Raw genomic sequence first — 43,931 nt, forward strand, 5'->3', positions numbered from 1 at the left:
CAAACCTAGACCTTTATCATTTCGGCTGGAATATCTGGAATCATTTCAGACCTATAAAACAGGAAGAGGTTTCAAAATTATTAAAAAATGTTTTCGTTTCGCTTGATGATATTGATTTGGAAAGTATCAAATCCCATTTGAAAGATGAACCTAAAAAAGGCATTATAAAAATTCAAGAAAACCTGGCAGACTACCAAAAGACATAAAAAATCACAAAACGAAGTGTATTTTAAGTGATTCCTCTGTGATTGCATGTTTACGGCCATCACAGAGGAATCACTTTTTTTCTTTGCACCATAACAATCAAAAACAACAGTTATGGAGAGTAATGAAATCTCATTCGAAAACCTGCCAAAAGCAGTGGCACATCTGGTCAGCGAAATTGCTATAATAAAACTTTTGGTAGAAGTAAAGCAACCACAGCAAGTTCCTCAAAAAAGAATTCCGATAGATATAACGGAAGCCTGCCAAATTATTGGAAAGGCCAAACCTACCGTTTACACTATGGTACGGAAAAGATTAATTCCGTGCTATAAAAATGGTAAGAAACTCTATTTTTTTGAAGATGAATTATTAGAATGGATTTCTAAAGGAAGGAAGAAAACTTTACAGGAAATTGAATCTGAAGCAACCGCAGATTTCAAAAAGAATTTTAGAAAAACTTCAGCAGAATGTAATCTAAAATTCAAATCATGAGCACAGAAATCCCTTATTTAAGAGTCGGAACTTCCTTTTACAAAACCATTGAAAAGCCACTGATTTCAGGTGATAAAATTTCAATTCTTGTCCGCTGGAATCGAGAAACGATCATAAGCGACCACGGAAAAACATACGTTTCAAGCGTTCCGAAATTTGATGGATTTTGCTGTATTCCCAGCCATTTGGATTATCAACAAGTTATTGAAGGATTCTACAATGTGTACAATGAAATGCCTTTTCAACCAAATGATGAAAAAGCAGACCTTCAATCCATTAAAGAAAAAATTCCTTTTTCTCTGGATTTTATGCAGCATATTTTTGGTGAACAGATAGAATTGGGATTAGACTATTTAAAAATATTACTTTTATATCCCACGCAAATTCTACCTATACTTTGTCTGGTCAGCAAAGAAAGAGTTACTGGAAAAACAACATTTATAAAATGGCTCAAATGTATTTTTGGGTTGAATATGACCTACATCAAAGGAGATTCATTTGGAAGTCAGTTTAACGCAGATTGGACATCAATGCTCATTGTTGCAATTGATGAAGTCTTCTTTGATAAAAAAGAGATCACCGAACGTTTAAAATATCTTTCTACCACAGATAAAGATAAAAAAGAAGCGAAAGGAAAAGACCGGGAGGAAGTCGATTTTTTTGCGAAGTTTATTCTCTGTTCCAACAATGAAGATAATTTTATTCAGATCGATGAAAACGAAGTGCGCTTCTGGATTCTAAAAATTAAACCGATTAAATCCGAACGAACAGAATTTCTGCGTGATCTTAATGCTGAAATTCCATACTTCTTAAACTACTTGATACAAAGACCATTTCACAGTCAGAAGAAAACACGAATGTGGTTTACTCACACGGAACTCCGAACAACTGCCTTGCAAAAATTAGTCTGGAAAAATAATAACAAACTTGAATCCCGGATCATTGAATTATTGTTTGAATTTTTTGAAAGTGTAGAAGATCAAGAAATAAATGCAGTTCCACAAGATATTCTGAATATGCTTAACAAAATGTTTAAAAGCAGTTACTGGACAATCAATGATGTGCGAAAATTATTAAAGGAAATCTGGAAACTCGAACCGCAACAAAATTCTTTGGCTTATATCAAATACGACATGGATTATGGCGGAAGTTTCTTTCAGCAAAATAAACTTGGACGCTATTTTACCATAAAAAGAAATTTTATTTCTCAAAAATTTGATGAAATGATGAGTTAGTTGATAATGAAAAGAAAATCAATGACTTACTACTCATCAAAAGCCTCATCAAATTTATATACCGTCATTTTTGATGAGTGTTTGATGAGAGAAAAAATACAAGTTTGATGAGACGATGAGAGTTTGATGAGTGTATAACTAAATGATATACAATTAAATACAGTGTCTTCTCATCAAATCATCAAACTTTTTCTAAAACTCAACCCCTAAACTTTACAGCAATGAACTGCACACAATTTAATAAAATATCTGTGGAAAAGATCCTACAATCACTCGGACATTTTCCCATAAAACAAAATGAAAAAGAAGCATGGTATCTAAATCCATTTGCTTCAGAAAACCACGCCTCTTTCAAAATCAATAAAAACCTCAATTATTGGTATTTATTTTCTGAAGGAATTGGTGGGAACAATATCGATTTCATGAAGAAATATTTGAACGCTTCAATTAGCGAAGTATTGCTTTGGGCAGAAAATCAAAATTATTCTTCTTTTCAAAATCAAAGAATTCTTCCTAATCTGAAATTAAGAAACCTATCTAAAAATTATCAGATAGCTGAAGTAAAGGAAATCCAACATCCTGCACTTTTGGACTATTTACAAAGCCGTAAAGTCGAAAGTCAAATCGAATTCCTAAAAGAGATCCATTATCAGTTGAACGGTAAAAACTATTTTGGAATTGGTTTCAAAAACGATTCAGGTGGTTATGAAATCCGAAACGCTTATTCGAAAATTTGTTTGGGTAAAAAAGATATTACCACCATAATAAATAACTCAAAATCGCTTCTGATTTTTGAAGGTTTTTTTGATTTCCTCTCCTTTAAAAATATTGAAAAATCATTAGAAAATGAACCTTCAGATTACATGATTTTGAATTCAGTTTCGATGATTCATAAGATTAAAAATTCACTTGAAAATTATGAAAAAATAGACCTCTATTTTGATAATGACGAAGCAGGAAATTGCGCCGTTGAAATCATCAAAAATGAAAGAATTGAAGCAGAAGATTGTAGGGTTTTGTATTCCGATTTTAAGGATTTAAATGATTGGTTGATTCATAAAAATCCACAAAATGATAATCTACAATCGTTAAATAGAAGGAGGTATTAGCATAAAAGAAACAGTAAAAAGACCTGCGTAAAAGGTGACGGTCAAAATATGGTTAGATGGTAGTGCAAAAAGTACCCATTGTTTACAATAAGCGTTTCACGCTTTTTATAAAATTGGGATTTTTGATTTCTTCCTATCGTCAGAAATACAATTTACAGTAAATAACAAAATAAAAATTTAAACATGAAACAAGATTTTTTTAAAAAATTTGTGCAAAAAGCAGCACAGGAAAATGAGCAAAAATTGAATGCTGAAAAAAGAAAAAATCACTTCAAAGATTTAGGTCGAAGAGGTGGTTTGAAAAAGAAATCTGATCCACAATTAACAAGAATAATTTCCTTTAGAATGACTGAAAGTGCATATCAGATTGAGTTAAAAAAAGCCGAGAAAGTCAAGTTGAAATTATCAACTTTTGCCCGAATGGTTTACCATGGAAAAGTGCTGAAAATTGACGAATTTAAAACCGATGAAATTTTGTTGGAATACGGAAATAATTTTAAAAGAATTAAAAATTTACTGCGCCACAGAGAATGGAATGTTTTCTCAAATAAAAAGAAAATTATTGTAGAGATCGAAGAAATAATCGAACTCATTCGTCAACATTTATACTCAAAAATGAACGAAAAAAATAAATAATGAACAATTCTGCAACAACTAGAATGATCTCCAAGATCGCATTAGAATATAACGGAAACGACAAAGGAATGGCGAAACTTGCTGCAGTTAATTTTCTTTTGGGCAGCAATCCAGAAGATCAATTTCAGGAAATGAAAATTGTTGCAGACCGGAATTCCAAAGTTAAAAAATGGGCGTTAACTGGATACATTTCTCCACAGGAAGATATCGGCAAGTCGCTTTCCGACGAAGAATTGAAAGACATTGCGATAGAAGCATTAAAGAAAGTTGGCGTTACGGATCAAAATCAATTCCGCTTGGATATCCACAATAGTACAAAGCAAAAACACATTCATTTTGTGGTCAATAGAATGAATATTCATGGAAAATGTACGGTAAAATCGCGTAAAATTGGTGAAAGATTCGGTGAAGCAGTCCGCCAAATTTGTCAGGAACGAAATCTGAAAACCGATGTAGAAATTGGAATTGAAAAGAAAGCAGAAATGCTGAAAAATCTTATTCAGAGTTTGAAGTGCTCCAATAATTTTGATGAATTAATTTCAGAAATGAGGAAAAGAGGCTTTTTAACTGAACTTTCTAAAAATGAAAAAATTGGAATTTCGGGAATGCGAATCATTTTGGAGAGCGACATCAATCATCAAACCGAACGACAATACAAACCGGGGTATAAACTTTCAGAAATAACATCAAGTCTCAAAATAGCGGAAATCAAAATTGTTTTTGATTTAAAAAATATCGTGAATCAGGAATTAAAAGCATCTTCAACTTTGAAAGAACTTCGGGATAATCTGTATCGGCAAGGATGGGCGATGAAAGTTCAATTTAAAAACGAATTCCGACCCAAACAAATTAATCAAGTTCAAGATATCTGGATCAAAAGAGTTGCAACCACAACTACCAATCAGCAGAAAGATGGTTTCTTTTACAAGAAATACGAGGGATTTTCTCTTTCTGCAATTGGTGGCGATTATCAGAATATTGAAAGACTATTAAATACTGCCGCACAATTGTCAAATCAATCTTCGATTTTTTCGGTCAGTAACAAGAATGAAAATCTAGTAGAAATTGCTTTGGAAACAGTTGAAGAAATCCTAAAACCAAATTACGTTTCACAAGCGGAAGACGAATGGTGGAAAAAGAAGAAAAAATTTAATCGATAAAAAAATATAAAAATGGAAAGCAATAATCAAATTGAAGAATCTAAAACCGATGGATTCGAACTTTTAGAAAAAGTAATCAAATCAAACGAAGAGAATATAAAATCAAATGAAGATAAAATTAAACTTTATGTGAAACTGAGATTTATGTTCGAAGATCATTTAAAGATGATGGGTCAGACTCAATTAGATTTTGAAGCGGTTGGCGAGACATATCAAGATGCAATGAAATTTCATGAATTAGAATCTGTAAAAAGAACTGAATTCTTAAAAAATATTCCCACCAAAATCGAAGCGGTTCTTTCGCCAGAAACAGTAGAAGATTTTGAGAAGATAAATTCAAAAATGAAAGAAATGAAAATCATAACATGGTCCGGCTTGGGAACGATGATTTTAGGAATTTTGATTTTAGTTATTTCTATCAATTTTGCTACGAACTGGTATAAAGAAAGCATAAAAGCGAAAAGTGAACTTCGCCAAAATATTTTAAATGAAATTGCTGGTGAAGGGAAAAAAATATATGATGAAAATGAGGTGAAAGTTTTGACTGAAAATACTAAATTGATGCAGCTCTGGATTAAAAATAATCCTAAAAAGGCGGAAGATTTTTTGAGGTTTAAGGATGGGTATGAAGCGAAAATTATTACTGAGAGACAAAGTGAGTAAATTTTAATTTTTAATGTTCGAGATGTCCAGTTTTTTAATTAAAAAACTGGATATCTTCTTAGTGATTAATATTATTAAATTTTTAAAACTACCTATTTTAAAGGATAATTAATAGTTTTATTATCAAATGAACGTTTTCCATATAAGAGAATTATTATAGATAGGTGGTTTTAAATTTTCAGACATATATTGAAAATCAATCTACAAAAAAATGATAGTTAAGTGGGTGGTCAACTAGGTAGTCAAGTTGGTGGTCAAGTAATAGGATTAGCTAAAGCTTAATATCAAGTATTTCTGTTAATAGTTGCTAATTTAAAGTTTAGATTCAAGTAAAAAATAGGAAATGTTTAGATAAATCCAAAATGATTTATAGTAAAAACCTTATGCTTTAATTTTAAAAACAAAGGTTTTGGTAATTAGTAAGTTCATTCTTAAATCAAATTATTTAATTTTGTTTATCCAATATCAGCAATATGAAAATACAAATAATCAGCGATTTACATCAAGAATTCGGTTGAAGTGAGCAGTCTTTTGATAATGCAGGTATAGTTATTTTGGCAGGAGATGTTAATGTTGGGACAAAAGGGATTGATTGGATAAAGGAAAAAATTCCAAATAAAACTATAATTTATGTTTTAGGAAATCATGAATATTACAAAGGATCTTATCCAAAAACTTTAAATAAAATTAAAGCAGCAACGGAAGGATCAAATATTCATGTTTTGGAAAATTCTTATATTGATATTGAAAATGTTAGATTTCATGGATGTACTTTGTGGACAGACTTTTCTATCTTCGGAAACCCAGTGGAATACGGAATGATTTGTCAGCCAAGAATGAACGATTATAAAATGATAAAACGTGATCCTTCATATTATAAGATGCGTACAATTGATATTTTTAAAATCCATCAAATTTCTATAAAATGGCTACAAGAAAGTTTGGAAAACTCTACACAACCAATAAATATCGTTGTAACGCACCATGCACCAAGTTTAAAATCAGTAGCTGAAGAATTTAAAACTGATCCACTTACTTCTGCTTATGCATCAAATTTAGAAGATTTTATCTTACAATATTGCCCTGATTATTGGATTCATGGGCATATTCATACTCCCTCAAATTACACAATAGGCAAAACCGAAATTATTTGTAATCCACATGGTTACATTGATGAACCTTATAATGGATATAATAAAGATCTGATTATTGATATTTAATGGTATGACTATTCAAAATAAGGCTTCATTTTATTTTGTAATAACTCAATTAATTCCTTTTGATAGTATTTATATAAATCTGGAATATTCAAAACGATGATCTCTTTCTTCAGTTGGCCTTTTAAAGAATCATTAATTATTTTTTTGTGTCTATTTTCCATTACGAAAACTAAATCGGCTTGTTGCAAAAGTTCTAATGTTAAAGGATTTGTTCCTTCTTTTTCGCAAATTTTTAGATTAGTTCCGGCAGACGTAAAGCTATAATCAGGGTATGTCACACTGAAATAATCTTCTGCAGTTTTAGATCGCTGTTTATTAGCAGAGCACACGAATAAAATATTTTTAGAAGGACTATTCAAGTTATAGATGATTTTAACTCGAAAATACAAAATAAAGGGAATGGAAACTATTTATTTTTGCTGATTTTACGGTTTGTCGTTTCGTTCTTTCTTAACGTTTTCTTATATTTAACAGTTTTAATAATTATAAAAGGAATTAATGACCAGAGAACAGGAACGCGACGAGTTACACCGGGCGATATGGCAGATCGCCAATGATTTAAGAGGAAGTGTAGATGGATGGGATTTTAAATCTTACGTGTTGGGAATTTTGTTCTACCGATTTATTTCAGAGAATTTAAGGTCACACATCAACAAAGCGGAATGGGAAACAGGAAATGCTGATTTTGATTATGCAAAAATTTCTGATGACGAAGCAGAATTCGGTCGGAAAGATACAGTGAATGAAAAAGGATTTTACATTCTGCCATCAGAGCTTTTTATCAATGTACAAATCAATGCGGAGAAGAATTCAAATTTGAATGTAGATCTGCACCGTATTTTTAAAGATATCGAATCTTCTGCCAATGGATCTGATAGTGAAGACGACTTGAAAGGTTTGTTTGATGATGTTGATGTAAACAGTAACAAACTAGGAGGAACAGTTGAACAGCGAAATGCACGTTTGGGAAAAATTCTCAAAGCCATTGCGGGTCTTAAATTAGGCGAATATCAAGATAATGCGATTGATGCTTTTGGTGATGCCTACGAATATCTGATGAGTATGTATGCAAGTACTGCAGGTAAATCTGGAGGTGAATTTTTTACCCCTCAGGAAGTTTCTGAATTATTAGCAGAAATTACCGTTGTCGGAAAAACTTCGGTGAACAAGGTGTACGATCCTGCTTGTGGATCAGGTTCTTTACTACTGAAATTTGCCAAAGTTCTCGGAAAAGAAAATGTAAGACAAGGTTTCTACGGTCAAGAGGTAAATATCACCACTTATAACCTGTGCCGGATCAATATGTTTTTGCACGATATTAATTTTGAAAAATTCAATATTGGGCATGGTGATACTTTGATGGATCCGATGCATTGGGACGACGAACCTTTTGATGCCATTGTTTCCAATCCTCCGTATTCGATTAAATGGGATGGCGATGCAAATCCCTTACTGATTAATGATCCACGGTTTTCACCTGCGGGAGTTTTAGCACCGAAATCTAAAGCTGATTTGGCGTTTACTATGCATATGCTTTCTTGGTTGGCAACTTCTGGGACAGCAGCTATTGTAGAGTTTCCTGGCGTTTTGTATCGTGGTGGTGCAGAGCAAAAAATTCGTAAATATTTGATAGATAATAATTATGTAGATGCCGTAATTCAACTGCCGCCCGATTTGTTTTTTGGGACTACCATTGCTACTTGTATCATTGTTTTAAAGAAAAGCAAAAAAGATAATGCCACTTTATTTATTGATGCTTCGGCGGAATTTGTAAGAGGTGGAAATAAAAATAAACTCTCTGATACCAATCGAAAAAAGATTTTAAATGCTTTTATAGACCGACTAGATACCGATCATTTTGCCAAGTTAGTCCAGAATTCGGAAATTGAGACCAATGATTACAACATTGCCGTAAGCAGTTATGTGGAGCAAGAAAACACAACTGTAGCTACAAACATTATAGAACTGAACCAACGCATCAGCCAAATTGTATCCAAGCAAAACGAACTGCGAACCGCCATTGATGCTATTGTAAACGATTTAGAAAATTAATAAAAGCTGAGGATATGAATAAGGAATTACAGTTTTTAATTTACAATACCCCGCAGTTCAATAATAAAATAAATGTAGTTGTAAAAGACGAAACCATTTGGCTTACACAGAAAGCCATGGCAGAGCTATTCGATGTACAACGTCCTGCAATTACAAAGCATTTATTAAAGATTTTCGCAGAGGGTGAGCTTGATGAAAAACTGGTTAGTTCCATTTTGGAACTAACCACTCAACACGGTGCTATAGCTGATAAAACACAAACCAAAGAAACTAAATTTTACAATCTTGATGCCATTATTTCAGTTGGCTATCGGGTAAATTCTACAAAAGCTACACAGTTTCGCATTTGGGCAACCAATACACTGAAAGAGTTTATCACCAAAGGTTTTGTGATAGATGATGAACGGTTGAAACAAGGCAAAACAGCATTTGGGAAAGATTATTTCCGTGAATTGTTGGATAGAGTACGTTCCATTCGTGCTAGTGAACGTAGAATTTATCAACAGATCACCGATATCTTTTCTGAATGCAGTATAGACTATAATCCCAAAGCAGATATTACCAAGAACTTTTATGCAATGGTACAAAACAAGTTTCATTACGCTATTACAGGACATACCGCTGCAGAAATAATTTACAAAAAAGCAGATGCTAAAAAAGATAGCATGGGTTTAACAACATGGAAAAATGCACCCGATGGCCGTATATTAAAATTGGATACAGCCGTAGCTAAAAATTATTTGCCAGAAAAAGAGATCAAACAACTGGAGCGAACGGTTACATCCTACTTTGATTATATAGAAAATCTCATTGAACGTGAAAATACTTTTACAATGGAAGGTCTGGCAAAAAGTGTAGATAAATTTTTAAACTTTAATGAGTTTAAAATTTTAGAAGGCAAAGGAACTAGGTCTCATAAACAAGCGATTGCCAAAGCAGAAAAGGAATATGTGCAGTTTAATAAAACACAAAAGATAGATTCTGATTTTGACAAAGAAATAAAAAAACTACAACAAAAAGGAGGAAAAGATGAGTAAGATTGATGAATTGATAGCGCAGTATTGTCCTGATGGGGTAGAGTATAAAAACATTAATGAATTAGGATTTTTATATGGTGGTTTAAGTGGAAAAAGTAAAACAGACTTTGATAAAGGCAACGCAAAGTATATAACTTATAAAAATATTTATTCTAACATTTCAGTGGATGTAAAAGAAGAGAATTTTGTTTCAATTTCTGAAAATGAAAGGCAAAATAAAATTGAAGTTGGAGATGTGCTTTTTACTGGTTCATCTGAAAATATGGAAGAATGCGGTATGTCTTCTGAATTAACAGAATTAACGAATGAAGATTTATATTTGAATAGTTTCAGTTTTGGATTTAGAATAGAAGATACATCTTTATTTATTTCAGGATTTCTAAAATATCTATTTAGAGATTCAAAAATTCGAGAACAAATTAATAGAACAGCAAGTGGTGTTACACGATTTAATGTTTCTAAAAAAAGATTCGAGAAAATTCAAATCCCAATTCCACCACTACCGATCCAAGAAGAAATTGTAAAAATTCTTGACAAATTTACCGAGCTCGAGGCGGAGCTCGAGGCGGAGCTCGAGGCGCGTACGCGCCAATATGAGTTTTACCGAAACCAATTGCTTGCATTTGAAGGTAAAGGGGTAAAGTGGAAAACGTTGGGAGAAGTTGGTAAAATTAAACGTGGCGTTGCATTTACAAAAAAACAATCAATTTTTGGAAATTATCCAGTTGTTGCAAATGCTCCTGTTCCTATTAGTTTTCACAATGTAGCAAATAGAAGTGGAGAATGTGTTGTCATTGCAAGATCAGGTGCAAATGCTGGATTAGTAAGTTATTGGAATGAGGAATTCTTTCTTACTGATGCCTTTAGTATCCATCCTGATAATGAACTATTAAATACCAAATTTCTTTATTATTTCTTGAAAAATTTACAGAGAGAAATTCATTTAATGAAAAAAGGCTTTGGAGTTCCACATGTTAGAGCTTCAGATTTTGAAATATATTATGTTCCAATTCCACCATTAGCAGAACAAGAACGAATCGTCGACATACTTGACAAATTTGATGCTTTGGTGAATGATATTTCGGTGGGTTTACCGGCAGAAATAAAAGCCAGAAGACAGCAATATGAGTATTACCGTGGCACATTATTAAGCTTTAAAGAAGTACAGAAAAATTAATACAAAATAGAAATGCAAAACTCTCAACACTGCTGAGAGATTTAAACTTCAATATAAAACTACTGAACCAAACGAAAATTAGCCAAAACCATGAGCTACAATATCATTTCTGAAAATCCCGAAAGCACTGTTGTAGCTGAATACAAATCGGAATACAAACGTGAAAAATCTTATCAGTCTGAAGATGAACTGGAGAAAGCTTTTATAAAATTATTAGAACAACAAGCGTACTCCTATTTGCCAATTACTACCGATAAAGATTTGGTAGATAATCTGCGCTTGCAACTGGAGAAACTGAATGATTATCAATTCACAGAGAAAGAATGGAAATCTTTTTTTGAAAGTAAAATAGCCAATCCAAATAGTAATATTGAGGAGAAAACCCGTTTGATTCAGGAAGATTATATCCAGGCATTAGATTGTGAAGATGGTTCGTTGCGCAATATTTATTTGATTGATAAGAAGAATATTCATAACAATCAATTGCAAGTCATCAATCAATATGAAACAGATGAAGGAAAACGAGCCAATCGTTACGATGTTACGGTATTGGTCAACGGATTACCAATGGTTCATATCGAGCTCAAAAAACGTGGCGTAAGTTTACAAGAAGCTTTTAATCAAATCGATCGTTACACTAGAGAATCATTTTGGGCAGGAAGTGGTTTGTATGAATATATCCAGTTATTTATTATTTCTAATGGGACTTTAACCAAGTATTATAGTAATACGACCCGTTACACCCACATCAAAGAAAAGGAAAAGCAGGGCAGCAAGAAATCGAAGACCAGTAACAGTTATGAGTTTACGTCATGGTGGGCAGATGGAAGCAATAAACCGATTTTAGATTTAATGGATTTCGGTAAGACGTTTTTTGCCAAACATTCGATCTTACAAATATTGACCAAATATTGTGTCTTTACTTCAGATAAACTTTTGTTGGTGATGCGACCTTACCAAATTGTTGCGACGGAAAGAATTTTAGCAAAAATCAATACTTCAAACAATTATAAAAGATTTGGAAGTATCGATGCCGGAGGTTTTGTTTGGCATACAACGGGAAGCGGTAAAACTTTAACATCTTTCAAAACGGCACAATTAGCGAGCAAACTTGATTTTATTGAAAAAGTCATCTTCGTGGTTGATCGAAAAGATCTGGATTACCAAACGATGAAGGAGTATGATAAATTTGAAAAAGGAGCTGCTAACAGCAATACCAATACAGCGGTATTGAAAAAGCAACTGGACGATCCCAACGCGAAAATTATCATCACGACGATTCAGAAACTATCAATTTTAATTAAAAAACAAAAAAGTCATTCCGCATACGGAAAACCAATTGTTTTCATTTTTGACGAATGCCACCGTTCACAGTTTGGCGACATGCATGAAGCAATTACGAAAACATTTAAAAAATACTTTCTTTTCGGTTTTACTGGTACGCCAATTTTTGCAAAAAATTCCAGTAGTGGCGGCAAGGCGCATTTAAAAACCACCGTTCAAGCTTTTGGCTGTTATGTGCATGGTGATCCAAACAATTGTCCACAAGAAAACCATCAATCTGCTATCCATACTTACACGGTTGTAGATGCAATAGCCGATAAAAATGTTCTGCCTTTCCGTGTTGATTACATTCGCACGATGAAAGAAAAGGACGATATCACAGAACAACAGGTACGAGGTATCGACAGAGAGAAAGCTTTACTTTCCCCAGTTCGTTTAACGAATACCGTTGAATATATTTTAAAACATTTTGACCAAAAGACCAGTAGAAATACGAAACCTTATTACATGACGACTTTAGCCAATGTACATGAAGTAGCATCGGCAAGAGATCGCAATAAGATTGAAGAGATTAAGGAAAAGATAAGGCGAAATGGTTTCAATTCCATATTCGCAGTATCCTCCATTGCAGCTGCAAAACTATATTATCAGGAATTTAAACGCCAACAAAAAGAGTTGCCTGAACTTCGGAAACTAAAAATTGCCACCATTTTTAGTTTTGGTCAAAATGATGCTGAAGAAGATGGAGTAGAAGATGAAAATTCAGAATCTACGGACGGATTAAGTGCAAGCGATAGAGATTTTCTAGATAATGCGATACGTGATTATAATGTAGATTTTAAAACGACTTATGATACTTCGCCGGACAAATTTCAGAATTATTATAAAGATGTTTCCTTACGAATGAAAAACCGGGAGATTGATCTTTTAATTGTGGTGAATATGTTTTTAACAGGTTTTGATGCAACCACTTTGAATACGCTTTGGGTAGATAAAAACTTGAGAATGCATGGTTTATTACAAGCGTTCTCTAGAACCAACCGTATTTTAAATTCGATTAAAACTTTTGGTAATATTATCTGTTTCCGAAATCTGGAGGAAGCAACCAATCAAAGTTTAGCACTCTTTGGAAATAAGGAAGCCGGAGGTATCGTACTCTTAAAAACATTCGACGAATATTACTATGGTTACAATGATGGCAAAAAAGAATTCGCAGGTTATTTTGAACTTGTAAATGAGTTGCTGGAAAAATTTCCAATTGGTATTGCTATTATCGGAGAAGAAGCCAAAAAAGAATTTATCCGTTTATACGGAGCCATCTTAAAACTATTGAATATCCTGAAATCTTTTGATGAATTTGAAGGAAATGAAATTTTGAGTGATAGAGATTTTCAAGATTATCACAGTATGTACATTGAATTGTACAACGAGTTCAGAACACAAGGTGGCGGAGATCGAGAGAATGTAAACGACGACATCGTGTTTGAAATGGAACTTATCAAACAGGTTGAAATTAATATCGATTATATCTTAATGTTGATCCGCAAATACCATGAGAGTCATTTGAAAGACAAAGAAATGGTGGTGAACATCAGCAAAGCAATTGATTCCAGTATTGATTTAAGAAATAAAAAAGAACTAATTGAAAAGTTTGTAGCTTCCTTAACTCCATCCTCTAACGTTGATGATGAATGGATAAATTATGTTGACGAAGAAAAGAAAGCGGAATTAAATCGAATCATTTCTGACGAAAATCTGAAAGAAGAAGAAACAAAAACGTTCATTAATAATTCTTTTAAAAACGGTGAAATTCAAGCTGTAGGAACCGCCTTTGCCAAGATTTTACCGCCAGTATCCAGATTTTCGCCTACCGGAGATTTGACGAAGAAAAAGGAAACTGTTTTGGAAAAGTTGAAGGTTTATTTTGATCGGTTTTTTGATATAAGTGGTGAGAAATAATAAATATAAATTAGTGATGAAACCTGATGCCATATTTTCCAGATACATGGGAGGTCAAATTGAAAAATTAATAGTATAGATAATCTTCTAAAAAATCTTTGATCAAAATTAATACTGCTTAATAAAACGCTAACAAAATTTACGATAATCTAATGACAACTAAGGAAATAAAAGAAGGCATAAAATTACTTTGTGAAACATCTAAAACAATTCAAAATTGCTACGAAAACAAACAGATTTTAGTAGATGAAATTAATAGAGCGAAAAGGAGCGATATTGAAAAATGCTGGCAATATTATCAAAGCAGAAGTGGTGTAATTGTAGATGTAAGGAAGGAGTTAATTAAACATATTATTGACGGAGGAGATGTCACAGTTGATTTTCTTGAGAAATTGGTAGAAAAGCATAAGGAAGGCAAAGAAAACCAGTTCAAAACATATAAGAATTTTTATACCATATTCTATCCTGTAATCACATTTTATGGTCACCAAAATTTAAGAGAATTTATTGAGAAATTTATCGCGCAAATTATTTTGGATTTAGGAATTAGTGAACAAGTAAAATCAATTTCGTTTGATTTTCAAGGAGCCAGACAGCTTGGAAGTGATAGATATTGGTTAGCTATTTATAATAAAGCACAAGAAAACCAGTCTACAGGTTTGCAGTTCTTCATAGATTTTCATAATGGATCTATGACTTACGGAATTTACAGGCATTCTGACAAAACTTATGTTAAAGAAAAGATTTTGGCGACCGCAGTTGATTTTGATTATGATGTGATGCTATCTTATTTTAAATCAGACGTTAATACTATTCTGGAAGATATTCCTGATTACGGTGATTTAAAAACAATTGATTTAGAAAATCATAATTTATATAAAATGTCCCACGGAAGCTTTAAACAAAGAAGTAAAAGTCATATTGTCGATAGTTTAATCAATAACAATTGGATTACTTTACATGAAGACACAGGAAAGGATCAAGCTAAGTCTTTTAAGGAGAATTTAAAAAATGGAGATTTCGTTTACATAACTCTTGGCTCAAATAAACTCATAGGAATTGCGAGAGTAATATCTGATGTTTGGGATTATGTACCAAATGAGATGATCGGAAGTGATGGTTGGATTTATAAAGAAGTTGAGTTTGTTAAAAATCCTGTTAAACCCAATACAAAAGACCTTCAAGATAAAGGAACTATTTATCCAAGTGGAAATACTACTTTCACTCAAATCAAGCCTGATATTTTAGAAGAAGCAAATAAAAAGCTATTTATGCCTTATTTCAATGTTGAATTTATAAGTGGACAAACTAGCAAAAGTTATCCTGCTTTTAAGCCTTCGATGGTTAATGCTCCATTAAATCAAATACTGTATGGTCCTCCTGGAACAGGTAAAACGTATAATACAATTTTAAAAGCTGTTGAAATTATTACAGGTCAGATTCCAAATTCTTACAAAGATGCAGTAGATATTTTTAATAAGAATCTTAACAACCAAATAGAATTTATAACATTTCATCAAAGTTACAGTTACGAAGATTTTATCCAAGGGTTAAGACCGGATATAGAAAATGGCAAAGAATTGTCATTCGAGAAGAAAGATGGCATTTTTAAAAGAATAGCGGATAGAGCTTTAGCAAATCTTAAGGCATCCAAAGATCCTTTAAGTCAAAAAAAACCATTTGAATTTGTTTTTAATCAATTAATTGAACCTTTAAATAATATGGAGGTTAATGAACTCAACATCAAAATGAAAAAGTCATCTTTCTTCATTACAGAGGTTGGTGAAAAATCAATAGCATTTAGAAAAAATATCGGGGATTCTGAGCATACTCTTAGTATAGCTACTTTAAAGAAGATGTATGATAAAGGAGAAAACGATTTAATACTTGGAGGTTTACAACCTTATTATAATCCTATTTTAGAATTATTATTAGAAAAAGGAAAAAAGAACTTAACAAAAGTTGAGCTAAAAAATTATGTTATTGTAATTGATGAAATAAACCGAGCAAATATCTCCCGTGTTTTTGGAGAATTGATTACATTGATTGAAGAAGATAAACGTTCAGAAGGCGAGATTCCACTCTCAGTTACATTACCCTCTGGTGATTCATTTATTGTTCCATCAAATTTGTACATCATTGGTACAATGAATACAGCTGATAAGTCCATAGCATTACTTGATATAGCTTTGAGAAGACGCTTTGAATTTGTACCATATTATCCAAATCATTTAACAGAAGGAGTTAAGGATGGTTTTCTCTTGGAAAAAATTAATGCAGAAATTCAAAAAAGAAAAGGGTACGATTTTACTATTGGACACGCTTATTTTATGGGTGAGAATTATTCATTAGAAAAAACAATCAATAATAAGGTTATTCCTTTATTACTCGAATATTTTATGAACGATGAAAGAGAGATAATATCTATCCTAAAAGCTTGTGATATTGAATTGGAAGGCTGGCCAATGAAAATGAAAACATTGTGATTAATTTATTTGAATACAAAAATAGAGCGTCCTTAGATGAAGAACATTTCGAGAATTTAGAAATTTTTTTAGACTCGGTTTGGAATAAAAGAGAGAGAACAGCATACTATACTGAGGAGGAGAATAGAGAAGAAATACAACGTTTTTTACAGTTTTTTCATAGAACAAATGAACTTAAATCAAATAAGTACGTTGGTGTTATTCATTTCCAAAATCAAACCATCAATCTTCTACCCAAAATTTTTTACGAGGATAATGAAGTTGATGACAGTCAGATATTCGTTATTAATACACATATTCTTTGGTGGTTGAGTTATTGTAGGAAATTAAAGTTTCCTAATTATTTGTCAGGATTGAATAGTGAAAAAGCTGATTTTTTTGAAGTGTTAATTTACTTATTTAGTAAATATACAAAGGATATTTTAAACTCCTCGGTGTATCAAAAATATGTTGAAATTGAAAATGAAATCAACAATGTAAAAGGAAGGATTAATTTTAATTCATACATTAAAGAAAATTTAGGAAAAGCAAGATATCACAAAGTTAGTTGCATTTATGATTCTTTTGAGATTGATAATGAATTTAATCAATGCATAAAGTATGTATGCAAAATATTAATATCCGCAACTTCTGATTATCAAAACAAAAGAAGTTTAAATGATATTTTATTTTTATTGGATGATGTTTCCGATGTCACAATTTCAGCAGATCAATGCAAACGAATGAGGTTTAATCCCATTTTTTCGCATTTCGAAACAGTAAGAGACTATTGTAGTTTATTTTTAGAAAATTCAATTTCATTTAATTATAAAAATGAGTTGAAGTTATTTGCTTTTCTCTTACCAATGGAATACGTGTTTGAAGATTTCATTTACGGCTTTATCGATAGAGAAATTGAAGGTATAAATCCCAAAGGGCAAGTCACTGGAGTATATTTGGACGAAGCTAAAACATTTGGTTTAAAACCCGATCTAATTTTAGATCTAGGATTCAAAAAAGTAATAGCAGATACTAAATATAAATTGGTGTATTCTAACGATTTAAATCCAAAGTGTGGTGTTTCTCAATCTGATTTGTATCAAATGGTTTCATACGCAATTCGCTTTTCTATCAATGAAGTTAAATTGTTTTATCCCAACAGCATTAATAGTGAACCTTTAAAAAATTTCAACATTAAAATAAAAGATACGCTGGCGGACGGAAAAGAAATCGAAGTTTCTGCTTATCAATTACCAGTTATTGATTTGAATTTAACCTCTGTAGAAATTAAGTCACATCAGAACTTTATAAAAAGTTTCGAAAAATTAAAAAATGATCTTATTGTAAAATTGGAAAAAATTTTATTTACAAATAAATAACTTAATTTTATATTTGGTAATGTCTAGGTTTTAAAGAAACTCCTTAATGAATTATAATCATTATTCGTAATGCTTTAAAAATTTACAATGAAATCATAACCGATGGAAATTAAAAATCAAATAGAAATTTATCAAGCCAATGATGGCTCTACTCAAATCAACGTACAGGTTGAGCAGGATACAATCTGGCTCACTCAGGGTCATATTGCAGAGCTTTTCGAAAGAGACAGAACTGTTATCGGTCGACATATATCTAATGTTTTTAATGAAAATGAACTAGACGAAAATGTGGTGTGTGCAAATTTTGCACACACCACTCAACATGGTGCTATCAAAGGAAAAAGCCAATCCAAAGATGTAAAATATTATAATTTAGATGTAATTATCTCTGTTGGTTATCGTGTGAAATCAAAACAAGGAACACGATTTCGAATTTGGGCAAACAAAATTCTAAAAGAATATCTGGTAAAAGGTTATGCTGTAAACGAGAAAAGATTAGAGCAAAAAGAACAGGAAGTTCAACTCCTAAAAAATGGCATTCAGATTCTAAGTAGAGCGATTGCAGAAAAAGCCAACGAAAATGAATGGCTATCCGTATTTTCAAAAGGCTTACAATTATTAGATGATTATGACCACGAGCAATTAGACTCTAAAGGTTTAACAAAAAAACAAGCACTTTATCCTACCAGAGAAGATTATCAGGAACTCATCAATCAAATGGTTGTTGATTTTGATTCACAAGTATTTGGAAAAGAAAAAGATAAAAACTTTGAAAGTTCAATTGCGCAAATAGAAAAAGGATTTGGTGAAAACGACTTTTACCCAACTTTGGAAGAGAAAGCGACCATGCTTTTGTACTTAGTTGTGAAAAATCATTCGTTCGTAGATGGAAATAAAAGAATTGCTGCAGCGTGTTTTCTGAAATTTTTGCAAACAAATCAAATGCTTTTCAACGCTCAAAATGAACTGATTATTGGGAATGACACTTTAGCAAGTTTGACTTTGCTAATCGCATCAAGTAAACATGAAGAAATGGAAACCGTGAAACGATTGGTGATTAGTGTGTTGAATAGAAACAAGTAAGCAATTCTAAAGCGTTCAAGAGCAGTAAATTTGTTTTGCAAATTTACTGCTCTTGAACTGAATATGCAAATAGGTAAGTGTTTTGTCGCAAATATATCCCATATTTGCGACAAAAATAATTAGAAAATGTTGACGTAAAGAATTGAAATTAAACAGTTTGGATAGTCGTGAAAAAGCCAGTAGGGGTCCGCTTTTTTATGAGGTATATTTTCTTGTAGCTGCTTTAATGATTTTAAGTGTTTTTATATCACATCACATATAAAACACACTTAAAGACAAATGGTATACGCATTTACATATAATTTTATATATTTGCACTAAATACTTGCAAAAGCATATAAAATGTATAAAAATCTAGCACAATTTACAAAAGACAAACGCAAAGAAGCAAAACTTACACAGCAGGAATTTGCTGAAAGAGCTGGTGTTGCTTTGACCGTGGTAAGGAAAATAGAGCAGGGAAAGGAGAATTTAAGTCTTGCAAAAGTGAACCAAGTACTTTTGATGTTTGGTAATAAATTAGCACCAATAATCTTAAAAGAAATTGAGAAATGAGGCGAGGAAAAGTATTTTACCAAAACGATTTGGCGGGAATAATTACAGAAACACCAGACGGAGAATATACTTTTGTGTACGATATGAACTATATTCAAAAATTCCCTAATCAAGAGATTACTTTTTCGATGCCAGTTTCAGATAAAATTTTTAAAGAAAAACGACTTTTTCCATTTTTTGAAGGACTTATTCCAGAAGGTTGGCTGTTAGAAATAGCTGCTGAAAGTTGGAAAATTAATAAGAATGACAGAATGGGATTGCTTTTAGCATGCTGTAAAAACTGCATTGGTGCGGTAAGTATTCAACCACTAAATGAAGATGAAAATGGGTGAAAAATGTCTATTTTGCTATAATGAATTAAACTTTGAGGAAGATTTTCATTCTGCTTGCAGTTTAAAGTTTTTTGGAACGAACCTAGCTCCTAAATTGAATTACACCATTGACGAGATGGAAGAATTAGCCCAAAATATCGTTGAAAGCTCCATTGCAGTTCCAGGCGTTCAACCAAAATTATCTTTGGGTTTTATTAAAGACGTTTTGCAAAATGGTAATAAAGGTAGATTAACAGTTGTAGGTGCATTAGGTGGAAATTATATTCTGAAACCTCAAAATAAAACATTTCCAGAAATGCCGGAAAATGAACATTTGACCATGAAAATGGCAGAAATTTTTGGGATTTCTACCGTTCCTTCTTCTTTGATCCGCTTGAAATCTGGTGAACTTTCTTACATCACCAAAAGAATTGACCGGAAAGAAAATGGTGAAAAAATCCACATGCAAGATATGTTTCAAATCACAGAAGCATTTGATAAATACCGAAGTTCTTTAGAAAAAATTGGAAAAGCAATTACGGAATACTCCTCCAGTACTTTGCTAGACATATTGCGATTTTATGAGGTGATCTTATTCTCATACATCACTGGAAATAATGATATGCATCTCAAAAACTTTTCCCTAATCCGAAATAATGAAGAATGGGAATTTTCACCTGCTTACGATTTGTTGAATGTACATTTGCACTTACCAGAAGATAAAGAGGAAACTGCCTTAACTCTCGCCGGTAAAAAAAGCAGATTAACTAAAAAGGATTTTATTCAGTTAGGTTTGAAATTTAATCTTACTGAAAAACAAATTAGCAATTCATTCAAAAGATTGAAAAAAGGAGGAAAAAAGATGTTAACTCTGATCGAAAAATCATTTCTAACTCCAGAAAATCAAGAAAAGTATAAAGCAATGATTAATAGCAGATTAAATGTTTTTAGTTAAAAATCCATATATTAATCAATACCTTATCTGTACCATGAAATTATAACCAATTGATTATCAGTACCCGTTATTTTTGAAGAAGTGAAATAATTAGCAATAATCATCGATTAATATCGATTGAAATAAATTAGCAAATCGCTGTAAATGTAATGTTTACAGCGATTTTTTTTCGCAGCTCTTATAATTGATTTTCTCTCTAGATGCGACAATAAGTGATAAATGCTGAACTGTGCATTTTTTTCTGTAGTGATGCATTTCAGTTTTTTTTATTTACTGGCTAGTAATTAGCTTGTCGCATAAGTTGAAATTTATATAAATCTTCCACAAAAAAGATCATTTAGAAATGTGTCATATCTACATTTTTCAGTAAAATCAACCAAAAAGGTAAAAACATTTTTTGTCTTTGATTCAATTGATGAATACCCAATGAATGATTAAGTGAAGTTGGAATTAAGTTGCGAAGTAACGGTTGTGAGATTTGGCGATGATCTTCTATTATTTTTAAAAAAAATCCACTAGATACGGTTTCCCGTAAACCAATAATTTCTTTTTTCAGTACATTTACAAAAAACTACGATACATTAAATGATATTCAACGAAGACTCGCGTGTGAAAATCCCGGCAATTCTGCATTTGATGCGTTTGGGTTATGAATATATTCCATTAAAAGATCAAAATAGGATAGAGGAAAATAATATTTTTCCTTCAATTTTTATTGCGCAAATATCAAAGATTAATGCAATTTCAGAAGACGAAGCAGAAAGAGTATTGGATGAGATAAATTTGGAGCTTGATTATGAAGATCTGGGAAAGAAATTTTATGAACGCTTAACTGCAACTTCGGGAATTAAACTCATTGATTTCGAAAATTTTAAAAACAATACTTTTCACGTTACCACAGAACTCACTTGTAAAGCTGGCGATGAAGAGTTCAGACCTGACATAACCATTTTAATTAATGGATTGCCTTTCGCTTTTATCGAAGTAAAAAAACCTCATAATAAGCAAGGCGTTATTGCAGAACGAAAGAGAATCAATACCCGTTTTAAAAATAAGTACTTCCGCCGTTTCGTCAATATTTCTCAATTGTTGATCTTTTCCAATAATATGGAATATGAAGATGGGATTGTGGAACCTATTTTTGGAGCTTTTTATGCAACACCATCTTATGACCAGGTCAGCTTTAACTATTTTAGAGAAGATTTAGATTATCCCGTAAAGCAGTCTTTGTTGCCTTTATCAGAAGACTTTGAAAATAAAGTCCTGAAGGATAATAATATTATGGTGATCAAGAACAGTCCGGAATACATCACCAACAAGCAGGAAAATACACCGACCAATCGTATCTTAACTTCTTTGTTGAGCAAAGAACGGCTGCAGTTTGTTTTGCAATATGCCATCACTTATGTAGAAGAAGAAAATGCAGGCAAGCTTTCGTATCAAAAACACATCATGCGGTATCCACAATTGTTTGCAACGCAGGCGATCTCTACCAAACTGGAAAAAGGACAAAACAAAGGAATCATTTGGCACACGCAGGGTTCAGGTAAAACTGCTTTAGCCTATTATAATGTAAAATATTTGACCAATTATTTTGCGAAAAAACAAATCATCCCAAAGTTCTACTTTATTGTGGATAGGATCGATTTGCTGATTCAGGCTTCCAGCGAATTTAAAAATAGAGGTTTGAAAGTCAATGAAGTGAATTCCCGCCAGGATTTTGTGAAAGATTTGCAGATAGTTGGAGCGCTTCATAACGATAGCGGAGTTCCGGAAATCACAGTGGTCAATATTCAGAAATTCAGTGAAGACGCAACTGCAGTTCTAGCGGTGAATTATGATATCAATGTTCAGCGCATTTACTTTTTGGATGAAGCACACAGAAGTTACAATCCCAAAGGAAATTATTTAGCCAATCTGATTAATTCAGACAGAAATGCGGTCATCATTGCTTTGACAGGAACGCCTTTGCTAAGAGAAGTTGCCAAAGAATATGATTCTAAAATGTTATTTGGAAACTATTTTCACAAATATTATTACAACAGTTCTATTGCAGATGGCTATACTTTACGTCTGATTCGCGAGGAAATTGAAGGAAGCTTCAAAATCCAGATGCAGGACATCATGGAAAAGATCAAAGTATTGAAAGGTGAAATTACAGCCAGAGATATTTATGCAGATCACAAATTTGCGACACCACTCTTAGACTATATCACCAAAGATTTAATTGAATTTAGAAAAGTACAAAGAGACACTTCATTAGGTGGAATGGTCGTTTGTGATTCCGCAGCACAAGCGAAAGAACTCTTTCGGTTATTCGAAGAAAAATATGGTGAACAGGAAACAGATGCAAGTGTATTAATGGTCGCGGAATCTAAACCAAAATATGGAACTCACGAAGAACCAAAATTAACTGCCGCTTTAATTTTGCACGACGAAAACGACAAAACCATTCGGAAAGATTTGATTGGTGCTTATAAAAAAGCAAAAGTTGATCTTCTTTTTGTGTACAATATGTTGTTGACAGGTTTTGATGCCAAACGTTTAAAGAAATTATATTTGGCGAGAGTGATTCAGGATCATAATTTATTACAGACTTTAACCCGCGTGAATCGTCCGTATAAAAAATACCAATACGGTTACGTGGTTGATTTTGCCGATATCTCCAAAGCATTTGACCGAACCAATAAAATGTATTTTGACGAATTGCAGAATCAGTTGGGTGACGAGATGGAAATGTACTCTCATCTTTTTAAATCAGAGCAGGAAATCAAAGAGGAATTAAAAGAAATTAAGGAAACTTTATTTCATTACGACACCCAAAACAGAGAACTTTTTTCTCAACAAATCGAACAACTCACCGATAAACAGGAACTGCTGCGGTTAGTTAAGGCATTGCGAACTGCCAAAGAACTGAAAAATATTATTGCCTTAAATGGTTATGATGCTTTACACGGAATAGAAGATTTTAATGTGTTGAATGGTTTATTGCTTATCGCACAGAATCGTGTTGATAATCTCAATTTTGTAGAAAGCATCGGCAATGAAGAAACGTCTAAAAACCTATTGAACACGGCGCTCGAAGATATTATCTTTCAGTTTATTAAAATCGACGAAAGTGAATTGGTACTTGCCGATGAATTCAAAGATATTTTACGCAAAACGCGGGAATCATTGCAGCATAATTTTGATCAGCAAGATGCGCACTTTGTCACTTTGCGGGAAGAACTGGAAAGGATTTTCAAAAAGAAAAATTTAAATGAAGTTACCCAAAATGATATGGTAGAGAACATGCATCTGCTTCAAAAAATCTACGATAAAGCCAAAGAACTCAATCGTAAAAACGCTTTGTTGAAAGCCAAATACGAAAACGACGAAAAATACACGCGCATTCACAAACGCTTAACGGAAAAAGGAACACTCAATGCCAAAGAAAGTCAGCTTCACCGCGCTTTGATGCAGGTAAAACAACAGGTTGACGAAAAACTCATTAACCAAGACGATCTGCGAAAAAACGAACCTTATTTCAAAAGATATCTACTTCAATTGGTCGTACAGGAATTCAAGAAGAACGAAAATATTCCCTTGGATTACGCCACCACAGAAACCATTAACAATATGATTGCAAACGAGTATTTGCAACAGTATCAATATAATTAAAAAATGACCCAAGACATTAACTTCATTACCAAAACCAAGGCACTTATCGACAATCTGAAAAGTGTCTGTGCCAATTACGGTTTGGGAAATGATGGCAACGAGTTTAAAATCATTACCCAGGTTTTTCTCTATAAATTTTTAAATGATAAATTCCGGTTTGCGGTAAAAGCAGAAAAGCCCGCATTGGACGATGCCGAAAACTTCTCCAAAGCGTTGCGCGATTTACCCGAAGATGAGTACCAGTTTTTATTGGCTTCCTTAGATCCCAATATCCCACGCTTACAACCGGAGCATTTAATTTCGCATTTGTTTTCAAAACAAAATGATGGCGATTTTGCCAAACTTTTTGACGATACTTTGCGACAGATCAGTATTCAGAATGCAGATGTTTTTTCGGTGAAATCATTTACGGGCGCTAAAGATATTTTGTTTGATGAACTCAGTCAGTTTATTTCCGACAGTTCGCAGCGGGATGCTTTTTGTAAAGCCTTGATCAATAAACTCTTTGAATTCAGTTTCGAAGAAATGTTTAAGCAGAAATACGATTTCTTTGCGACCATATTTGAATATTTAATTAAAGATTACAATACCGATTCGGGTGGCAAATATGCAGAATATTATACGCCACATGCAGTTGCCAGAATTATGGCGCAGATCATGGTTCCGGAACCGGTGAAAGGCGTGAAATGTTACGATCCGAGTGCGGGATCAGGAACTTTGCTTATGAGTATTGCGCATCAGATCGGGGAAGAAAACTGCACCATTTATTCAGAAGATATTTCTCAGAAATCGAGCAATATGTTGAGGTTGAATTTGGTCTTGAATAACCTCACGCATTCGATCCCGAATATTATTAAAACCAATACTATTGCGCAACCGTATTATCTGGAATCGAAATTTGATTATATCGTTTCTAATCCGCCTTTTAAATTAGACTTTTCTGATTTTCATGCAGATCTGGATAAAGAGGCTTTTAAGAAAAGATTCTTTGCCGGAATTCCCAATATTCCCAAAAGCAAAAAAGAATCGATGTCGATTTATCTGATGTTTATTCAGCACATCATGTACAGTTTGAATGATCACGGAAAAGCGGCGATCGTAGTTCCTACCGGATTTATCACGGCGCAATCGGGTATTGAAAAGAAGATTCGCGAACGCTTGATTGATAATGGTTGGCTTCGTGGCGTGGTGAGTATGCCGAGTAATATTTTTGCGAGCACCGGAACCAATGTCTCGGTTTTATTTCTCGATAAAAAAGCCGATAACCAACATATTGTTCTAATGGATGCTTCTAAACTGGGCGAAACCATTAAAGAAGGCAAGAACCAGCGAACGGTTTTAACTACTACAGAAGAAGATAAAATCATCAGTACATTTAATGAAAAGCAGGCCGTAGAAGATTTATCAGTCGTGATTTCTAAAGAAGAAATTGCCGCCAAGAATTATTCTTTTTCAGCCGGACAGTATTTTGAAGTGAAAATTGAATATACCGATATTACCACAGAAGAATTTGCAGAAAAAATGACTGGTTTTGAAAATCGTTTGGTTGATTTATTTCAGCAAGGAAATACTTTGGATTTGGAAATTCAGAAACAATTAAAAGGATTGAAGTATGAAAGAAACTAAATTATCTACTGTTATTGATGTTATTTCTATGGGTCCATTTGGTTCGGATATTAAAGTCGATAACTTTATTTCGCAAGGAATCCCTGTTTTAAATGGTTCAAATTTAACTAGTCATAAGCTTGTAGAAAATTCATTCAAATATGTTTCGCTAGAAAAGGCAAACAAATTAGGAAAAGCCAATGCATTTAGAGGTGACATTATTATTACACATCGGGGAACACTAGGTCAAGTTGCATATATTCCACAAAATTCTAAATACGAAAGATATGTAATTTCTCAAAGTCAATTTCGAGTTCGTTTTAATGACGATTTAGATCCAGTTTATTTTTCATATTTAATGAAAAGTGAATATGGGCAGAAAAAATTACTATCATTTAAAAGTCATGTTGGAGTACCTGCTCTCGCACAAGCAACCTCCAACTTTAAAAGATTAGAGTTAAAATTGCATAATAATATAGACCAGAAAAAAATCGCGGCGGTACTTTCCGCTTTAGATGACAAAATAGAACTCAACAATCAAATCAATACGGAGTTGGAAGCGATGGCAAAAACGCTGTATGATTATTGGTTTGTGCAGTTTGATTTCCCCGATGAAAACGGCAAACCTTACCAATCCTCCGGTGGGAAAATGGTTTTTAATGATATTTTGAAGAGGGAAATTCCGGTTGGGTGGGAAGTCACCGTTTTTAATGACTGGATTTCAAAGACAAAAACTGGTGATTGGGGAAAAGAAGCTGTAGAAGGAAATTACACAGAACATGTTTACTGTGTTCGTGGTGCTGATATTAATGGATTGAACGGAAAAGGTGAAGTGAAAGCACCCGAAAGATTTATTTTAAAAAATAACTTAGTAAAGTCGTTAAAACCAAATGACTTTGTAGTTGAAATTTCAGGAGGTAGTCCAACGCAATCGACAGGACGAATTGCTTTGTTAACTGAAGCTTCATTAAAAAGATTTGATTCAAATGTTATTTGTTCCAACTTCTGTAAAGCGCTTTCCCTAAAAGATGATGAATACGTTTTTAACTTTCTGCAAGAATGGCAAAGATTGTATGATGCAGGTGTTTTCTTCGGTTATGAAGGAAAAACAAGTGGCATTAAAAACTTTCTTTTTGATTCATTCATGACTTCATATGATATCGTCAAACCACCAAAAAATTTGGTTGAAAAATTCTACAAACAAGTAGAAACACTTGAAAATAAAAAACAAATCAATCTCCAACAAAACCAAGAACTCGCACAATTACGGGATTGGTTATTGCCAATGTTGATGAATGGGCAGGTTAGGGTTGGTGAAAATTAAAAAAACATAATATTCATAAAATTAGTAATGGCTATAATTAATGGCAGTTTTCTATTAAACAAAAATATACACATATGAACAATAAAGAACTTTTTAAGAAATTCTATTTGGAAATCGCATTTAAAAACTTGCAGAGTTATAAGGCTCATTTTAATGAAAGCAATTTCGATGAAAATATTTCAGAATTAATCTCGAAATTTCAAGACACTTATGGTGTTGATCCATTTGATATAAAAGATCCAAAAAAGATTACGGAATATTTAAAAGAAAATAAAGAACCATTTTATACTTATTCGGATAAAAAAGGAACTAATATTCCAAATGCACTTTTGAATAAGCATTATAACAATTTTTTAAATTTTTACGACAAAAATAAATTTGCTGATCTTCAGGATTTAATTAATGTTTTGCACGATGCATTCGGATTATTTTCCAGAACATTTCAAGATAATAGAATTAAACTGAATGGAAATTCCAGAGTTGCATCGAGCAGTATTATATTTGGAGATGTAAGAGATGATTATTGGACTATAAATAAAGGAAGTGAAAGCGAAATTCAATATCATGTATTTAAACACCACAATAAAATTGGTTATGGCTTAGGTTTCAATGCTCAAAAAACAAGAAATAATTTAGATGCAGTAGAAAATGTTTCAAAATTTATCGGTGCATTTATTCGAGAGAAAAAAGAAATTGATGTTTTGCTAGAAGATTATCAATTAATTGACAATACTTTGGACTCTTTATTAAATATAAAAGAAGGCGAATTTATTTTGTTTGGTAGAGATTTTCCTTTTGTACAAAATGCAAATAATATTGAAATTGAAGAGTTTAAATTCTTACAAATCTATTATGATTTAAGATATAGACAGTTTTCAGCATACAAGAAAATTTATCAAAATGCAATTGACATCGATGAACCTTTAAATAAAACCATAGAAAAAAATAAAATGAAGGAACTTTTAGAATACAAAAAACAAATCATCCTTCAAGGTCCACCCGGAACTGGTAAAACGAGAGAAGCTGAACTAATTGCAAAAGAAATGTTGGGACTATCTGACATTAAAGATTTAGAAAATAATAATCAATATAAATTGGTTCAGTTTCACCCAAGTTATACTTATGAGGATTTTGTAAGAGGAATTAGTGCGAAACCTTCAGAAGATGGTAAGGGAGTACTGTACAAAGCAGAAAATAAAACTTTGAGTTTATTTGCGCAAGAAGCCTATAAAAATTATGAGCAATCCACGAAAACTGAAAGTCAAATATCTTACAAAGATTGGATTAACGAACAATTTGATAGTTTTGTAGATAAAGTTCAAGATTCGCTAGATAATGATGGAGAATATCGTCTATCAGATAAAGTTAAATTATGTGATTTAGATGATTCCTCATTTTATTATACTGGTGATAGTTGGTTTGGTGAACCAAAACACCGAATGAAATTTTCGGATATTAAGGAAGGATTCATCAATAATGTAGTAGATGCAAAAAGCTTTAAAGCATTACCTAATACTTCCGGTTCTGCAAAACAACATTACGGCTACTATTACAAAGTTTTAAGTGATTTTCAAAATTCTATAAAAACTGAATTTAAAAATGAAAACAAAAGTTTATTAGAACCTAAGAATTATGTTTTAGTCATCGATGAAATCAACAGAGCCAATCTCTCTTCTGTTTTAGGAGAGTTAATTTACGCATTAGAATATAGAGAAAAAGCTGTAGAAAGCATGTATTCAGTTGAAGACTCAGTTTTAGATAATAAAAATGAAATTATTCTTCCACCAAATCTGTACATCATTGGAACAATGAATACCGCAGATAGAAGTGTGGGTCATATTGACTATGCGATTAGAAGACGGTTTGCGTTTGTTGAGGTTTTGCCAAAACCATTAGTTGAAGATGAAGAAATCTACTTTAATATTGACGGTTATAATTTAGTTGCAGATCTTTTCACTGCTGAAAATGTAAGTCCTGAATTTGAAATACAGGATGTTCAAATAGGACATAGTTACTTTATCGCTAAAAAATCTGAGGCCAAAAATGAAACTGAACGGGATGAAATTTTCACAATGAAAATGAAGTATGAAGTTTTACCAATCTTGGAAGAGTATGTAAAAGATGGTATTTTAGTAGGTAAAGTGGGAGAGTTCTCCATAAAAAATTATATCAAATCCTTGAAAAAATAGGATGAAGTTATTACTCTCCGAACACCATACACGGCAAATAACTCTAGTTACAGAGATTAAAAAAGAAAAACCATTTGCCTTTACCGAAGACCTTTTTAATAATTTAGATTCTAAGCCAATAAGTGTTTTTAAAAAAGATCGAGGACGTGACCTATTCCCATTTCATTTAAGAAAAAATGATCAGTATTATGAAATACTAGCAAATTATTATGTAGGTATCGATTGGCTTATTCCGGGAAAGAAATTTGTTCAGGTAGAACCAAAAATAAATTCAGCAGTTATTGCTGCATTCACAAAACAAACGGATTCTTTAGAAGTAGAAAGTATTGCTCTTGATGAAATTGGAAAAAATGCTAAGCATGAAGCTTCATTAGAAGAGAATCTGATTGAAATTGATTATTTGAGGATTTTACTTGAACTTTCCACTACTCCTAAAACATCAAATAAAATCGCCGATATTTTAAAAATAGATTGGAATGCAGAGCAAATTCCCGTTGAGCAAAAAGATGATCGATTAACTCCTTTCCTTGTCGTTCAGTTTTTGCAAATATTAAAAACAATAGTTAGAAAAGGTCTAAAAAAATCTTATTATAAAGTACAGGAAAACTTAACCAACAAGGTGAAAGGGAAAATTCTTGTTGGTCAACATATTAAACAAAATGTATTTAAGAATCGATTAACTAAAACCTATTGTGAATATCAGGAATTTGGTTTTGATCATGTAGAAAATAGATTTCTAAAAAAGGTTTTTGGTTTCGCTGTAAATTACGTTCAAAACGATAAGGTTTTTTTTACACATTGTGAGATGGGTAAGAAGAGCAAAACAACATTTAAAGAGGAATTATTAGAAATTATCAATTATTGTCGTCCCGCATTTGAACACATTTCAGGTAACATCAAAGAACAGGAGTTGAAGAATATAAAACACAACCCTTTTTTTAAAGAGTATCGTAACGCGATTAAAATTGGTGGATATATTCTGAAGAAATTCTCTTACAATATTTCAAACACCGTAGAAACAAAGATTACAACACCTCCATTTTGGATTGATATGCCAATTCTATTTGAATTGTATTTTTATAATCAACTCTTAAAAAGTAATTCTCAATATTGTAAAAATATAAATTATCAATTTTCAACTTATGGTAATTCCCTTGATATTTTAATTTCAGAGCCAGGTTTTGAAATGGTTATAGACACAAAATATAAATTGAAGTATCAATCAAGCGAAGTTCATGAAGATATCCGGCAGGTTTCTGGCTATGCAAGATTAAATAGAGTGCGAAAAGAATTAGGTTTTGAAAACGAAGAGCATAAAGTTATAGATTGTTTGATTGTTTACCCTGATTTAGAAGCGCCACAAGATCAGGATTATACTATAGAATATATTAGAGAAAACCGACAGGAATTATCTGCTTATCACAAAGTTTATAAATTGGGAATTGCATTGCCGATTATTTCCTAGTTACAACACCTCTTTTAATAATAAATAAGCACACTCCCCAATTTACCGCATCACTCTTCTACAAGACAAATCCAAGGCAAATTAAAAAATCTGGCTTACTCAATCACAAATTTCAGAACTATTCGATATCAAACCTCAGAACGCAATATAAACTAGAAAAACATATCCGAAGAAGAATTTACCGAGAATGAAATTTGTAAGTTTTTCTTACAAGTTCGAAAAGAAAGTGCAAGAACAGTGAAACGTAAACCATTACACGATACTTGAAACGAGCTTATTTAGTTGATTATTTAAAACAATCCCTTTACTCTAAAAATGAATTTCCCCGAGTGAAAACTTGGGGATTTTTTTTGAATATCTTGGAATGAAGGGAAATGGATAATTTTCGATAAAAGAAAAATATTTATTGTTTATCAATAAATATTTATTATATTTGATCACTAATTGTAAAACTCATCAAAAATGTCTAAAACAGATAATTTCGTTTTTAAAGGTTTGGTCATCGTTGCCTGGATCATCTTTGTCGGACTTTGTATAGAAAGTGGCGCACTCATCGTCAATTTTATTTATAGCATGTTCAAGCCTGAAGTAATCTCAAAACTTTATCAAAAACTAGATTTAAGCGAGATGCACCAAAAAAATGAATTTGCCTTTTACAGCATGTACAGTTTAATCCTTGCAATCTCAGTCTTGAAAGCAGTGATGTTTTATGCAGTGGTAATTCTGGTCACGAAAATGGATCTGTCGAAACCCTTCAATGATTTTGTTTCCAAGAAGATTTTGCAAATTAGCTACTTTACTTTTTCGATTGGATTTTTGAGTTATATCGCCAAAGAAATAACAAGAAATTTGAGTAAACATGGTTTTAATATTTCTAATCTGGATCAGTTTTGGGGAGACAGTCAGGCATTTATTTTAATGGGAGCCGTGATTTATATGATTGCTGTTATTTTTAAAAAAGGAATTGTGTTGCAAAATGAAAACGATTTAACAGTTTAAAATATGCCGATTATTGTAAATTTAGACGTCATGATGGCAAAGCGAAAAATGTCACTCAATGAACTTTCAGAAAAAGTAGATTTAACCCTCTCTAATCTTTCCATCTTGAAAACCGGAAAAGCAAAAGCCATTCGATTCAGCACTTTAGAAGCAATTTGCAAAGCTCTTAATTGTCAACCAAGTGATCTTTTAGAATATGTAGAAGCTGGAAAATAATTCCCCTCATTTTTTTATACCAAAATTCCCCAAGCCGAAACTTGAGGGATTTTGCATTTTACAGTGAATCTTTCCCTGAAAATTATTGATTTAAGAAGGTGCTCAATTTTACCGCCTCTTCATTCGTAGCGTCGTATACCAAAGATTTTGCGATTTGTTGTTTCGCCAATTCTTTATCGGTTTCCTGAAGTTTATAGGCGACAAAAAAATGGGCATAAGCCAAATTTTTCTTATTCGCTTCTACTTCTTCTGGTTTTACCGCGGCAATATATTTTTCATACGCCATTTTTGCATTCGCATCATCTTTCATGGTTTGGTAAACATAAGCTTGGCTGTAATAAGATGGTGCCCAATCTGGTAATAAAGTGGACATTTTTTTCCACGTCAATAAAGCATTGTTCCAATCTTTCGCATCCTGATAAGCGGTTGCTAATTTCACGATCGCATCAGTATCGTTGGGATTGGTTTCAATTTGTTTCTTTAAAGCTTCTATCGCTGGGTTTTGCTGTGTTCCTTGAACTTGAGTGGTCGCAACTGTTTCAGCCGCCGAATTTTCGGTTTGCGCATATCCGAAGCTTACTGCTCCGAAAAATAATGCTGCTACGATTGCTTTCTTCGTGTTAATAACGCTTTCCTTTTTCATAATTCTTTATTTTGATTAATATTGAAGTCGCGTTTGTCCTCACAATTTTAATTCCATGCTTCCTCATTTTTAGAAGCTTAAATATTCTTTAATAGTTCTTAACGTTATTAAATATTGTAAAGTTTCTTTGTGTTTTACAAAAAAACGTAAAATTCATAGTTGAAATTATTTTAAATTAGTAGAAAAAATAACTATGGCTGAATTACAAAAAAGAATAGGCGAAAATGGAGAGGAAATTGTCCAGAATTTTTTAAAAAGAATTGGTTGGAAAGAAACGTTAACAAACGAAGATATTGAAAGCTATGATAAGGAATTTAGAAAAAACACTAATGGAATAGATGGATTTAGTTATTATCAAAATCCTTTTATAGATAATTGTGTTGTAAATGTTTTAATTTCTGTAAAATACAGTAAAAATGCTTATATTAAATCAAATATAATTAGCGATTTTAAAAGCCATTCACTTGATCTGTCAAAGGCGATAGAGTCTTTTACAAAATCAAATTTAAGAAAAGAAACATCTGGAAGTTTAAAAAATATTAATTCGCATTTTAATAGAGGATTGATTTTTTGGATAAATGCTGATCAAGAAAACAGTTTGGATTTAATACCAGAGCTTGATTCAATTGATTTTGATACCGGCATTCCACACGATGGTATTTTTTTAGTTGATAATATTCGTTTTGATTTTGTTAATAAATGTTTTGATATTCTGGATTCCAAATTTAATGATTATGAACATTTTTTTATATATTTTACTAACGGACTTAATAATAATAACGAAAATCCTCGGACTGGTAAAATAATGCCAGTAGAATTTATTAATTCTTCTATTATACCTTTTGTTTTAAAAAAAGGAGAGAATTCAATCGTTATTATTTTTTGTTTAGAAAATTTCGAAAAAGAAAGTTTGATACAAATTATAGGCTTAGCTAAAAATCTTTCAAACGGAGTTAGTGGCTCAACAATAATTTCTTTTCCAGATTATTCAAAAACAAATCATGAAAATGAAGTATTAATAGTAAAAAGGAAGATTAATGATTTCAATTTTACAGAAAACCTTTCTATAATAAACTATAATAATTATCAAAGAAATTAAGATGGAAGAAAAATTAGAAATTGATAAGTTTATACCGTTTGGCGTAGAATTAAAGGAAATATTACATCATCGCAATATTACACCAACAAAACAAAGGAACTTTCTTAAGTCAAGAGGAATATTCATGAATACAAACGATTCAAGTGCTTTCGCTGCCACTTTTTCTTCTTTAGTATTATCTCCGAATGAATTTGAAAAAATTAAGGATTTAGTGAGGAGAAAAGAAAATAGTGAGAAAACTGCCACGAGAAATCTTCCATTTGATTGTGATAAAAAATTAATTGAAGCTTTGCCAGATATTTTACCTTTAAATGGGCTTTTTGAAAATTCTAATTTTAAAATTAGTAATATTTCAAATTTTTCTACAATTGATGGTAACCAAGATCATGTTTATTGCACAATTGATTGTGATACTACAAACTATAATTCAAGTTGGTATAGGAATAGAAATGAATACAAAGCAGAGATTATAATTAAGAGGATTGAGGGCGAAAAGAATGTGACTTTTTTATTAAAATATAGCTCACCTGAAACTTTTGAGATTGTTGATTGTTTATCAAAAGAAATTGTAAAAGATTTTAAAAGAAAATCATATACAAAGGAGACAGATAACTTTCAAAAGATTACTTTTGGAAACTTTAATAATGAAACAAGGATAACATTTCTTTTGAAATTAATAGAGGATAGTACACATTTTACTTTTCAAAAAATGACTAATATTGATATCGCACCTGATGTGAATAAAAAATTACCAGATTTATTGCAAAAATTTATGTCTGGTGGTGTACAAAATTTGAAAATACAAGGAAATAATTTGTTAAATAATTTTTTGATTTCAGAAACTGATAATCATGATTTTGTTGAACTTGCAGGAATAGATGTTTTGTTCAATTTTTCTTATTCAGGAGCTAAGGGAAAATGTAGTGTTTTTTATGGTTTTCAGAATTATTTTCAAAAAAGAAACTCAAGCATAGAATTTCATGTAGATATATATGATATAAAGCTAAATAAAGAATTCTCTCATGTCAATAAGTTAAATGTAAAGAAGTTTTTAAATCAAGAATTTGAAAAAATTAAAAATATAAAATTTAAAGAAATAAATGACAAAGGATAACACAGATATTAAAATTAGATCTATAATAGTACATAAAGTTGGAAATAAGATACTACAGGAAAATCTTTTTCTCTCAGAAAATGAGCTGCAAATCGATGATGATATGAAGGAGCTCTTAACCGATTATTTCCTTAATGCTTTCAAATCCGAAGAACAATTTCAGTTTTACAGCGATTCTTATCTTACTTTAAATCCTATTTATTCTTCTGTTTCAGAGATTTTTGAAGACAAAGACAAATTCCGTTTTGAATCAGAAAATATCGCCAAACATCTTTTTGAAATCACCGAAAATCCTCGCGTTCAAGGAGGCGAAGTTTTTATCGTTTATTTTGAAGGCGGTATTACTGAAGAAGGCAATCAAATCGATTCTATCGGGATTTTTAAAACTGAAAATAAAAATCCGTTTCTTAAAATTTTACCGATCGATGAGAACTACGAAATCGAAAAAGATTACGGGATTTCCCTGTCGAAACTCGACAAAGGTTGCCTGATTTACAATACCGATAAAGAAACCGGTTTCGCCATTTCAGTCGTTGATAATAATAAAAATGGCGATCAATACTATTGGTTTGAAGATTTTTTGAAAGTTCGACAACGCGATGATGAGTATTTTCACACGCAGGAAACGCTTTCTGTTTTCAAGGATTTTGTCATCAAACAATTGCCGCAAGAATTTGATGTGAATAAGCCAGATCAAGCGGATTTCTTAACGAAGTCCATCAATTTTTTCAAAGAAAAAGAAACCTTTGATTATGATGAATTCACCAACGAAGTTTTGCAGGACAAAAATGTGATCGAAAGTTTTTCTAATTTCAAAAGCGATTATGAGCAGGAAATGCAGGTTTCAATCTCCGAAGATTTTCCCATCAACCAAACTGCGGTAAAGAAAAACCAGCGCTATTTTAAAAGTGTCATTAAACTCGATAAGAATTTCTCGATTTACGTACACGGCGACCGAAAAATGATCGACCAAGGTCAAGACGAAAACGGAAAATATTACCGCCTTTATTTTGAAGAGGAAAAATAAGACCTTTCATATTCATTGAATTCTGAATAATAATTTTCAGGAAAATAGAGCCATTAAATTGAATTCACTTTAAAAATTACAAAATGCCAGAAGGACCTTCCATCGTTTTTTTAAAAAACAAACTGACTCGTTACAGAAGCAAAACCGTTTCTGAAGCTTCTGGTTATGGGGAAATGGATAAATCCAGAATCGCCAATATTCAACTGATGGATATTGATACCTATGGAAAAAATTTGCTTTTTGTTTTCAAAGATTTCTTTATTGGCGTTCATTTGGGATTGTTTGGAAGCATGTTGATCAATAAACGCAAAAAAGTAAATGCGAGTTTTGCCCTTCATTTTTCTGATGCCGAGATTAATTTTTACGTTGCTAAAACAAAATTTCATCCCGGAAAACCGAAAGATATTTTCAATTTTAAAACCGATATTTTAAAACCGGAATTCGATCCCGAATTTATTACCGAAGAATTAAAAAAAGAAAAATACGCTTCTCAAATGATTGGCGATGTGCTCATGGATCAAAATGTTTTCACCGGTGTGGGAAATATTATTCGTGTAGAAGTGCTTTATCGCGCAAAAATTCATCCGGAAAGTATCGTTAAAGAAATTCCCGAAAAGAAATTGCAGTTTTTATTTAAAGCCGTGGTTGCTTACGCAGAAGAATTTCTACATTTAATGAAAACGGATGAAGTAAAAGAATTAGCTTGGGTTTACGGAAAAAAAATCTGCCCGAAAGATAAGACACAACTCGTCATTGAAGAAATGGGTAAAGTAAAACGCAAAACCTACGTCTGCTTAAAATGTCAGAAACGCTACACATAAAAAAATCCTGCGGTCTATTCGCAGGATTTTAGTTGGAGGAATAAATTTCGAAAATTATCCTTGATAAGGATTCTCTTCAAAAAGCCCGTCAACAGACCAATATCTTTCTCCTGTATCGTAATTGAAAGTCAAAACAACTGAACCTTCTGGGATTTCTGCTAGTTTTTTATTCACTGCAGCCAATGAAGCACCTGTAGAAATCCCAGCTAAAATTCCTTCTTCGGCAGCTGATCTTTGCGCAAAAGTAAAGGCTTCCTGTTTTTCCACCTGAATGATGCCATCTAAAAGATCCGTCTGTAAATTTTTTGGAACAAAACCAGCTCCGATTCCTTGTAAAGGATGCGGTCCAGGTTTTCCGCCAGAAATAACCGGGGAATCTGTAGGTTCCACCGCGAAACTTTTCATATTCGGGAATTTTTGTTTTAAAATTTCGGTAACTCCTGTAATGTGACCACCTGTTCCAACTCCTGTGATGAGGTAATCAATGCCATTTGGAAAATCATTTAGAATTTCCTGAGCCGTTGTTTTCGCATGAATTTCTGGATTGGCAGGATTTTCAAATTGCTGTGGAATCCATGAGTTTTCAGTTTCTTCAGCCATTTGCATCGCTTTTTTAATCGCTCCTGAAGTTCCTTCTTCTTTTGGCGTCAAAACGAATGAAGCTCCATAAGAACTCATCAGTTTTCTGCGTTCCACACTCATGCTTTCCGGCATTACAAGAACTAATTTGTAGCCTTTTACCGCACAAACCATTGCTAAACCAACACCAGTATTTCCAGAAGTTGGCTCGATAATCAATGTGTCTTTATTAATTGTTCCGTCTTTTTCGGCTTTTTCAATCATGGCCAAAGCGATTCGGTCTTTCAAACTTCCACCTGGATTTTGTTTTTCAAGTTTCATCCAAACTTCGACGGAATTGGGGAAAATTTTATTGATTTTGATCACCGGTGTATTTCCGATGGCTTCTAAGATATTGTGTAATTTCATAAATAAATTTTTTAAACTTTGTAAATTATTGGAGCTTTCTCATTCTTAAGATGAATAACCCTATTCAAGGTCGGCTGGTGTGAAATTTAGTTTTATATGCTAAAAATAATCGGTTCATTTCCTGGGAATTTATTCTTCACTGTGACTTGACCTTTGTGAAAAACCACCGAATTGGGTGCCACACTTTCCGTAATCCAAACATTTCCGCCAATCAAAGCATTTTTTCCGATGATGGTTTCTCCGCCGAGAATCGTAGCATTTGCATAAATCACAACACCATCATCAATGGTTGGATGCCGTTTTACATTTTGTAAATTTTTAGCGACCGAATGTGCGCCCAAAGTCACGCCTTGATAAATTTTTACGTGATTTCCAATCACGGTTGTTTCTCCAATTACAATTCCTGTGCCGTGATCGATGAAAAAATGTTCACCAATCTGAGCTCCTGGATTAATGTCGATTCCGGTTTTGCTGTGCGCAAATTCTGTCCAGATTCTGGGAATTAATGGAATGTTATTTTTGTAAAGTTCATGTGCAAACCGATAAACTGCAATCGCAAAAAAGCCGGGATAAGAAAACATGACTTCTTCTTTGCTTTGTGCAGCGGGATCATTGTCAACAATTGTTTGCGCGTCATTTTGCAGTAACTGGTAAACTTTGGGGAAACTTTCAAAAAAATGATTGGTTTTTAAATGTTCTTGCGTATCTGTTACGGAACATAAAATTTCATTAAACTCCATTTTGAACTCATTTAAACGAATCTCTATATTGCTGAGTTCGGAGCATCTTTGGTATTCCAGAAAAAAAATAAACCGGAAAAATCGATCAATAAAATCTTCAATCTTCTTTTTATCAATGTCGTATTTTCGGGTAGAGTACCCTTCGTGAAGTATTTTTGCAAACCCCATTTTGAATTTTAATTTGAAACAAATTTACTACATAATTGCACTTGTACTGTTGATTTAAGGTAAGAAAAAATGGGTTCGAATATCGATGAACGCTATTAGAAAATGCGTTTCATTTTTAAGAAAATTTTATTAAGACCATAATTGGTCAAAACTTGAATATTTCGTAAATTTACACGTCATAAAAAAATGAATGATCCATTAAAATAACAGAGGAAAGAAATTTCATTAAAGCCTTTAAAATTAATAAATCTATAAATAAATAGTTATGAAAGTTACCGTAGTAGGAGCAGGAGCAGTTGGCGCAAGTTGCGCAGAATACATTGCAATGAAAGATTTCGCTGCAGAAGTGGTGTTGGTTGACATTAAAGAAGGTTTCGCCGAAGGAAAAGCCATGGATTTAATGCAAACCGCTTCTTTAAATGGTTTTGATACCAAAATCACCGGAACTACTGGAGATTACAGCAAAACCGCTGGTTCGAAAGTTGCCGTAATTACTTCCGGAATTCCAAGAAAACCTGGAATGACAAGAGAAGAATTGATCGGTATCAATGCAGGTATTGTGAAAGATGTTACTGCAAACTTGGTAAAACATTCTCCAAATGTAATCATCATCGTAGTTTCTAATCCTATGGATACGATGGCTTACTTGGTTCATAAAACTTCTGGTTTACCGAAAAATCAAATTATCGGAATGGGTGGAGCTTTGGATTCTGCTCGTTTCAAATACAGATTAGCTGAAGCTTTAGAATGTCCAATTTCTGATGTAGATGGAATGGTAATCGCAGCTCACAGTGATACAGGAATGTTGCCTTTGATGAGCAAAGCTACCAGAAATGGTGTTCCGGTTACTGAATTTTTGAGTGCAGAAAAACAAGCTTTTGTAGAAGAAGAAACCAAAGTTGGTGGTGCTACTTTAACAAAATTATTGGGAACTTCAGCTTGGTACGCTCCAGGTGCGGCGGTTTCTGTGATGGTTCAGGCAATTCTTTGCGACCACAAAAAAATGATTCCTTGTTCCTTAATGTTAGACGGTGAATATGGCGAAAGCGATATCTGTCTTGGAGTTCCTGCAATTATCGGTGCAAACGGTGTTGAAAAAATTGTAGAAATCTCTTTAACAGATTCAGAAAAAGAAAAATTTGCTACCGCTGCAAAAGCAGTAAGAGAGGTGAATGGAGATTTGAAATTCTAAGAAAAAGAAAATCCACCAAGCTACGAAGTAGCGAAATCATCAGCAAAGGGTGAAGCCCTTTGAAAATGGATTTGAAATTCTAATACAATTTCCATAAAATACAGAAACGCATCTTTTCGAAGGTGCGTTTTCTTTTGGAGCAACAAAATATTTATTTTGTTAGAAAACCCGTCGCGCTTTCCACTCTATCTTTTTTGTCATTGCGAACAACGTAAAGTTATCAGTAGAAAATGTTCGGCAACGCAATAACAAAAAAGGATGCCGTTTCAATCGCGGCTAAAATTAAGTTCAGGTTTTCTTTCTACTTTTTCTTTCTTCTAATTTCAAAAATTCATAAAAAGTTCATTCTCTCTTTCAATTTTAAACCCTTAAATTTGCCCTTTAAAATTCATCATCTGTAAATTTCTTATTATGTTAAAAAATCTCGGAATTCTATTTTTAACTGTACTTTCAACTGGCTTCAATGCTCAGAAAAATAAATCGTCGCAAATCGAAAGACCAAAACTCGTCGTAGGTTTGGTGGTGGATCAAATGCGGTGGGATTATCTGTATCGCTATTATGAAAAATACCAGAATGATGGTTTCAAACGTCTTCTCAATCAGGGATATTCTTTGAATAATGTTCATATCAATTATATTCCAACCTACACTGCGATTGGTCATACCACCATTTACACCGGTTCTGTTCCTGCGATTCATGGGATTGCCGGAAACGATTGGTTCGATAAATCCACCGGAAAAAATAGGTATTGCACAGAAGATGACACCGTGAAACCTGTAGGAACGGAAAGTCCAAAAGTCGGAAATCAATCTCCCAGAAATTTATGGTCCACTACCATTACAGATGAACTTCGATTGGCCACTAATTTTCAGGCAAAAGTGATCGGGGTTTCTTTGAAAGATCGGGCTTCAATTCTTCCGGCTGGACACCATCCGACCGGCGCTTATTGGTTTGATGATACCACCGGAAATTTTATTACGAGTTCTTATTATATGGAAGCTTTGCCAAAATGGGTGAATGATTTTAATGCTCAAAAAGTTCCGGATGAATTGGTGAAAAATGGTTGGAACACTTTGCTTCCAATTAATCAATACACCGAAAGTTCACCCGATAATTCTCCGTGGGAAGGACTTCTGGGTAGTGCAAAAACGCCAACTTTTCCGTACAGTAATTTAGCAGCAGATTACCAAGCCAAAAAAGATAACATTCGTTCCACGCCGTTTGGAAATACTTTAACTTTGAAAATTGCAGAAGCCTCGATTAAAGGAGAAAGTTTAGGAGCCGATGAAATCACCGATTTTTTAGCGATCAATTTAGCTTCTACCGATTATGCAGGACATAAATTTGGACCCAATTCTATCGAAGTTGAAGATGTTTATTTAAGATTAGACCGGGATTTGGCAGCGTTTTTTAAATATTTAGATCAAAATATTGGTAAAGATCAGTACACCGTTTTTCTCTCTGCAGATCATGGTGGAGCGCATTCCGAAGGTTTTATGGAAGCGCACAAAATGCCTACAGGATTTTACGGAGAAGACAATAAGGAATTCAATAAAATGCTGAAAGACCAATTTAATGTGGAAAAATTGATTATTAAAATAACGAACAATCAGGTTTACTTAGATGACAAATTGATGTCGGATAATAAATTGGATGTAGATCAAGTGAAACAATATTTAATTGATATTTTAAACAAAGATCAATCAGTGTTATTTGCAGTAGATATGAAAAAAGCAGGTTCATCTTCCGTTCCGGAACCGATAAAAACTCGAATTGTGAATGGATACAATTGGCAAAGAAGTGGTGATATTCAAGTGATTTACCACGATTCCTGGTTGCCAACTTATTCGAAAACGGGCACCACACATGGATCGTGGAATTCTTACGATTCTCATATCCCTTTGATTTTTATGGGATGGGGAATTAAAAACGGCGAAAGCAACAAAGATTACAACATGACCGATATTGCGCCCACTTTATCCGCTTTACTTCACATTCAGTTCCCAAGTGGAACAATCGGAAATCCAATTACAGAAGTCATTGGTAAATAAATTTTGTAGATGTTATATAAATATTTAAAAGCCGCTTTCGAGCGGTTTTTTGTTTAGAAAGTTTAAACATGAGTTGCACAAACCTTTTGCATAAATTTCACAAATCCAATTCCAAAAAAATAGCGCTAAAACTTCTATGTACTCCGCATTTTACTAAAAAGACTAATGTGACTAATGTGTTAAAGCTAATCACTTTTTTGGTCAAAAAAAAAGACCGCATCACTGCAGTCTTCAATATATTCTAAAAAATTATTTCATTTTATTTGGTGGATAATTTGCCATAATTTGCGCTACAATTTCTGGGATTTGTTTCTGTTTTGCTTTGGGTGAATCTACAGAGATTCCGCTTCCAATTCCTTGCCACACCAATTTTTGCGTTCTCGCATCAATCAAATCCAAAATCAAAGCACCTTCATTGTAATTGGACGACCAGGTTCTGTTCATTCCAACTCCCCATCCAAAACTTCCGCCCCATCCGTACATTCCGTAAGGTCTAGAACTTTGCACATCCTGAATTTTTTTGTAATTCGCTTTTACGTTAACAATAAGATCCGGATTGTCACCTACGCTCAAACCTTTCAGTTGAAGCTGTTTCGAAACCTCGTTTAACACGCGATCTTTATCGATATCGTTCATTTTTAAATCATCAACTCTCAATTTATACGTTTTGTACATATTGAAATTTGCGGTCTCTGCATAATCAGATTTCACCTGAAAAGGGCTGCAAGAAGCAAGTCCCAACGTCGCAGAAGCCAATAATAGTAAGAAATATTTTTTGCTCATCATTTGATTTTTTTTTAATTGGTTATACAATTCCCGGATTTTTCCTAAACTTTTTCTTATTATTTATCATGAGGATCTTTTAAAACTTCTGCCGTCACTTTTTTAAAAGAATCGGTTTTCTTGTCGTATCCAAACGGACAATGTTTACACCCACTTTTGCAGCAATATCCACGTTTTAGATGGAAATGTTCTGTAAAAACTTTGTAACCCTGTTCGTTGTAGTAAAAGTCTTCGTGTTCTTTGATGGAATTTTGCGTCATAAGTTAAATCAGAATTGCTGAATTTGATATATTTGTGAGATGATAATGGTGTGCCAATCGCTTCTCAAAAATACAAAAATTTCAGGGATTACTCTTTTCCCCTTCATCCTGCTAAAAAGGAAAGAAGATCTGCACAACAAAATCCTGCTCAATCACGAGAAAATTCACCTGCGACAACAAGTGGAACTTTTGGTCATTTTCTTTTATCTGTGGTATGTGGTGGAGTATTATTACCTCTATTTCAAACTAAAAGATTCCTTTCTCGCCTACAAATCAATCTCCTTCGAGCGCGAAGCTTATGCCATGGAAAACGATTTGAATTATTTGGAAAAAAGAAAACTCTGGAGTTTCTGGAAATATATTTTGGACTAATTTTTATTTGGGCGCCTATTTCCGCCTTCCACTCCCGCTTTTTTGTCATTGCGAACAAAGTGAAGCAATCCGTTGAACTTTTTCAGACTCGCAATAAAAAAAAGAGCTCCGTTCCTTTAGATTTGTAATCGATAAAATTATTAAATTTAGAAAGAGAAAAGCATTTAATTAAACTATGTTCCGCTCAGAGTAAAACTCAAGGCTTGATTCAGAATTAAATGCTCTTCCTTTCATTAAAA

At 32.8% G+C, this 43,931-nt stretch carries 38 protein-coding genes (1 of these 38 running past the window's edge); 32 read left to right on the top strand and 6 right to left on the bottom strand.

What is annotated here, in order from left to right:
• From BW932_RS03460 to BW932_RS03495, 8 genes are all read left to right on the top strand, one after another.
• Positions 1–206 carry the 3' portion of a hypothetical protein gene (locus BW932_RS03460; protein ID WP_076385377.1) on the top strand. Its footprint begins 586 nt before the window's first position, so the window shows 206 of its 792 coding nt (coding positions 587–792); its start codon lies beyond the left edge, outside the window; its stop codon occupies positions 204–206.
• 112 nt (positions 207–318) lie between these two features.
• Positions 319–696: a helix-turn-helix domain-containing protein gene (locus BW932_RS03465; protein ID WP_076385379.1), complete on the top strand. Its 378-nt coding sequence runs from the start codon at positions 319–321 to the stop codon at positions 694–696.
• Positions 693–1,931 carry a primase-helicase family protein gene (locus tag BW932_RS03470; protein WP_076385381.1) on the top strand — a complete coding sequence of 413 codons (1,239 nt, stop codon included), beginning with the start codon at positions 693–695 and terminating at the stop codon, positions 1,929–1,931. The genes BW932_RS03465 and BW932_RS03470 overlap by 4 nt, the downstream gene beginning before the upstream one ends.
• A 221-nt stretch (positions 1,932–2,152) precedes the next feature.
• Complete coding sequence (locus BW932_RS03475) at positions 2,153–3,040, top strand: toprim domain-containing protein (RefSeq protein WP_076385383.1); 888 nt, start codon at positions 2,153–2,155, stop codon at positions 3,038–3,040.
• A gap of 183 nt (positions 3,041–3,223) precedes the next feature.
• Entirely contained in the window at positions 3,224–3,676 is a 453-nt protein-coding gene (locus BW932_RS03480; protein ID WP_076385385.1) for a plasmid mobilization protein, read from the top strand.
• The gene (locus BW932_RS03485) at positions 3,676–4,836 is read left to right on the top strand and encodes a relaxase/mobilization nuclease domain-containing protein (protein WP_076385387.1); all 1,161 of its coding nucleotides are present in this window, start codon (positions 3,676–3,678) and stop codon (positions 4,834–4,836) included. The genes BW932_RS03480 and BW932_RS03485 overlap by 1 nt, the downstream gene beginning before the upstream one ends.
• 12 nt (positions 4,837–4,848) lie before the next feature.
• Entirely contained in the window at positions 4,849–5,499 is a 651-nt protein-coding gene (locus BW932_RS03490) for a hypothetical protein (RefSeq protein ID WP_076385389.1), read from the top strand.
• A 554-nt stretch (positions 5,500–6,053) separates the two neighbouring features.
• Positions 6,054–6,719, top strand: a complete 666-nt coding sequence (locus tag BW932_RS03495; protein ID WP_245820639.1) for a metallophosphoesterase — start codon at positions 6,054–6,056, stop codon at positions 6,717–6,719.
• Between the two features lie 8 nt (positions 6,720–6,727).
• Here BW932_RS03495 and BW932_RS03500 read toward each other — a convergent pair whose 3' ends face one another.
• Positions 6,728–7,048: a low molecular weight phosphatase family protein gene (locus BW932_RS03500; protein ID WP_245820641.1), complete on the bottom strand. Its 321-nt coding sequence runs from the start codon at positions 7,046–7,048 to the stop codon at positions 6,728–6,730.
• A 169-nt stretch (positions 7,049–7,217) separates the two neighbouring features.
• Here BW932_RS03500 and BW932_RS03505 point away from each other — a divergent pair, with 169 nt between their 5' ends.
• The 17 genes from BW932_RS03505 to BW932_RS03585 all read left to right on the top strand — a co-directional run bounded on the left by BW932_RS03505 (position 7,218) and on the right by BW932_RS03585 (position 32,434).
• Positions 7,218–8,771, top strand: a complete 1,554-nt coding sequence (locus tag BW932_RS03505; protein ID WP_076385393.1) for a type I restriction-modification system subunit M — start codon at positions 7,218–7,220, stop codon at positions 8,769–8,771.
• 14 nt (positions 8,772–8,785) lie between these two features.
• Positions 8,786–9,808, top strand: coding sequence for a virulence RhuM family protein (locus BW932_RS03510; protein ID WP_076385395.1), 1,023 nt, complete (start codon positions 8,786–8,788; stop codon positions 9,806–9,808).
• Positions 9,801–10,985, top strand: coding sequence for a restriction endonuclease subunit S (locus BW932_RS03515; protein WP_076385397.1), 1,185 nt, complete (start codon positions 9,801–9,803; stop codon positions 10,983–10,985). The genes BW932_RS03510 and BW932_RS03515 overlap by 8 nt, the downstream gene beginning before the upstream one ends.
• Before the next feature lie 90 nt (positions 10,986–11,075).
• On the top strand, positions 11,076–14,228 hold the full coding sequence (locus BW932_RS03520) for a type I restriction endonuclease subunit R (RefSeq protein ID WP_076385399.1): 3,153 nt from the start codon (positions 11,076–11,078) through the stop codon (positions 14,226–14,228).
• Between the two features lie 152 nt (positions 14,229–14,380).
• Entirely contained in the window at positions 14,381–16,714 is a 2,334-nt protein-coding gene (locus BW932_RS03525; protein WP_076385401.1) for an McrB family protein, read from the top strand.
• On the top strand, positions 16,711–18,072 hold the full coding sequence (locus BW932_RS03530) for an McrC family protein (protein WP_076385403.1): 1,362 nt from the start codon (positions 16,711–16,713) through the stop codon (positions 18,070–18,072). Before BW932_RS03525 ends, BW932_RS03530 begins: the two co-directional genes overlap by 4 nt.
• Before the next feature lie 102 nt (positions 18,073–18,174).
• A complete protein-coding gene (rhuM, locus tag BW932_RS03535; RefSeq protein WP_076385405.1) occupies positions 18,175–19,155 on the top strand; it encodes a virulence protein RhuM/Fic/DOC family protein in 981 nt (326 codons plus the stop codon).
• 342 nt (positions 19,156–19,497) lie between these two features.
• Positions 19,498–19,710, top strand: coding sequence for a helix-turn-helix domain-containing protein (locus tag BW932_RS03540; RefSeq protein WP_076385407.1), 213 nt, complete (start codon positions 19,498–19,500; stop codon positions 19,708–19,710).
• A complete protein-coding gene (locus BW932_RS03545; RefSeq protein ID WP_076385409.1) occupies positions 19,707–20,042 on the top strand; it encodes a HipA N-terminal domain-containing protein in 336 nt (111 codons plus the stop codon). The genes BW932_RS03540 and BW932_RS03545 overlap by 4 nt, the downstream gene beginning before the upstream one ends.
• Positions 20,043–20,136: 94 nt before the next feature.
• Positions 20,137–20,976, top strand: coding sequence for a HipA domain-containing protein (locus tag BW932_RS03550; protein WP_317043731.1), 840 nt, complete (start codon positions 20,137–20,139; stop codon positions 20,974–20,976).
• Between the two features lie 585 nt (positions 20,977–21,561).
• Positions 21,562–24,636, top strand: a complete 3,075-nt coding sequence (locus BW932_RS03555; RefSeq protein ID WP_076385411.1) for a type I restriction endonuclease subunit R — start codon at positions 21,562–21,564, stop codon at positions 24,634–24,636.
• A gap of 3 nt (positions 24,637–24,639) precedes the next feature.
• Positions 24,640–26,262, top strand: coding sequence for an HsdM family class I SAM-dependent methyltransferase (locus BW932_RS03560; RefSeq protein ID WP_076385413.1), 1,623 nt, complete (start codon positions 24,640–24,642; stop codon positions 26,260–26,262).
• Positions 26,249–27,565 (top strand): restriction endonuclease subunit S, encoded by a 1,317-nt coding sequence (locus BW932_RS03565; protein WP_143745496.1) that lies wholly within the window; start codon positions 26,249–26,251, stop codon positions 27,563–27,565. Before BW932_RS03560 ends, BW932_RS03565 begins: the two co-directional genes overlap by 14 nt.
• 74 nt (positions 27,566–27,639) lie before the next feature.
• Positions 27,640–29,754: an McrB family protein gene (locus BW932_RS03570; RefSeq protein WP_076385415.1), complete on the top strand. Its 2,115-nt coding sequence runs from the start codon at positions 27,640–27,642 to the stop codon at positions 29,752–29,754.
• A gap of 1 nt (position 29,755) precedes the next feature.
• Positions 29,756–31,219 (top strand): 5-methylcytosine restriction system specificity protein McrC, encoded by a 1,464-nt coding sequence (locus BW932_RS03575; RefSeq protein ID WP_076385418.1) that lies wholly within the window; start codon positions 29,756–29,758, stop codon positions 31,217–31,219.
• Between the two features lie 462 nt (positions 31,220–31,681).
• On the top strand, positions 31,682–32,218 hold the full coding sequence (locus BW932_RS03580) for a DUF2975 domain-containing protein (RefSeq protein WP_076385420.1): 537 nt from the start codon (positions 31,682–31,684) through the stop codon (positions 32,216–32,218).
• A gap of 3 nt (positions 32,219–32,221) precedes the next feature.
• On the top strand, positions 32,222–32,434 hold the full coding sequence (locus BW932_RS03585; protein WP_076385422.1) for a helix-turn-helix domain-containing protein: 213 nt from the start codon (positions 32,222–32,224) through the stop codon (positions 32,432–32,434).
• 82 nt (positions 32,435–32,516) lie between these two features.
• Here the strand turns inward: BW932_RS03585 and BW932_RS03590 are convergent, their stop codons facing one another.
• Positions 32,517–33,077, bottom strand: a complete 561-nt coding sequence (locus tag BW932_RS03590) for a tetratricopeptide repeat protein (protein WP_076385424.1) — start codon at positions 33,075–33,077, stop codon at positions 32,517–32,519.
• 193 nt (positions 33,078–33,270) lie between these two features.
• Here BW932_RS03590 and gapS4a point away from each other — a divergent pair, with 193 nt between their 5' ends.
• The 4 genes from gapS4a (at position 33,271) to BW932_RS03610 (ending at position 37,138) form a co-directional block, all read left to right on the top strand.
• The gene (gene gapS4a / locus BW932_RS03595; RefSeq protein ID WP_076385426.1) at positions 33,271–34,176 is read left to right on the top strand and encodes a GapS4a family protein; all 906 of its coding nucleotides are present in this window, start codon (positions 33,271–33,273) and stop codon (positions 34,174–34,176) included.
• A gap of 1 nt (position 34,177) precedes the next feature.
• The gene (gene gapS4b, locus BW932_RS03600; RefSeq protein ID WP_076385428.1) at positions 34,178–35,290 is read left to right on the top strand and encodes a GapS4b family protein; all 1,113 of its coding nucleotides are present in this window, start codon (positions 34,178–34,180) and stop codon (positions 35,288–35,290) included.
• The gene (locus BW932_RS03605; RefSeq protein WP_076385430.1) at positions 35,277–36,317 is read left to right on the top strand and encodes a nucleoid-associated protein; all 1,041 of its coding nucleotides are present in this window, start codon (positions 35,277–35,279) and stop codon (positions 36,315–36,317) included. The genes gapS4b and BW932_RS03605 overlap by 14 nt, the downstream gene beginning before the upstream one ends.
• 83 nt (positions 36,318–36,400) lie before the next feature.
• Positions 36,401–37,138: a hypothetical protein gene (locus tag BW932_RS03610; protein WP_076385432.1), complete on the top strand. Its 738-nt coding sequence runs from the start codon at positions 36,401–36,403 to the stop codon at positions 37,136–37,138.
• A 54-nt stretch (positions 37,139–37,192) separates the two neighbouring features.
• Here BW932_RS03610 and cysK read toward each other — a convergent pair whose 3' ends face one another.
• Both cysK and epsC read right to left on the bottom strand, forming a co-directional pair.
• Entirely contained in the window at positions 37,193–38,125 is a 933-nt protein-coding gene (gene cysK, locus BW932_RS03615; protein ID WP_076385434.1) for a cysteine synthase A, read from the bottom strand.
• Positions 38,126–38,217: 92 nt separating this feature from the next.
• Positions 38,218–39,033, bottom strand: a complete 816-nt coding sequence (gene epsC / locus BW932_RS03620) for a serine O-acetyltransferase EpsC (protein WP_076385436.1) — start codon at positions 39,031–39,033, stop codon at positions 38,218–38,220.
• Positions 39,034–39,298: 265 nt separating this feature from the next.
• Between epsC and BW932_RS03625 the strand changes: the two genes are divergently transcribed.
• Both BW932_RS03625 and pafA read left to right on the top strand, forming a co-directional pair.
• The gene (locus BW932_RS03625) at positions 39,299–40,225 is read left to right on the top strand and encodes a malate dehydrogenase (RefSeq protein ID WP_076385438.1); all 927 of its coding nucleotides are present in this window, start codon (positions 39,299–39,301) and stop codon (positions 40,223–40,225) included.
• Positions 40,226–40,636: 411 nt separating this feature from the next.
• Positions 40,637–42,277, top strand: a complete 1,641-nt coding sequence (gene pafA, locus BW932_RS03630; protein ID WP_076385440.1) for an alkaline phosphatase PafA — start codon at positions 40,637–40,639, stop codon at positions 42,275–42,277.
• 249 nt (positions 42,278–42,526) lie between these two features.
• On the opposite strand, the gene BW932_RS03635 is transcribed toward pafA, so the two are convergent.
• Positions 42,527–43,060 carry a DUF4136 domain-containing protein gene (locus BW932_RS03635; protein WP_076385493.1) on the bottom strand — a complete coding sequence of 178 codons (534 nt, stop codon included), beginning with the start codon at positions 43,058–43,060 and terminating at the stop codon, positions 42,527–42,529.
• Positions 43,061–43,119: 59 nt separating this feature from the next.
• Complete coding sequence (locus tag BW932_RS03640) at positions 43,120–43,320, bottom strand: DUF5522 domain-containing protein (RefSeq protein ID WP_076385442.1); 201 nt, start codon at positions 43,318–43,320, stop codon at positions 43,120–43,122.
• Between the two features lie 39 nt (positions 43,321–43,359).
• Here BW932_RS03640 and BW932_RS03645 point away from each other — a divergent pair, with 39 nt between their 5' ends.
• The gene (locus BW932_RS03645) at positions 43,360–43,692 is read left to right on the top strand and encodes a hypothetical protein (protein WP_076385444.1); all 333 of its coding nucleotides are present in this window, start codon (positions 43,360–43,362) and stop codon (positions 43,690–43,692) included.
• Positions 43,693–43,931: the final 239 nt, after the last annotated feature.

The sequence above is a fragment of the Kaistella chaponensis genome, from assembly GCF_900156725.1.
Taxonomy (GTDB): Bacteria; Bacteroidota; Bacteroidia; order Flavobacteriales; family Weeksellaceae; genus Kaistella; species Kaistella chaponensis.

What these genes read in the sequence shown, in the direction of transcription:
- gapS4a (WP_076385426.1), top strand. Translation starts at nt 33,271, where the DNA reads ATGGCTGAATTACAAAAAAGAATAGGCGAAAATGGAGAGGAAATTGTC.
- BW932_RS03490 (WP_076385389.1), top strand. Translation starts at nt 4,849, where the DNA reads ATGGAAAGCAATAATCAAATTGAAGAATCTAAAACCGATGGATTCGAA.
- BW932_RS03475 (WP_076385383.1), top strand. Translation starts at nt 2,153, where the DNA reads ATGAACTGCACACAATTTAATAAAATATCTGTGGAAAAGATCCTACAA.
- BW932_RS03470 (WP_076385381.1), top strand. Translation starts at nt 693, where the DNA reads ATGAGCACAGAAATCCCTTATTTAAGAGTCGGAACTTCCTTTTACAAA.
- BW932_RS03560 (WP_076385413.1), top strand. Translation starts at nt 24,640, where the DNA reads ATGACCCAAGACATTAACTTCATTACCAAAACCAAGGCACTTATCGAC.
- BW932_RS03555 (WP_076385411.1), top strand. Translation starts at nt 21,562, where the DNA reads ATGATATTCAACGAAGACTCGCGTGTGAAAATCCCGGCAATTCTGCAT.
- BW932_RS03525 (WP_076385401.1), top strand. Translation starts at nt 14,381, where the DNA reads ATGACAACTAAGGAAATAAAAGAAGGCATAAAATTACTTTGTGAAACA.
- BW932_RS03570 (WP_076385415.1), top strand. Translation starts at nt 27,640, where the DNA reads ATGAACAATAAAGAACTTTTTAAGAAATTCTATTTGGAAATCGCATTT.
- BW932_RS03565 (WP_143745496.1), top strand. Translation starts at nt 26,249, where the DNA reads ATGAAAGAAACTAAATTATCTACTGTTATTGATGTTATTTCTATGGGT.
- BW932_RS03485 (WP_076385387.1), top strand. Translation starts at nt 3,676, where the DNA reads ATGAACAATTCTGCAACAACTAGAATGATCTCCAAGATCGCATTAGAA.
- BW932_RS03540 (WP_076385407.1), top strand. Translation starts at nt 19,498, where the DNA reads ATGTATAAAAATCTAGCACAATTTACAAAAGACAAACGCAAAGAAGCA.
- BW932_RS03610 (WP_076385432.1), top strand. Translation starts at nt 36,401, where the DNA reads ATGCCAGAAGGACCTTCCATCGTTTTTTTAAAAAACAAACTGACTCGT.
- BW932_RS03645 (WP_076385444.1), top strand. Translation starts at nt 43,360, where the DNA reads ATGATAATGGTGTGCCAATCGCTTCTCAAAAATACAAAAATTTCAGGG.
- BW932_RS03515 (WP_076385397.1), top strand. Translation starts at nt 9,801, where the DNA reads ATGAGTAAGATTGATGAATTGATAGCGCAGTATTGTCCTGATGGGGTA.
- BW932_RS03585 (WP_076385422.1), top strand. Translation starts at nt 32,222, where the DNA reads ATGCCGATTATTGTAAATTTAGACGTCATGATGGCAAAGCGAAAAATG.
- cysK (WP_076385434.1), bottom strand. Translation starts at nt 38,125, where the DNA reads ATGAAATTACACAATATCTTAGAAGCCATCGGAAATACACCGGTGATC.
- BW932_RS03575 (WP_076385418.1), top strand. Translation starts at nt 29,756, where the DNA reads ATGAAGTTATTACTCTCCGAACACCATACACGGCAAATAACTCTAGTT.
- BW932_RS03545 (WP_076385409.1), top strand. Translation starts at nt 19,707, where the DNA reads ATGAGGCGAGGAAAAGTATTTTACCAAAACGATTTGGCGGGAATAATT.
- BW932_RS03590 (WP_076385424.1), bottom strand. Translation starts at nt 33,077, where the DNA reads ATGAAAAAGGAAAGCGTTATTAACACGAAGAAAGCAATCGTAGCAGCA.
- BW932_RS03510 (WP_076385395.1), top strand. Translation starts at nt 8,786, where the DNA reads ATGAATAAGGAATTACAGTTTTTAATTTACAATACCCCGCAGTTCAAT.
- BW932_RS03640 (WP_076385442.1), bottom strand. Translation starts at nt 43,320, where the DNA reads ATGACGCAAAATTCCATCAAAGAACACGAAGACTTTTACTACAACGAA.
- gapS4b (WP_076385428.1), top strand. Translation starts at nt 34,178, where the DNA reads ATGGAAGAAAAATTAGAAATTGATAAGTTTATACCGTTTGGCGTAGAA.
- BW932_RS03505 (WP_076385393.1), top strand. Translation starts at nt 7,218, where the DNA reads ATGACCAGAGAACAGGAACGCGACGAGTTACACCGGGCGATATGGCAG.
- epsC (WP_076385436.1), bottom strand. Translation starts at nt 39,033, where the DNA reads ATGGGGTTTGCAAAAATACTTCACGAAGGGTACTCTACCCGAAAATAC.
- BW932_RS03605 (WP_076385430.1), top strand. Translation starts at nt 35,277, where the DNA reads ATGACAAAGGATAACACAGATATTAAAATTAGATCTATAATAGTACAT.
- pafA (WP_076385440.1), top strand. Translation starts at nt 40,637, where the DNA reads ATGTTAAAAAATCTCGGAATTCTATTTTTAACTGTACTTTCAACTGGC.
- BW932_RS03520 (WP_076385399.1), top strand. Translation starts at nt 11,076, where the DNA reads ATGAGCTACAATATCATTTCTGAAAATCCCGAAAGCACTGTTGTAGCT.
- BW932_RS03465 (WP_076385379.1), top strand. Translation starts at nt 319, where the DNA reads ATGGAGAGTAATGAAATCTCATTCGAAAACCTGCCAAAAGCAGTGGCA.
- BW932_RS03480 (WP_076385385.1), top strand. Translation starts at nt 3,224, where the DNA reads ATGAAACAAGATTTTTTTAAAAAATTTGTGCAAAAAGCAGCACAGGAA.
- BW932_RS03580 (WP_076385420.1), top strand. Translation starts at nt 31,682, where the DNA reads ATGTCTAAAACAGATAATTTCGTTTTTAAAGGTTTGGTCATCGTTGCC.
- BW932_RS03635 (WP_076385493.1), bottom strand. Translation starts at nt 43,060, where the DNA reads ATGAGCAAAAAATATTTCTTACTATTATTGGCTTCTGCGACGTTGGGA.
- BW932_RS03625 (WP_076385438.1), top strand. Translation starts at nt 39,299, where the DNA reads ATGAAAGTTACCGTAGTAGGAGCAGGAGCAGTTGGCGCAAGTTGCGCA.
- rhuM (WP_076385405.1), top strand. Translation starts at nt 18,175, where the DNA reads ATGGAAATTAAAAATCAAATAGAAATTTATCAAGCCAATGATGGCTCT.